General features: G+C 45.4%; 58 protein-coding genes, 2 tRNA genes, 2 rRNA genes and 1 pseudogene (2 of these 63 cut by a window edge). 1 reads left to right on the forward strand and 62 read right to left on the reverse strand.

Going from position 1 to position 57671, the window contains the following annotated elements; translation table 11 throughout:
- The 49 genes and pseudogenes from H2R00_RS14580 to metG form a co-directional block, all read right to left on the reverse strand.
- Positions 1-327, reverse strand: a 23S ribosomal RNA gene (locus H2R00_RS14580); it reaches 2596 nt to the left of the window's first position.
- A gap of 174 nt (positions 328-501) precedes the next feature.
- Positions 502-2043, reverse strand: a 16S ribosomal RNA gene (locus H2R00_RS14585).
- The 16S and 23S rRNA genes sit together here, the layout of an rRNA operon.
- A gap of 296 nt (positions 2044-2339) precedes the next feature.
- Complete coding sequence (gene lysS, locus H2R00_RS14590; protein ID WP_154994048.1) at positions 2340-3839, reverse strand: lysine--tRNA ligase; 1500 nt, start codon at positions 3837-3839, stop codon at positions 2340-2342.
- A gap of 84 nt (positions 3840-3923) precedes the next feature.
- Positions 3924-4925 carry a tRNA dihydrouridine synthase DusB gene (gene dusB / locus H2R00_RS14595; protein WP_182069558.1) on the reverse strand — a complete coding sequence of 334 codons (1002 nt, stop codon included), beginning with the start codon at positions 4923-4925 and terminating at the stop codon, positions 3924-3926.
- A 16-nt stretch (positions 4926-4941) separates the two neighbouring features.
- The gene (locus tag H2R00_RS14600; RefSeq protein WP_003178262.1) at positions 4942-5151 is read right to left on the reverse strand and encodes a helix-turn-helix domain-containing protein; all 210 of its coding nucleotides are present in this window, start codon (positions 5149-5151) and stop codon (positions 4942-4944) included.
- Positions 5103-5603 (reverse strand): 2-amino-4-hydroxy-6-hydroxymethyldihydropteridine diphosphokinase, encoded by a 501-nt coding sequence (folK, locus tag H2R00_RS14605; RefSeq protein WP_154994041.1) that lies wholly within the window; start codon positions 5601-5603, stop codon positions 5103-5105. Before folK ends, H2R00_RS14600 begins: the two co-directional genes overlap by 49 nt.
- Positions 5600-5962 carry a dihydroneopterin aldolase gene (gene folB / locus H2R00_RS14610; protein WP_154994051.1) on the reverse strand — a complete coding sequence of 121 codons (363 nt, stop codon included), beginning with the start codon at positions 5960-5962 and terminating at the stop codon, positions 5600-5602. Before folB ends, folK begins: the two co-directional genes overlap by 4 nt.
- Positions 5955-6812 (reverse strand): dihydropteroate synthase, encoded by an 858-nt coding sequence (folP, locus tag H2R00_RS14615; RefSeq protein WP_154994043.1) that lies wholly within the window; start codon positions 6810-6812, stop codon positions 5955-5957. Before folP ends, folB begins: the two co-directional genes overlap by 8 nt.
- Before the next feature lie 17 nt (positions 6813-6829).
- Complete coding sequence (gene pabC, locus H2R00_RS14620) at positions 6830-7687, reverse strand: aminodeoxychorismate lyase (RefSeq protein WP_182069560.1); 858 nt, start codon at positions 7685-7687, stop codon at positions 6830-6832.
- Entirely contained in the window at positions 7684-8268 is a 585-nt protein-coding gene (pabA, locus tag H2R00_RS14625; RefSeq protein ID WP_154994046.1) for an aminodeoxychorismate/anthranilate synthase component II, read from the reverse strand. The genes pabC and pabA overlap by 4 nt, the downstream gene beginning before the upstream one ends.
- The gene (locus H2R00_RS14630) at positions 8265-9695 is read right to left on the reverse strand and encodes an anthranilate synthase component I family protein (RefSeq protein ID WP_182069562.1); all 1431 of its coding nucleotides are present in this window, start codon (positions 9693-9695) and stop codon (positions 8265-8267) included. The genes pabA and H2R00_RS14630 overlap by 4 nt, the downstream gene beginning before the upstream one ends.
- 199 nt (positions 9696-9894) lie before the next feature.
- Positions 9895-10818 carry a cysteine synthase A gene (gene cysK, locus H2R00_RS14635; protein ID WP_154999103.1) on the reverse strand — a complete coding sequence of 308 codons (924 nt, stop codon included), beginning with the start codon at positions 10816-10818 and terminating at the stop codon, positions 9895-9897.
- 68 nt (positions 10819-10886) lie between these two features.
- Positions 10887-11783 carry a peptidyl-prolyl cis-trans isomerase gene (locus H2R00_RS14640; protein WP_182069564.1) on the reverse strand — a complete coding sequence of 299 codons (897 nt, stop codon included), beginning with the start codon at positions 11781-11783 and terminating at the stop codon, positions 10887-10889.
- Positions 11784-11834: 51 nt separating this feature from the next.
- Positions 11835-12704, reverse strand: a complete 870-nt coding sequence (gene hslO / locus H2R00_RS14645; RefSeq protein ID WP_182069566.1) for an Hsp33 family molecular chaperone HslO — start codon at positions 12702-12704, stop codon at positions 11835-11837.
- 11 nt (positions 12705-12715) lie between these two features.
- Positions 12716-13492 (reverse strand): type III pantothenate kinase, encoded by a 777-nt coding sequence (locus H2R00_RS14650; RefSeq protein WP_182069568.1) that lies wholly within the window; start codon positions 13490-13492, stop codon positions 12716-12718.
- A gap of 201 nt (positions 13493-13693) precedes the next feature.
- Complete coding sequence (ftsH, locus tag H2R00_RS14655; RefSeq protein WP_043926211.1) at positions 13694-15613, reverse strand: ATP-dependent zinc metalloprotease FtsH; 1920 nt, start codon at positions 15611-15613, stop codon at positions 13694-13696.
- 96 nt (positions 15614-15709) lie between these two features.
- Complete coding sequence (gene hpt, locus H2R00_RS14660; RefSeq protein ID WP_154994349.1) at positions 15710-16249, reverse strand: hypoxanthine phosphoribosyltransferase; 540 nt, start codon at positions 16247-16249, stop codon at positions 15710-15712.
- A complete protein-coding gene (tilS, locus tag H2R00_RS14665) occupies positions 16233-17663 on the reverse strand; it encodes a tRNA lysidine(34) synthetase TilS (RefSeq protein WP_182069577.1) in 1431 nt (476 codons plus the stop codon). Before tilS ends, hpt begins: the two co-directional genes overlap by 17 nt.
- A 102-nt stretch (positions 17664-17765) precedes the next feature.
- A complete protein-coding gene (locus H2R00_RS14670) occupies positions 17766-18800 on the reverse strand; it encodes a serine/threonine protein kinase PrkT (protein ID WP_182069579.1) in 1035 nt (344 codons plus the stop codon).
- Positions 18769-19506 carry a vWA domain-containing protein gene (locus tag H2R00_RS14675; RefSeq protein ID WP_182069581.1) on the reverse strand — a complete coding sequence of 246 codons (738 nt, stop codon included), beginning with the start codon at positions 19504-19506 and terminating at the stop codon, positions 18769-18771. The genes H2R00_RS14670 and H2R00_RS14675 overlap by 32 nt, the downstream gene beginning before the upstream one ends.
- Before the next feature lie 76 nt (positions 19507-19582).
- Positions 19583-22072: a stage II sporulation protein E gene (gene spoIIE, locus H2R00_RS14680; RefSeq protein WP_176277706.1), complete on the reverse strand. Its 2490-nt coding sequence runs from the start codon at positions 22070-22072 to the stop codon at positions 19583-19585.
- A gap of 209 nt (positions 22073-22281) precedes the next feature.
- Positions 22282-22353 (reverse strand) — tRNA-Glu (locus tag H2R00_RS14685).
- Between the two features lie 10 nt (positions 22354-22363).
- Positions 22364-22437: transfer RNA gene (locus tag H2R00_RS14690), tRNA-Met, on the reverse strand.
- 149 nt (positions 22438-22586) lie between these two features.
- Positions 22587-22985, reverse strand: coding sequence for a S1 domain-containing RNA-binding protein (locus H2R00_RS14695; RefSeq protein ID WP_003178226.1), 399 nt, complete (start codon positions 22983-22985; stop codon positions 22587-22589).
- Positions 22986-23064: 79 nt separating this feature from the next.
- Positions 23065-23442 carry an FtsB family cell division protein gene (locus H2R00_RS14700; protein ID WP_154994339.1) on the reverse strand — a complete coding sequence of 126 codons (378 nt, stop codon included), beginning with the start codon at positions 23440-23442 and terminating at the stop codon, positions 23065-23067.
- Positions 23443-23458: 16 nt separating this feature from the next.
- On the reverse strand, positions 23459-24085 hold the full coding sequence (gene yabQ / locus H2R00_RS14705) for a spore cortex biosynthesis protein YabQ (protein ID WP_043926216.1): 627 nt from the start codon (positions 24083-24085) through the stop codon (positions 23459-23461).
- Positions 24082-24390 carry a sporulation protein YabP gene (gene yabP, locus H2R00_RS14710; RefSeq protein ID WP_011197470.1) on the reverse strand — a complete coding sequence of 103 codons (309 nt, stop codon included), beginning with the start codon at positions 24388-24390 and terminating at the stop codon, positions 24082-24084. Before yabP ends, yabQ begins: the two co-directional genes overlap by 4 nt.
- A 76-nt stretch (positions 24391-24466) precedes the next feature.
- On the reverse strand, positions 24467-24730 hold the full coding sequence (locus H2R00_RS14715) for an RNA-binding S4 domain-containing protein (RefSeq protein WP_003178218.1): 264 nt from the start codon (positions 24728-24730) through the stop codon (positions 24467-24469).
- Positions 24731-24736: 6 nt separating this feature from the next.
- Positions 24737-26206, reverse strand: coding sequence for a bifunctional methyltransferase/pyrophosphohydrolase YabN (yabN, locus tag H2R00_RS14720; protein WP_154999863.1), 1470 nt, complete (start codon positions 26204-26206; stop codon positions 24737-24739).
- Positions 26196-27788: a putative polysaccharide biosynthesis protein gene (locus H2R00_RS14725; protein ID WP_182069583.1), complete on the reverse strand. Its 1593-nt coding sequence runs from the start codon at positions 27786-27788 to the stop codon at positions 26196-26198. Before H2R00_RS14725 ends, yabN begins: the two co-directional genes overlap by 11 nt.
- 223 nt (positions 27789-28011) lie before the next feature.
- Positions 28012-28548 carry a stage V sporulation protein T gene (gene spoVT, locus H2R00_RS14730; protein ID WP_154999865.1) on the reverse strand — a complete coding sequence of 179 codons (537 nt, stop codon included), beginning with the start codon at positions 28546-28548 and terminating at the stop codon, positions 28012-28014.
- Between the two features lie 137 nt (positions 28549-28685).
- The gene (gene mfd / locus H2R00_RS14735; RefSeq protein WP_182069585.1) at positions 28686-32219 is read right to left on the reverse strand and encodes a transcription-repair coupling factor; all 3534 of its coding nucleotides are present in this window, start codon (positions 32217-32219) and stop codon (positions 28686-28688) included.
- A gap of 64 nt (positions 32220-32283) precedes the next feature.
- Positions 32284-32514 (reverse strand): anti-sigma-F factor Fin, encoded by a 231-nt coding sequence (gene fin / locus H2R00_RS14740; RefSeq protein WP_003178210.1) that lies wholly within the window; start codon positions 32512-32514, stop codon positions 32284-32286.
- 56 nt (positions 32515-32570) lie between these two features.
- Positions 32571-33137: an aminoacyl-tRNA hydrolase gene (gene pth, locus H2R00_RS14745; protein WP_154999867.1), complete on the reverse strand. Its 567-nt coding sequence runs from the start codon at positions 33135-33137 to the stop codon at positions 32571-32573.
- A 116-nt stretch (positions 33138-33253) separates the two neighbouring features.
- Positions 33254-33880 (reverse strand): 50S ribosomal protein L25/general stress protein Ctc, encoded by a 627-nt coding sequence (locus tag H2R00_RS14750; protein WP_154999868.1) that lies wholly within the window; start codon positions 33878-33880, stop codon positions 33254-33256.
- A gap of 80 nt (positions 33881-33960) precedes the next feature.
- The gene (locus tag H2R00_RS14755) at positions 33961-34911 is read right to left on the reverse strand and encodes a ribose-phosphate diphosphokinase (protein WP_043926224.1); all 951 of its coding nucleotides are present in this window, start codon (positions 34909-34911) and stop codon (positions 33961-33963) included.
- Positions 34912-34931: 20 nt separating this feature from the next.
- A complete protein-coding gene (gene glmU, locus H2R00_RS14760; RefSeq protein WP_182069587.1) occupies positions 34932-36302 on the reverse strand; it encodes a bifunctional UDP-N-acetylglucosamine diphosphorylase/glucosamine-1-phosphate N-acetyltransferase GlmU in 1371 nt (456 codons plus the stop codon).
- 317 nt (positions 36303-36619) lie between these two features.
- Positions 36620-36913 carry a septation regulator SpoVG gene (spoVG, locus tag H2R00_RS14765; protein ID WP_003178198.1) on the reverse strand — a complete coding sequence of 98 codons (294 nt, stop codon included), beginning with the start codon at positions 36911-36913 and terminating at the stop codon, positions 36620-36622.
- Between the two features lie 179 nt (positions 36914-37092).
- On the reverse strand, positions 37093-37470 hold the full coding sequence (gene ridA / locus H2R00_RS14770; protein WP_154999870.1) for a 2-iminobutanoate/2-iminopropanoate deaminase: 378 nt from the start codon (positions 37468-37470) through the stop codon (positions 37093-37095).
- Positions 37468-38321 (reverse strand): annotated as a pseudogene (gene purR / locus H2R00_RS14775) (pur operon repressor); the annotation flags it as partial. The pseudogene purR and the gene ridA, both read right to left, overlap by 3 nt.
- 56 nt (positions 38322-38377) lie before the next feature.
- Positions 38378-39247 carry a 4-(cytidine 5'-diphospho)-2-C-methyl-D-erythritol kinase gene (ispE, locus tag H2R00_RS14780; RefSeq protein WP_154999880.1) on the reverse strand — a complete coding sequence of 290 codons (870 nt, stop codon included), beginning with the start codon at positions 39245-39247 and terminating at the stop codon, positions 38378-38380.
- A gap of 426 nt (positions 39248-39673) precedes the next feature.
- Positions 39674-39859, reverse strand: coding sequence for a small, acid-soluble spore protein, alpha/beta type (locus H2R00_RS14785; protein ID WP_003178189.1), 186 nt, complete (start codon positions 39857-39859; stop codon positions 39674-39676).
- Between the two features lie 156 nt (positions 39860-40015).
- Positions 40016-40276 carry a biofilm formation stimulator Veg gene (gene veg / locus H2R00_RS14790; protein ID WP_003178187.1) on the reverse strand — a complete coding sequence of 87 codons (261 nt, stop codon included), beginning with the start codon at positions 40274-40276 and terminating at the stop codon, positions 40016-40018.
- A gap of 225 nt (positions 40277-40501) precedes the next feature.
- Positions 40502-41383 carry a sporulation peptidase YabG gene (yabG, locus tag H2R00_RS14795; protein ID WP_154999872.1) on the reverse strand — a complete coding sequence of 294 codons (882 nt, stop codon included), beginning with the start codon at positions 41381-41383 and terminating at the stop codon, positions 40502-40504.
- 160 nt (positions 41384-41543) lie between these two features.
- Positions 41544-42422, reverse strand: coding sequence for a 16S rRNA (adenine(1518)-N(6)/adenine(1519)-N(6))-dimethyltransferase RsmA (rsmA, locus tag H2R00_RS14800; RefSeq protein WP_182069589.1), 879 nt, complete (start codon positions 42420-42422; stop codon positions 41544-41546).
- On the reverse strand, positions 42415-42975 hold the full coding sequence (rnmV, locus tag H2R00_RS14805) for a ribonuclease M5 (protein WP_182069591.1): 561 nt from the start codon (positions 42973-42975) through the stop codon (positions 42415-42417). The genes rsmA and rnmV overlap by 8 nt, the downstream gene beginning before the upstream one ends.
- Positions 42976-43142: 167 nt before the next feature.
- Positions 43143-44468, reverse strand: a complete 1326-nt coding sequence (locus H2R00_RS14810) for a G5 and 3D domain-containing protein (protein WP_154999875.1) — start codon at positions 44466-44468, stop codon at positions 43143-43145.
- A gap of 116 nt (positions 44469-44584) precedes the next feature.
- Complete coding sequence (locus tag H2R00_RS14815) at positions 44585-45352, reverse strand: TatD family hydrolase (protein WP_182069593.1); 768 nt, start codon at positions 45350-45352, stop codon at positions 44585-44587.
- Between the two features lie 84 nt (positions 45353-45436).
- Positions 45437-47425, reverse strand: a complete 1989-nt coding sequence (gene metG, locus H2R00_RS14820) for a methionine--tRNA ligase (protein ID WP_182069595.1) — start codon at positions 47423-47425, stop codon at positions 45437-45439.
- 507 nt (positions 47426-47932) lie between these two features.
- On the opposite strand from metG, the gene H2R00_RS14825 reads away from it, so the two are divergent.
- Positions 47933-48223, forward strand: a complete 291-nt coding sequence (locus H2R00_RS14825; protein WP_085959887.1) for a transition state genes transcriptional regulator AbrB — start codon at positions 47933-47935, stop codon at positions 48221-48223.
- A 49-nt stretch (positions 48224-48272) separates the two neighbouring features.
- Here H2R00_RS14825 and rsmI read toward each other — a convergent pair whose 3' ends face one another.
- The 13 genes from rsmI to H2R00_RS14890 all read right to left on the reverse strand — a co-directional run.
- Positions 48273-49151, reverse strand: coding sequence for a 16S rRNA (cytidine(1402)-2'-O)-methyltransferase (rsmI, locus tag H2R00_RS14830; RefSeq protein WP_154999881.1), 879 nt, complete (start codon positions 49149-49151; stop codon positions 48273-48275).
- Entirely contained in the window at positions 49126-49419 is a 294-nt protein-coding gene (locus H2R00_RS14835) for a GIY-YIG nuclease family protein (RefSeq protein WP_182069597.1), read from the reverse strand. The genes rsmI and H2R00_RS14835 overlap by 26 nt, the downstream gene beginning before the upstream one ends.
- Complete coding sequence (locus H2R00_RS14840) at positions 49406-50149, reverse strand: tRNA1(Val) (adenine(37)-N6)-methyltransferase (protein WP_020449796.1); 744 nt, start codon at positions 50147-50149, stop codon at positions 49406-49408. Before H2R00_RS14840 ends, H2R00_RS14835 begins: the two co-directional genes overlap by 14 nt.
- A 64-nt stretch (positions 50150-50213) precedes the next feature.
- On the reverse strand, positions 50214-50576 hold the full coding sequence (gene yabA, locus H2R00_RS14845) for a DNA replication initiation control protein YabA (RefSeq protein ID WP_154999878.1): 363 nt from the start codon (positions 50574-50576) through the stop codon (positions 50214-50216).
- 14 nt (positions 50577-50590) lie between these two features.
- Positions 50591-51418 carry a competence/sporulation regulator complex protein RicT gene (gene ricT / locus H2R00_RS14850; RefSeq protein ID WP_020449794.1) on the reverse strand — a complete coding sequence of 276 codons (828 nt, stop codon included), beginning with the start codon at positions 51416-51418 and terminating at the stop codon, positions 50591-50593.
- A gap of 2 nt (positions 51419-51420) precedes the next feature.
- Entirely contained in the window at positions 51421-52410 is a 990-nt protein-coding gene (gene holB / locus H2R00_RS14855; protein WP_182069599.1) for a DNA polymerase III subunit delta', read from the reverse strand.
- An 11-nt stretch (positions 52411-52421) separates the two neighbouring features.
- Positions 52422-52862, reverse strand: a complete 441-nt coding sequence (locus H2R00_RS14860; RefSeq protein ID WP_003178158.1) for a YaaR family protein — start codon at positions 52860-52862, stop codon at positions 52422-52424.
- 11 nt (positions 52863-52873) lie between these two features.
- A complete protein-coding gene (locus tag H2R00_RS14865) occupies positions 52874-53203 on the reverse strand; it encodes a cyclic di-AMP receptor DarA (RefSeq protein WP_003178156.1) in 330 nt (109 codons plus the stop codon).
- Positions 53204-53278: 75 nt separating this feature from the next.
- Positions 53279-53917: a dTMP kinase gene (gene tmk, locus H2R00_RS14870; protein WP_154999879.1), complete on the reverse strand. Its 639-nt coding sequence runs from the start codon at positions 53915-53917 to the stop codon at positions 53279-53281.
- Complete coding sequence (locus H2R00_RS14875; protein ID WP_244958335.1) at positions 53914-55356, reverse strand: aminotransferase class I/II-fold pyridoxal phosphate-dependent enzyme; 1443 nt, start codon at positions 55354-55356, stop codon at positions 53914-53916. Before H2R00_RS14875 ends, tmk begins: the two co-directional genes overlap by 4 nt.
- A gap of 140 nt (positions 55357-55496) precedes the next feature.
- Positions 55497-56690, reverse strand: a complete 1194-nt coding sequence (locus H2R00_RS14880) for a toxic anion resistance protein (RefSeq protein WP_182069603.1) — start codon at positions 56688-56690, stop codon at positions 55497-55499.
- A 15-nt stretch (positions 56691-56705) separates the two neighbouring features.
- Positions 56706-57323: a 5-bromo-4-chloroindolyl phosphate hydrolysis family protein gene (locus H2R00_RS14885; RefSeq protein ID WP_182069604.1), complete on the reverse strand. Its 618-nt coding sequence runs from the start codon at positions 57321-57323 to the stop codon at positions 56706-56708.
- 213 nt (positions 57324-57536) lie between these two features.
- Positions 57537-57671 carry the 3' portion of a sigma factor G inhibitor Gin gene (locus H2R00_RS14890; RefSeq protein ID WP_154999618.1) on the reverse strand. 57 nt of this gene lie beyond the right edge of the window, so only the last 135 of its 192 coding nucleotides appear in the window; its start codon lies off the right edge, out of view; the stop codon is at positions 57537-57539.

Consider the following 57671-nt stretch of genomic DNA (forward strand, 5'->3'; position numbering starts at 1 on the left):
TCTTTTGTAACTCCGTACAGAGTGTCCTACAACCCCAAGAGGCAAGCCTCTTGGTTTGGGCTAATCCCGTTTCGCTCGCCGCTACTCAGGGAATCGCATTTGCTTTCTCTTCCTCCGGGTACTTAGATGTTTCAGTTCCCCGGGTCTGCCTTCTCATATCCTATGAATTCAGATATGGATACTGCTCCATTACGAGCAGTGGGTTTCCATTCGGAAATCTCCGGATCAAAGCTTGCTTACAGCTCCCCGAAGCATATCGGTGTTCGTCCCGTCCTTCATCGGCTCCTAGTGCCAAGGCATCCACCGTGCGCCCTTTCTAACTTAACCGTTAAAAAGAATCACTACGTGATATCTTGCATTACAATTGAATGTGAATGTCTACTTTCGTTATCTAGTTTTCAAAGAACACGCTTTGAAGGAATGATCCTTCAAAACTAAACAAGATCTAAACGCACCTGTCTATAAGACCGCAAGGTCTTATATTCCGTATAATATCCTTAGAAAGGAGGTGATCCAGCCGCACCTTCCGATACGGCTACCTTGTTACGACTTCACCCCAATCATCTGTCCCACCTTCGGCGGCTGGCTCCAAAAGGTTACCTCACCGACTTCGGGTGTTACAAACTCGTGGTGTGACGGGCGGTGTGTACAAGGCCCGGGAACGTATTCACCGCGGCATGCTGATCCGCGATTACTAGCGATTCCAGCTTCACGCAGTCGAGTTGCAGACTGCGATCCGAACTGAGAACAGATTTGTGGGATTGGCTTAGCCTCGCGGCTTCGCTGCCCTTTGTTCTGCCCATTGTAGCACGTGTGTAGCCCAGGTCATAAGGGGCATGATGATTTGACGTCATCCCCACCTTCCTCCGGTTTGTCACCGGCAGTCACCTTAGAGTGCCCAACTGAATGCTGGCAACTAAGATCAAGGGTTGCGCTCGTTGCGGACTTAACCCAACATCTCACGACACGAGCTGACGACAACCATGCACCACCTGTCACTCTGCCCCGAAGGAAGCCCTATCTCTAGGGTTGTCAGAGGATGTCAAGACCTGGTAAGGTTCTTCGCGTTGCTTCGAATTAAACCACATGCTCCACCGCTTGTGCGGGCCCCCGTCAATTCCTTTGAGTTTCAGTCTTGCGACCGTACTCCCCAGGCGGAGTGCTTAATGCGTTTGCTGCAGCACTAAAGGGCGGAAACCCTCTAACACTTAGCACTCATCGTTTACGGCGTGGACTACCAGGGTATCTAATCCTGTTCGCTCCCCACGCTTTCGCGCCTCAGCGTCAGTTACAGACCAGAGAGTCGCCTTCGCCACTGGTGTTCCTCCACATCTCTACGCATTTCACCGCTACACGTGGAATTCCACTCTCCTCTTCTGCACTCAAGTTCCCCAGTTTCCAATGACCCTCCCGGTTGAGCCGGGGCTTTCACATCAGACTTAAGAAACCGCCTGCGCGCGCTTTACGCCCAATAATTCCGGACAACGCTTGCCACCTACGTATTACCGCGGCTGCTGGCACGTAGTTAGCCGTGGCTTTCTGGTTAGGTACCGTCAAGGTACCGCCCTATTCGAACGGTACTTGTTCTTCCCTAACAACAGAGTTTTACGATCCGAAAACCTTCATCACTCACGCGGCGTTGCTCCGTCAGACTTTCGTCCATTGCGGAAGATTCCCTACTGCTGCCTCCCGTAGGAGTCTGGGCCGTGTCTCAGTCCCAGTGTGGCCGATCACCCTCTCAGGTCGGCTACGCATCGTTGCCTTGGTGAGCCGTTACCTCACCAACTAGCTAATGCGCCGCGGGTCCATCTGTAAGTGGTAGCTAAAAGCCACCTTTTATAATTGAACCATGCGGTTCAATTAAGCATCCGGTATTAGCCCCGGTTTCCCGGAGTTATCCCAGTCTTACAGGCAGGTTACCCACGTGTTACTCACCCGTCCGCCGCTGACCTAAGGGAGCAAGCTCCCGTCGGTCCGCTCGACTTGCATGTATTAGGCACGCCGCCAGCGTTCGTCCTGAGCCAGGATCAAACTCTCCATGAAGTTTGATAATGACTACGCACATTCGCATGTGCGATTTATTTAATGAATTAACAGGTACGTTTGTCTTGTTTAGTTTTCAAAGATCATTATTAAAGCGACTTTTACATTGTATCCAATCTCGGATATAAAGTCAAGAACTTTTTTTGAAGTTCTTTTTTTCTTTCGCCGCCGTTTTGCGGCAACGAATAATAATATACCACCGTATTTATGATTGTGCAATACTTTTTTGAGAAAAAATTTAATTTGTTTTAAATGGGCAGCAGCCGCGTAACAAGCGGCTGCTGCCCGAAAGTTATTTAACGATGTCTCATTTGCGGGAATAGTAAAACGTCCCTGATTGAAGGAGAATTCGTCAAAAGCATGATCAGTCTGTCGATGCCGATTCCAAGACCGCCGGTAGGAGGCATTCCGTACTCCAGCGCTTCGACAAAGTCTTCATCCATCATATGCGCTTCATCGTTTCCTTCTTCACGTTCTTTTAATTGCGCTTCAAAGCGTTCTTTTTGGTCGATAGGATCATTTAATTCAGTAAATGCATTCGCGTGCTCACGACCTACGATAAACAGCTCAAAACGGTCCGTAAATCGAGGGTCTTCAGGATTTTTCTTAGCAAGCGGAGAAATTTCCACAGGGTGTCCGTATATAAAAGTAGGCTGAATCAACGTTTCTTCAACTTTTTGCTCGAAGAATTCATTAATGATATGTCCTACTGACATGCTTTCAGAAATTTCAATTCCGTGTTCTTTGGCAAATGCTCTTGCTTCTTCTACCGATACTTCTTTCCAGAAGTCTACACCGGTAGCTTCTTTAACAGCATCGACCATATGCAGTCTCTTCCATTCAGGCTTGAGGTCGACTTCATAATCTCCATATTGAACAGTCGTAGTGCCGAGCACTTCTTGTGCAATATGAGCAATGAGGTTTTCCGTCAAGCTCATAATATCTTTATAGTCAGCATAAGCTTCGTAAAGTTCGATCATCGTAAATTCAGGATTGTGTCGTGTGGAAACTCCTTCATTTCGGAATACACGTCCGATTTCATAGACTTTTTCCAACCCGCCGACAATCAGCCTTTTCAAATGGAGCTCGATAGCGATCCTCATATAAAGCGGCATATCAAGCGCATTATGATGTGTAATGAACGGACGGGCAGACGCTCCGCCCGGAATCGCGTGCATTGTAGGCGTTTCAACTTCTAAGTATCCGTGGTCATCTAAGTATCTTCTCATCGATTGAATGATTTTGCTTCGCGTAATAAACGTATTTTTGCTTTCCGGATTTACGATCAAATCCAAATAACGCTGACGGTAGCGCTGTTCGATGTCTTTTAATCCGTGATATTTATCCGGAAGCGGACGAAGGGCTTTTGTTAATAAATCAAAAGATGTAGCTTTTACAGACAATTCGCCTACATTCGTTTTAAACATGACGCCTGTAACGCCGACGATGTCCCCGAGGTCAGAGCTTTTAAACCATTCGTACTGTTCTTCACCGACACTGTCTTTTCTGACATAGATCTGAATCTGGCCCTTTAAATCCTGAATATGCGCGAATCCCGCTTTCCCTTTTCCGCGCTTTGTCATCATCCGGCCGGCAATCGTTACTTCAATGGCTTTTTCCTCTAATTCTTCTTTTGAGAATTCATTATACGATTCAATGAGTTCAGTTGATTGATGGGTGCGGTCAAAACGCTGTCCAAAAGGATCTTTTCCGCTTTCTCTCAATTGATTCATTTTATCGCGTCTAACTTGCAGCTGGTCGTTTAATTCTTCATGGTTATGCTCTTCATGACTCATCATATATCACTCCGTTACTTTTAGTCTTTCAGGAAAAAAGCAGAAAAACTGCCAGTGAAAACTGGCAGTGAGCAGAGGTCGGATTTATCCTACTTTTGCATCCTGAAGCTCTTTTGCCTCGGCTTCAATCGTAAATGCGTCTAAAAGCTGAACGAGCTCATCTCTCGTTTCGCAATGGTTGATTTCATTCCGGACCTTTGCGTTTCCTCTTATGCCTTTTAGATACCAGGCTGCGTGCTTTCTCATTTCGCGGACCGCAACATTTTCGCCTTTCAGCCCGATTAATCGGTCAAGGTGAAGTTTGCAGACAGACATTTTCTCACGCACTTTCGGCTCATCTTTCAATTCGCCTGTTTCCAAATAGTGAACCGTACGGTAAATCATCCACGGGTTACCCAGCGCTGCACGGCCGATCATGACACCGTCCACCCCTGTTTCATCAAGCATGCGTTTTGCATCTTGCGGAGTTTTGACATCACCGTTTCCGATTACCGGTATTGAAACGGACTGCTTCACTTCTTTGATAATATCCCAGTTCGCCGTTCCTTCGTACATTTGCACGCGAGTCCGTCCGTGAAGTGCGACCGCTTTTCCGCCGGCGCGTTCTACAGCTCTCGCATTCTCAATAGCAAAGATATGGTCTTCATCCCAGCCCATTCTCATTTTGACGGTCACCGGCTTGTCAACAGCCTCCACAACAGCTGAAACCATTTCATAAATTTTATTCGGATCAAGCAGCCATTTGGCTCCTGCATCACATTTTGTGATCTTTGGCACCGGACATCCCATGTTTATATCAATAATATCCGCAGTTGTGTTTTGGTCAACAAACTTCGCCGCTTCGACAAGCGTTTCTTTTTCGCCGCCGAAGATCTGCAGGCTGAGCGGTTTTTCACGTTCATCGATATAAAGCATTCCCATCGTTTTCGCATTATTGTAAAGGATCGCTTTATCGCTGACCATTTCTGCGCAGACCAAACCCGCTCCGAATTCCTTAACCGTCAAGCGGAAGGCGGAGTTGCAGACACCGGCCATCGGCGCAAGCACAACCCTGTTTTTTAATTCTATATCACCGATTTTAAACATTTTTAGTCCTCCTTTCTTATTCTTCTGATGGAGATAATTCCTCCACTGTTATATTTAAAGTATTGGCTACATCCCTGAGCATGCTTTCCGTCGGCATACGATTCCCGCGTTCTACTTCACCAAGCACAGAAACGGAAATACCCAATGCTTTGGCAAACCCTTCTTGAGTATAACCCTTCAGCTTTCGATATGCACGAATTCGTCTACCCCAGATTTCTGCTTCCATACTCTTACACCTTCTTGATTTTTCGCATGATTGACAGCTCCCTCAAGATCCGGATAAATTTCCAGCAGCGGGACGAGTACAAACAAACGTTCATGCATTCTAGGATGAGGAACGATAAGTTGCTCTGTCTCAATATTTTCACGATTATACAACAAAATGTCAAGGTCTGCAGTCCTCGGCCCCCATCTGATGTCGCGTTTGCGGCCGAGTTCTTTTTCAATGCGCTGAGTCAAATCAAGCAATTCAAACGGTGAAAGAGATGTTTTAATGGCTGCAGCCATGTTTAAAAATAGATCTTGGTCTGTATACCCGACAGGATCAGTTTCGTAAATCGACGAGATGTCCGTCACCTGTACAGACGGATGGTGATGGAGGAGAGAGACGGCTTTTTTTAAATATTCTTCCCGCCGGCCGATATTGGAGCCAAGCGCTATATATGCCGTGTTATTCATTTTCGCTTTCTCGTCATCTCGATGGCCACCGATTTATAGTGCCCCGGTATAGGAGGATCAGGCTTGACGACTTTGACCGTACATTCCTGAACCGCTTCAAACTTCTCCAGCACTTTTGCGGCAATCGTTTCCGCGAGGGTCTCCACAAGGTTGACCGGCTCTCCCTCCATAACCTCTTTGCACAGCTTATACAGTTCTGCATAATTAATGGTGGCATCAATATTATCCGTTTTCCCCGCTTCACTTAAGTCTAGAAAGGCTGTCAGATCAACGCGAAATCTTTGGCCAAGTTTGTTTTCTTCTTTGAAAACACCGTGATATCCGTAAAACTCCATGCCCTCTACATGCACTTTATCGATGATAAACGCCTCCTTTATCAATCATGGCATCCATCATTTTTGCCATCCTGGAGATTTGCTTGACGTCATGCACCCTGACGATATCGCATCCCTTTTGAATACCGAGGCATACTGTCGCCCCCGTACCTTCCGCCCTCTCCTCAGGCGGCAGATCCAGGACGCGGCCGATAAATTTTTTGCGTGACGTCCCCAATAAAACCGGGTATCCGAGTTCACTGAATTTCTCGAGCTGATTCATGACCGCCAAATTGTCTTGATACGTTTTGGCAAATCCGATACCGGGATCAAGTACGATGTGATGATCTTGAACGCCTGCTGATTTTGCAATGCTCACACATTCCATCAAATCAGACAGCATGTCCGGGATCAAGTCCTTATAATTCCGTTCCTCGCGGTTATGCATCAAGATAATCGGCACATTATGCGCGGCCGCAACCCGGGCCATGTCAGGGTCTGCTTTTGCTCCCCAGACATCATTGATGATCGCTGCACCAGCCTTAAGGGCTTCATCCGCCACTTTTGCTTTATATGTGTCGACGGAAATCGGGACGTCGATTTCCTGAACGAGTTTTTCAATTACAGGTATGACCCTTGACAGCTCCTCATCGAGAGAAACCTTTTCCGCCCCCGGCCTCGTCGATTCTCCTCCGATATCAAGGATATGGGCGCCGTCTTCGATCATTTGTTTTGCATGAATGACGGCGCGGTCGATGTTGTTATATTTTCCGCCGTCTGAAAAAGAATCGGGCGTCACATTTAAAATGCCCATGATCAATGTTTTATCTTCATAAGACAACGTGTATTGCTTTGCGATCAGCTGCTTTGAACGCACCGCTGTTTGAAGCGCCATATCCTTCACCCTTTAATTCAAATATAGTCTTTCGCTGCTTTTCTATCGTTAGTGTATGCCTCTTGCAGACGTTTCGACAAATTTCCATCCTTTCCCGGAAATTCAGTCATGCCGATTCTCCGGAATGGAACGATTTCCTGAACGGAATTGGTCATCCATGCTTCGTCCGCAAAGAGAAGCTCCTCCAGAGGGTATACCCCCTGTATGACTTCGATTCCCATATCTCCAAGGCGCTCGATGACATATCGCCGTGTGACGCCGCCTAATATGCCGGTATCAAGAGAAGGTGTATACACACATCTGTCTTTTTTCCAAAAAATGTTGGAAACGATTCCTTCGGCTACAGCTCCGCCTTCGGTAAGAAAAATCCCTTCTTTGGCAGCGTCGTGTCCGAGCTCCCTTTTTCCGTACAAATTATTTAAAAAGTGATGCGATTTCAAGCGGAACGGACCCTCTGGCGTATTGCGGCGGACCTGTAAGATGACGCCCTCCTTTTCAGCCGGAACGGATGCAGGCTGAAAAGGATTCATCATCACCATGACACCGGGGTTTTTGTATACTTCAGGAAAAAGGCCTGATTCGCCGGGGCCGGCAGATATATTTAGCCGGACCTTGGCATCCAGACTCGGCGGCTGATTCAACTGAAGCAGCCTGTCAAGAATGGCAAGCACTTCGCTTTTTGTCAGCTCAAGTTCAATTTTCAGCTGTTCCAAAGCGCTGTACAGTCTGTCCATATGCCAGTCTAAAAGGAAGGGCTTTCCTTCATAAAGGCGGAACGTTTCAAATACTCCAATTCCGTATAAAAAACCATGGTCAAAAGGAGAAAGCCTTGCTTCTTCCTCCTTCACATATTGACCGTTCAGGTAAATGATCATGCGTTCACTTTCTTTCGGTAAGTCTCAATAAAATTCTTCAGCATCTCCTTTCCGGAGGCGGTCATAATTGACTCCGGATGGAACTGAACGCCTTCAACCGGCAGTTCTTTATGCCTGATGGCCATAATCTCCCCTTCTTCCGTCCAAGCCGATGTCACAAAACAATCGGGCAGCGTATCCGGTTTGACGATCAAAGAATGGTACCTCGTGGCCGTGAGCGGATGTTCCAAGCCTTTAAAAACCGTCAACCCGTCGTGCGAAATCTCGGAAGTTTTCCCATGCATTAACCGTTCCGCCCTGACGACGTCGCCTCCGAAAACCTGGGCGATCGACTGGTGACCGAGACAGACCCCGAAAATCGGTATCTTCCCGGCAAAATGGCGGATTGCTTCAAGGCTGATTCCGGCCTCATCCGGACTGCAAGGTCCAGGAGAAATCATCAAAAAGTCAGGCGACATATCCTCTATTTCCTGAAGTGTGATCTCATCGTTCCGCTTGACGACCAACTCCTCGCCAAGCTCGCCTAAATACTGAACCAAGTTGTACGTAAACGAATCGTAATTGTCGATCATTAGAATCATATCTCAGCTCTCCTCTGCTCTTTTTTCTCTTCTTCACTCAACTGCAGCGCTTTTTTCATCGCCAGGGCCTTTTTAATTGACTCTTTATATTCATGCTTAGGGTTGGAATCGATGACGATTCCCGCTCCCGACTGCATGAACGCCTGGCCCGCTTTCACATAAATCGTTCGGATGACGATATTAAAGTGCATATCCTGATTATATCCGAACCACCCTATAGAACCAGTATAAAGCCCCCGCCTCGTCGGCTCAAGCTCCTCAATAATTTCCATCGTTCTGACTTTCGGCGCTCCGGTGATCGTACCGCCGGGAAACACGGCATGGATGACATCCACGGCACCACATTCGTCCCTTAGTTCACCGCACACATTTGAGACGATATGCATGACGTGGGAATACTTCTCAATCACCATGAATTCATCGACCCGGACCGAACCGTACTTGGAGACCCTGCCGAGGTCATTACGCTCTAAATCAACGAGCATCACATGTTCGGCGCGCTCTTTTTCATTCATGATCAATTCGTTCGCGAGCGCTTCATCCTCCGCTTCATCCGCTCCGCGGGATCTTGTCCCGGCAATCGGCCTTGTTTCAAGCCTGCTGCCCTTTTTCTTAATGAGCAGTTCAGGCGACCCGCAGATGATTTGAAAATCCGGGGCTTCCAAGTAGGCCATGTACGGCGAAGGGTTGATTTCTCTTAATATCTTGTATACCTCATAAGGCGGCGCAGAAAGGCGCTCCGATTGGCGAACGGAAAGGTTCACCTGAAATACGTCACCGCTTGCGATGTATTGTTTCACTTTCTCAACGGCCTGAGAAAAGCTGTCTTCTGTAAATGAGGCCGCGAATGACGGGCTTTTATTATCATTTGGTTGATGACCGCCTGCGGTCTTCGGATGTTCCGTCTTCCACATTTGCTCAAGTCTGTCCAATTTCTCTTCCGCAGCGGCCGGCGTTTCTTCATCGGTGTGGGTAATCACCCAAAGCTGCTGCTGCTTATGGTCATAGACGGCTATATCATCAAATACGAGAAAGAATAAATCCGGCGTTTGCAGATCATCGATAGACAGGATTTTGAATTTCTCAATATACCGGGCATAGTCATAGCCTAGAAAACCGACAGCCCCGCCCTGAAAGTCGGGAAAATCTGCAACCGTCTCCGTTTTCAGCGTTTCAAACCACTGAGAAAACTGCTGAAACGGATCCCCCTCTTTGAATATGATGTCTCCTTTATATTGAATTGTCGTGATGCCGTCTTTCCCTTTCGCTATTGCGACAGGGTCGAGCCCGGCTATGCTGTATTCTCCGCCTCTCGCGCTTTCCAGCAGAACGTGGTATTCTTTTCCTTTCGAAAGGCTTTCATATTGCTGCAAAAACCGTTGATTGGAAAATGGGAACGCTCTGGCTACAGGCCTTCGTTGTCTCATCGTATCATTCCTCTGCCGTTAGTCTAATGTCCTTATTGTAATGCATATCTTTTTTCTAGGAAAAGAGAATTTCATTTCCAATATAGAAAAAAGTCCTTGAGCATGTTCACTCAAGGACACCGAGTTTTTAAAAGGGATGCGCCTCATGACAAACAAAAGGCCGCCGACATCGTCGGCAGCCTCCCGTTTCAGCTGGAGCCTATTCAAATTGATAAAGAGGCGTGCTTAAGTATCTCTCTCCGTTACTAGGCAGCACAGCGAGAACTTTTTTGCCTTTTCCAAGCTTTTTAGCGACTTGAAGAGCAGCACAGATCGCCGCGCCTGAAGAAATTCCTCCGAGAATTCCTTCTTCTCTCGCCGCTTTACGGGCAAATTCAAAGGCTTCTTCGTTTTTCACTGTAATGATTTCATCGTAAATTTCCGTATTCAAGATTTCCGGAACGAAGCCCGCTCCGATTCCCTGAATTTTGTGCGGACCTGGTTTTCCTCCGGAAAGAACAGGAGAATCAGTCGGTTCCACCGCAAAAATCTTGATGGACGGATTTTTTTCTTTCAGGACTTCCCCGGCACCCGTTATGGTTCCGCCGGTTCCGATGCCTGCAATGAATGCATCTAAACCGTCTCCGAATTGTTCAGCAATTTCTTTCCCCGTCGTGCGGCGGTGAACTTCTGCGTTTGCAGGATTGTTAAATTGCTGAGGCATAAAATAGCCGTGTTCCTCAGCCAGTTCTTCCGCTTTTTTAATCGCGCCTTTCATTCCTTCAGCACCCGGAGTCAGTACAAGCTCAGCTCCATATGCACGCAGAAGGTTGCGGCGCTCAGAACTCATTGTATCAGGCATAACAAGAATCGCTTTGATGCCTTTCGCTGCAGCGACCATGGCAAGTCCGATTCCCGTATTTCCGCTTGTCGGTTCAATCAGTGTATCTCCTTCTTTCAGAAGGCCTTTCTCCTCAGCGTCTTCTATCATAGCAAGCGCGATCCGGTCTTTTACGCTGCTTCCGGGGTTCATATACTCCAGTTTCACATATACTTCAGCACTGTCTTCATCAACTAGTCGATTTAATTTAACGACAGGTGTATTTCCGATTAAGTCATAAACAGAGTTTGCAACGCGAACCATTTGAACACCTCAATTTCCGAGTAATTTTATTGGGATTATATCTAATTTATCAATATCAAAATATTTTGTCAATCTTTATTTTTTTCGTCATAAAACCAGGATACTTTCGCATCTTTCCATAGTGTCTTGACCGAAGCTTTGTCGCCTAATTGATCCATCGCGATCTGCCTTCTGATTTGATTTTTTACTTCGCTGTAAGTGAAAGCTTGCCTCGGGAGCTTTTCTTTGAGCTGGATGATCGCATAGCCCTGGCTCGTTTTAATCGGTTCATCCACCCATTGATTTTCCTTTAGTTGCTCGGCTTTCGCTAAATATTCGGCCGGAACGTTTTCATGCTGATCATTGACGAATCCGAGGTCGCCGCCGTAAGGAGCCGTATACCGGTCAGTCGAGTGCTCAGCTGCGGCTGCTTCGAAGCTGGATCCTTCCTTCAGCTCTTTAAGAACTTGTTCTGCTTCGTCTTTATCTTTGACAACGATATGTTTGAGGCGGTAAGAATCATCGAATTTATATAAGTCCTTATTTTTGTTATAGAATGACTTCAATTCGCTGTCAGAAATCACAATGTCTTTTGTCAGGAGCTCTTCAAGAAGAATATTATGCCTGATCTGTTCTTTCCATTCTTTTTCTGTCGTGTCTTGGTCTTCGTAGAAGGAATTGTATACAGCTTTAATAAGCAGAAATTCTCTTTCAATGTCATCATCAGACACTTTGATCTTGTTTTTTTCGGCCATTTGGGTAACAACGCGGTCGTTGATCATATCTTCAAGCGTTGATTTTCCATAGCGCTCTTCCATTTCGCTCAGCCATTCTTCACGCGTGATACCGTTTTTTCCGATATGTGCAATGACTTCTTGAGCTGATGATGAAGAAGCTGTCTGCGCTTTCGTCAGAACATACGCGATCACGATACAATTGACGAAAATCGCACCTAAAATAATCGGCCAAAGTGTTCTTGATTTCAATATGGTTTCTCCCCTTTCCCCATTGTAAAAGACCCGCTACTGCTAGCGGGCTTATATTTCATCTCGAAGCGCTTCAAGCTCTTCCTTTGTAAACAGATACGTTTCATTGCAAAAATGGCATTGAGCCTCAGCTTGGCCATCTTCATCAATCATCAGTTGAATTTCATCTTTGCCAAGACCGATGATGCCTCTCGCGAAACGTTCTTTTGAACAATTGCATGTAAACTGAACAGGAACGGTTTCCAGTATTTCCGGTTCTTCTCCCAATACCGCAGCCAGCACTTCCTCAGGTGTCAGACCTTTCTGAATCAGCTTTGAAATGGGCTCCACTTGAGAAAGGTTTGTTTCAAGCTTCGTGATGGTTTCATCGTCCGTGCCCGGCAGCAGCTGAATGATAAATCCGCCTGCAGCTAAAATCGTATTGTCGGGGTTGACGAGCACCCCTACACCCACCGAAGAAGGAACCTGCTCAGAAGACACGAGATAATATGTAAAATCCTCGCCGATTTCTCCGGAAACGATTTCAACCTGGCCTGTAAATAAATCGCGGAGACCGAGATCTTTTACTACGCTTAGCGTGCCGGACGTGCCGACGGCTCTTCTGACGTCAAGTTTGCCGTGTTCATTTAAGTCGAAATGAACGTGCGGATTGGACACGTATCCTCTGACATCTCCTTTTGCATTCCCGTCAGCGACAATCGCGCCGATCGGTCCGCCTCCTTCAATCTTAACGGTAAGCTTGTCTTCGCCTTTCAGCATAGCGCCGAGCATGACAGCCGCCGTCATCGTTCTTCCTAAAGCGGCGGATGCGGTAGGCCATGTGTTATGCCTTCTTTGGGCTTCATGAATCGTTTCTGTTGTATTCGCTGCATATGCCCTCACTTTGCCGTCATATGCGATGGCTTTCACTAAATAATCCATACCTTATCCTCCTATACACTTTCAATACGATTCCGTTCATAAATAAGCTCTAGTCCCTTCAACGTAAGGAACGGATCAACAATATCGATGCAGTCCGATTCATCTGCAATCAAAGAAGCAAGACCGCCCGTCGCAATGACTTTAGGATTTTTCTTGGACTGCCATTTCATCCGCTTGACAATGCCTTCAACCTGTCCGACATAGCCGTAAAGGATTCCGGACTGCATCGCGCTGACCGTACTTTTGCCGACAATATGTTCAGGCCGTGCAATTTCAATTCTGGGAAGCTTGGCAGCTCTTGAATAAAGCGCTTCAGTTGAAATCGTGATGCCCGGCGCGATCGCACCGCCCATGTACTCCTTGCGCTCGTTAATATAACAGTACGTCGTAGCCGTTCCAAAATCAACGACAATCAGGGGACTTCCATAGAGATGAATAGCCGCCACTGCATTTACAATGCGGTCTGCTCCGACTTCTTTCGGATTATCGTATTTTATGTTTAATCCTGTTTTCATTCCCGGACCGACAATCTGAGGCTCGATCTGAAAATATTTGATACACATTCTTTCGAGGGAGAACATGATCGGAGGTACAACCGATGAAATAATAATCCCTTCGATCTGGTCAAACATCAGTCCGACATAATCAAACAAAGAACGAAGAAGCATGCCGAATTCGTCTTCCGTTTTATGGCGGCTTGTCTCAATCCGCCAATGATATTCGAGCTCTCCTTCGTGGTAGATGCCAAGGACGGTGTTTGTATTTCCCACATCTATAACAAGCAACATTCTGATCACCACTTTTGACTAGTTTCTCTTACTTGGACATAAAACATTCTACCATCATACAATACACGATGCCGATTCTGTTTGTAAACGAATCAAACCGGCGTGAAGAAAGATTTTCCAAAGCAGATTTTTAAGCCATAAAAAAAGAAAAACTGCCAAAAGCAAGCTTGGCAGTTTTTCTAAAGAGGCGAAAAAGTGTCACTACTCTTTTTCATCCTCGTTTTTCTCTTCGTCATCTCGTTTATTGATGTTAACTTTCACATCATCTGTCTTCTCCTGATCATCCGAATATGTGCGATCAGGAAGTCTTCCGTGCTCAGACAAATGTTTGATTTGTTCAGCGTCGAGCGTTTCAACTTCGAGCAATGTTTGAGCAATCAGCTCAAGTTTGTCGCGATTTTCAGTAAGGATTGTTTTTGCACGTTCATAACATTCCTTAATGAAGCGCTGAATTTCTTTATCGATTTCATACGCAATCGCGTCGCTGTAGTTTTGGTCATTGTTGAAATCGCGTCCCAAGAACACTTGCCCGCCTTGCGATTGTCCGAATTGAAGAGGACCGAGCTTTTCAGACATACCGAATTCGGTTACCATTCGTCTGGCAATGCCTGTAGCGCGCTGGAAGTCGTTATGGGCACCCGTGCTGACCTCACCGAAGATGATTTCTTCAGCCACACGGCCTCCAAGCAAGCCGACGATCTTATCGAGAAGTTCGGGTTTGGTTTGGAAATAACGGTCTTCCTTAGGAAGCATGACGGCATATCCGCCTGCTTGGCCGCGCGGTACAATCGTTACTTTATGCACCATATCCGCTTCATCCAAGACAAGTCCGATAACGGTGTGTCCCGCCTCGTGATAAGCCACGATATTGCGTTCTTTTTTCGAGATCACCCTGCTTTTCTTCGCAGGTCCGGCGATGACGCGGTCTGTCGCTTCATCGATGTCTCGCATATCGATCTTTTTCTTATCTTGACGCGCCGCTACGAGAGCCGCTTCATTTAGAAGGTTTTCAAGGTCTGCACCTGAGAATCCAGGCGTCCGCATCGCGATCGCTTTTAAGTTTACGGATTCATCAAGCGGCTTGTTTCTTGCGTGTACTTGAAGTACAGCTTCACGGCCTTTGACATCCGGGCGGTCAACGGTAATTTGACGGTCAAAACGTCCCGGGCGCAACAATGCAGGGTCTAAAATATCGGCGCGGTTTGTCGCAGCGATAATAATGATTCCTTCATTGGCGCTGAATCCGTCCATTTCAACAAGAAGCTGGTTGAGCGTCTGTTCACGTTCATCGTGACCTCCGCCAAGTCCTGCTCCCCGCTGGCGTCCGACAGCATCAATCTCATCGATGAAAATCAGACACGGCGCATTTTTCTTGGCGTTTTCGAACAAGTCGCGAACACGTGATGCACCAACCCCGACGAACATTTCAACGAAGTCAGATCCGCTGATGCTGAAGAAAGGCACCCCTGCTTCACCGGCACAAGCTTTCGCCAGCAATGTTTTACCGGTACCCGGAGGTCCGACCAAAAGCACGCCTTTCGGAATCCTTGCTCCGAGTTCGGCGAATTTGCGGGGATCCTTGAGGAAATCAACGACTTCCACAAGCTCTTGCTTTTCTTCATCCGCTCCTGCCACATCTTTGAATTTGACGCGTTTCTTTTCTTCTGTATAGAGCTTCGCCTTGCTTTTTCCAAAGTTCATAACACGGCTGCCGCCGCCTTGAGCCTGATTAAGCAGGAAGAAGAAAAGAATGAAGATAATAACAAAAGGGATGATGGTGGTAAAGAACGTCATCCATCCATTTGCTTCCTGTGCAGGTTCTATTTGTATCTTCGTTTTTTTCACTTGATCAATGATTTGATCTGCCCCTTTTCCTTCAGGAACATGGGTCAGGAAATACTGATCTTTCTCATAGGTCGTCAGCTGCCCTCGAACCTCGTACACACCCCTGACAGGCTGGATCGAGACATTTTCTACCTTCCCGTTATCTAGGTTTGAAACAAAGTCACTATACGTCATATTCTCTGTTTTCGGATTTGCGGTTTGGAAGTAGCTCACAACTCCGATCACAACTAATAAAATAAGTAAATAAAAAATGGTATTACGGAAGACCCGATTCATTCCTTACCTCCTCCCACAGTAAGCACAACTATGTTCAATAGTATCATAGAAAATCGTTCCAATACAACAGATATCCCTTTCGCTAACAAGCCCGAATCAGCTCTCATAAACCGCAGGTTTCAGCACTCCGATGTACGGAAGGTTACGATAGCGTTCAGCATAATCGAGACCATATCCGACAACGAAAGCATCGGGAACTTCAAAGCCGACGTAATCCGCTTTGATATCCGCTTTTCGTCCGCTTGGTTTATCAAGAAGGGTTACGATCTTAATCGATTTTGCTTTGCGGTATCGGAAAAGCTCTACAAGATAACTCAAGGTTAGCCCACTGTCGATGATATCCTCAATAATTAAGATGTCACGGCCCTCTACAGATGTGTCCAAATCCTTTATGATTTTTACCTCTCCGGAAGAAACCGTGGAACTGCCGTAGCTTGATACATCCATGAAATCCATTTCCAAATATGTATCAATATGCTTCAAAAGATCAGCCATAAACGGCATGGCTCCCTTTAACACACCGATTGCCAGCGGAAACTTGCCGCTGTACTCTTCTGTCAGAGACGCGCCCAGCTCCTTGACTTTCTTTTGGATCTCTTCTTCTGAGATCAAGATATTTTCAATATCCTGTTTCATTCTTTGCTAGCCCCCTACACTTTTCATGCTGTCTATATTGTAATACAATGCGATCATTGTTTGTAACATCAAGTTCCTCAAAAATGGTTTTTTTCAGACCAGGTATCCAGATAATGTTTCCAACCGCGTCTGTTACAATGGGCCAGCTGTCTCTTTTCGAAAGAGGCACTTTTTCATCAATAAATATATCTTTAACCTTTTTTGAGCCGTTCATCCCTTTAAGTTTGACTCGGTCTCCGTTTTGCCTTGTCCGTACATAAAGGGGAAACTGAACCTGCTTGGGACTTGTTGCAAAAACATCATTTCCTTGCAGCTTCCGGGTTGAACCGGGTCCGCTCACATGAAGGGAGGAGCCGTCGGGAAGCATCAGTTCTTCTTCGTCTGCCCCGCTTATTTCATAATGATAGGAAACATTTTCACATTGTAAACGCTGAAATGTAAACAAACATGTATGATAAGATTTTGCAACTTTTAACCCATTCGGAAAATCAAGGGAACCGGATGGTCCAGCTTGTGAAATCCAATCCAGAAACACTTGAATATGATGGGCTGAAAACGCTGATGGAACGTTTTCATAAAGATAGTTTAATATTAGATGAACTCCCCTTCTTTGTAAAGGCATAGGGAGCGCAAGAAGTCGGTCGATGCTGATTTCGACACCGGAACTTGACTTGCTTGTGATTACTGTATTCATTTTGTCTTTCGTTAATGCCTGTAAGTATAATTCGTCTTCTGTCAGGAATTCACTGACGGATTGAAACCTTTTATGGACATCTTCCGACTCTTTCTTCAGAAAAGGGAGAACATGGTGCCTGAACCGGTTCCTGGTGTAGTCATCCTCACTGTTGCTCGGATCGGTTCTAAACGGTATTCGATTCTCTTTGCAATAAGCCAAAAGATCATCCTTTGACAGCCTTAGAAACGGCCTGAGCAGCCAGCCGCTGTCAAAACGGCGCTTTGGCTGAATTCCGGCAAGCCCGATCCCGACTGTGCCTTTTGCCATCTTCATCAGCATCGTCTCCACCTGATCATCTCCATGATGAGCCAGAACCAGGTATTCAGCCTGATGCCTTTTCATTAACTCCTGAAAAAACGCATAGCGGCATTCTCTCGCAGCAGCCTGTTTATTCAGATTGTTTTCAGCGGCAAATGTCAGGACATCGATTTGCACCGCCTCGCATTGTATGCCTTCCGCCTCACAGTAGTCCTGAACGAACCGCATATCACGTTCAGACTCTTCGCCTCTGAACATATGATCGACGTGTGCGGCAATCAGCGTTGCGGAGGCAGGAACCGTACGGTGCAGAGCATGCAGCAGCGCCATCGAATCAGGCCCGCCGGAGACACCTGCAATCAGCGTCACTCCATCAAATGACAGTTCGTATTTTTTCATGAAATCTTCAATACTTTTCACAATGTCCTCCCACTAAGAGCAGGGTGTATTTCAAAAGATATAAATATCCTAACACTTTCAATCGGTCCCTGCAAAGAAGAGCTATCCGCCGAGAAAGCGGAGCTAAATAAAAAAGAGAACGATATACGCAAAGTAAAGGGCAAGAACGCTAACGACGATCAACAGCGTTTCAAAAACGCCGCCGGATTTAGAACTGTTTCTTTGCTTTCTGCGCCCGCTCCTTAACCTTTGCTGCTGAGGCGTCCCCCGCTTATGCCGCAGGCCTTGAGACGAGGCGGATGCCGATGAAGAACGGGCTGTTCTCGACTGGCGGCTGCTTTGCATTCGGGACGGACGGCCGATTTCCAGGAGATCTCCCTTCATTTCATCAGCTGTTCGATAGCTTCCTTTTAAAGCAGAAGCAAGAACCGGTTTATACCGCTTTAAAAACGGATGACCGTCAATGACTGACATGAGCTGTTCCTGAGGTCTTGCTGTCTTTTTAAATTCTTTTTTCACCGCACAGTTCACCATAATCATGGCGACGGAAAACAGATCATAGGACGGCTCAGCCTTTCGGGTGCCAAATTCCCAATAACCTCTGTCAAAAAACTCTGTATATTCCTTAATTGCCCGGCCTTCTTTTGTCGTCCCGCCCACATCAATGCAACGGATTTGCGGCGGAGGACCCGTCACGATTAAATTCTCGGGCTTTAAATCTCCAAACACCCATCCTTCACGATGAATGGCCGACAGGCTTGAGAGAAGCTGGCTGATCAGCACCGGAATCCATTCCTCGCCTTTTTCGTTTACATATCTTAAAAGAAGCGGACCCTCAATATATTCCATGACATAAAATGAAAGTTTTTTGCCAACTCCTGCAACCACCATGTCATCCACATCAAAAAAAGAAGGCCCCATTGCTTTGGCCTGGGCCTTTGAGAAAGATTTCAGAACATTCACTTCCGAGGTAATGGACAGGCTGTCATCGCTCACTTTTAATGCAACGCGGCCCTTTCTTGATTCGGCCAGATACACAACGCCATTCGCCCCTTTTCCAAGCTGTCTGATGATCTTGTAGGAATGATTGTTCCACTTTCCAACAACGGCTGTACCCGGCTTTAGACTAGCCGCCAAACTCGTCGAAGCGTTTTTCATCGTCTTCTAACATTCTCCTTCTTGAGCCGATTTTGTTAAAATGCTGAATCGCCTCTCGTATTGCAGGTCCTGTCGGCGTAATGCCGCCGGCTGAAAGCTTGGAAAATATTGAAGAAAGAGATTCAAACTTCGGGGTCCAATCGAGCACAAGCTCGACCTCTTGTTTTTTCCCGGGAAATATAAGCATCGCGAATTCGTTTTCGCCGATTCTTGAATTGAGACTGATAGAAAGGTCTATCAATGCTTCTTTAACGGTCGGAAGCTTCGGATTCATGCTCGCGCTTGTATCGACAAGAACCAATACATGAAGATGTACGGTCTCACCGAGCTCGTCTACGACTTCCATGACTTCACCGCGTTTATCAGGAGGCAGTTCATCCATTTCGGTATGCTTGCCGAGAATTTGTTTGAGCTCACTGTTAACCACGCCTTGAAGGGTTTGTGTCATCGCCTTTTTTGTCACCATTTGAACGGTCTGCGACAGCTGCGACGAATAAACAACCTGGTGAACTCCCCCGCCTGCGAGAGCGATACCTTCGACTTCTTTCATCGCCTCCTGATCCATTTCATGCTCGTCCATAATCCCAATCACATTCACGGTAATTCCCTGCTCCTTAGCAAAGGCAGCCATGGCCTGCGGGTCTTCGCCGCGGTTTGAACAGCCGTCCGTCAAAAGCAGAATTTGATTCAAGTGCCCCTTTTTCATCGTTTTTATTCCTCCTGGACAAAGATATCTTGATTTAGTTCCATCATCGCCAGAAGAAATTTGATTTATACGAATGCTAAGAAATCTCTTGATTCTTTTGGAAAAAAGCCGGCGCCGGAATGGAGGCCCACTTTGGTGTATTATGGTCCAGCTTGATGACAATCACCGTCATGTCGTCCTCAATCAGACCCGACCTTGTCCGGATCACTTCTTCCATGATCAAGTCGGCGATTTCCTGCGGCTCCTCGGTTTTCAACGATTTCAATTTGCGCTTCATCCACAGATCATGATTTTCAACATGTCTCGGCCCTTCAAAGATTCCGTCGCTCATCATGATCAAAAGGTCTCCCGCTTTTAATTGCTCGCTGACAACATCGACATCGAATTCTGTAATGATGCCGATCGGCAGATTGCTGGCCTGCACTTTGATAATTTGATCGCCCCTTTTAATAAAGCTCGGGGTGGAGCCGATTTTCAAAAACTTGCAGCTCGCATCCTGAAGATCGATGACCGATAAATCCAATGTCGAATAAATTTCATCTGTCGTCCTTAATGAAAGAATGCTGTTGATCGTTTTAATCGCCACTTTTTCGTCGATGCCAGACTGAAGAATTTTTTCCAGCAGCTTGATCGTCTCATTGCTTTCAAAATGGGCCCTTGCGCCATTTCCCATACCATCGCTGATGGCGGCAGCATATTTGCCGGTGCCGAGCTCCATCATATTGTAGCTGTCGCCGGAGACAAGCCCTCCGCCTTTTGCTGCATGCGCGGCACCAGTCACCACCCTGTATGACTTCGCTGAACCGAAGGCAACGTGACAATATCCATTCGGGTGGCCTGCGCACTGTTCTGCTTTGACGATAATTTGTTCTTCCAAAATATCGGACAGCATCGGAGCGATGATTTTTTCACACTCCCCATGGCCGTTGCAATACGGGATACTCATTTCGATATCGATGTTGCCCTGCTCAAGGCTGTAAATCTCGACTTGCTGAATCTCAATGCCGAAGTGCTGCAGCGCATCCCGAATTTGTTCTTCTTGAATAAAATGCTGCTCTCTCTCCCTTTTTATTTCCCGAGAAAAGTCCGCCATAACCTGAGAAACTCCGAGAAGCTGCTCTGCGACGAGACGCCTGCTGTCATGCACCTTTTGTTTTAATGTCTGGTTCGCTCTAAAATGAGTCAGCTCGTCTTCCATCAGCGCTTCTACTTGCTTTGATTTGGAGCAGTGCTGATGAAACTCCTTTTTCAGCTTGCGGTTTTTAAAATATTGCTTTTCTTCTGTTTCCTGCATAACTCGTTTCATCAAGTCATATGTTTTATCAAAGTTCTGAACCCAGCACTTGTTTTTCTTATAGCAGGACTGGCAGGAGTGTTCTGTCACCGTGCTCAAAAACAGATCGATCTCTTTTTCTTTTCCTTCATCATCTGGAACCGAATGATAAAAGGTAGCGAAGCTTTCGGATAAAGCGTGAAAAACGCTCGAAAACTGATCGACCTTTTGGGCGGTGACATCGCGGATTTTTCTTGCATACTGCTGCTGTTCCTGGGCATGCTCAGTCGTTCCCGGTATATACTTGGCCACTTTTTTCGTAATCGACTGAGGGGTTAAAAGGAACAGACCGATTGCAATCAAAGATTCATAAAGCGTCGGCACCAGTTCAGCCGAACCTTCTCCGTACAGAGAAATCAATAGAGATCCGATCAATAAGCCGACCGCTGCACCGAACTTTTTCCCTTCTTTTAACAAACCGCCGAGAAGGCCTGAAAAAGCCAGCAGGCTCATCTGATATAAATTGCCGATATTTGAGAGGCTGAGAATCAGCCCGGTCACAACCCCGACTGTACAGCCGATGCTTGCGCCTCCGATGAACGCGAAAGCGAGCACGACATAACGGGCCAATATCAGTTCAGCCTGCATGCCTTGAAAAGAAACGCCTGTCAAGCCCGTGAGAACAGAAGCGATTAAAATCATAAAACAAATGATCTCTTCAATTTTCAGCGACTGTTTCGCCCGCTTCGATGTGACAATCGGCAGGCTTTGCAAAAAAATCAGTGTGAGGATAAACGATAATCCGGCTTCAACGAAAGCCATAATATAGTGATAACCCGAAACCGTTCCGTATTCGGCATATACGAATCCGCATCTTGTCACAGCCATCGCCAAAAAGACGACGACAGGCAGCGTTCTGACACGGTCTTTTATAATAAGGGACGTCATTTTTGAACATATCGCAAATGCAAACAGAGCCGCAAGCACGAACAGCGAATGCTGAGGCGATATGCTCAGAGCTCCGGCAAGAAGCGCCAGACATGCAAGGAAAGCTTTATCTTTTTTGATTAAAAGCATCGCTCCGAAAAATGGAAGAGCAAAGGGAATGACCTCTGACAGAATGAAGGCTCGTCCCAATAAAAAACCGATGACCATATAGATCAGCCCTTTATAAAAAAAGAGGGAATATAAATGCTGCATCACAAGCTTCGTCATGCTGCCAAACCATGAATACAATTTTTGAACAGCAGGTCCAGCTATTGGGCTGTTCACTCTTCTTTCCGCTTTTTCCATGCTCTCATCTCCCACTCGTTTATTCGTTGCTTGCCATTATAGCGAAAGATGAAATAGGATTTTGTCAAAAGAAGGTAACGAATTCAAAGAACTGTTCGACGCTTTTTGTAGCATGCTTCAATCACTCTTGATAAGTCGAGTCCATTCCCGTTATTTTGCATATTTTTATGCAGCAAAAAACCGGCTTCAGAAGAAGCCGGTTTCCGGAATGACCCGTACGGGATTCGAACCCGTGTTACCGCCGTGAAAGGGCGGTGTCTTAACCACTTGACCAACGGGCCTTCATATAAGTAGCGGCGGAGGGGATCGAACCCCCGACCTCACGGGTATGAACCGTACGCTCTAGCCAGCTGAGCTACACCGCCATGTTGTTGATTTCTTTTAACGCACAAGTTCTATAATACAAAGGATTGTCCTATCCGTCAATAGAAATTTTAATAAAATTTTATAAGAAAATAAAAAGGCATCCGTTGGGATAAGACGAATGCCTTTCGTATATATAGAAAGCAGCAAGTTAACCTCTTCTTGCTCCGCGCCCTCCACGTTTTGATTCCGTGTTGCGTTTTAGAGACGATAAGCGATCTTCACTGTCTTTTAAAAACTTATTCATTTTCTGTTCAAACGTTTCTTTAGAGCGGAAATCATTTTTAGGTCTCGCAGGTCTTGATGATTGAGGACGGTCTACAGCCTTTTTGATCGACAAGCCGATTTTACCATCTTTCTCAACATTGATGACTTTAACTTCTACTTGATCACCGACCTTCAGATGATCATTAATGTCCTTCACGTAGTTATCGGCTACTTCGCTGATATGAACAAGACCTGTTGATCCTCCAGGCAGTTCAACAAACGCTCCGAAATTTGTAATACCTGTTACTTTCCCTTGCAACTTGCTGCCAACTTCAATCGACATAAAAAAAGTGCTCCTCCTTAGACTTAAAAAAGATCATTTGTTTAATTATACATAAAGAAAAAATTAAGTGTCAACAAGGCTACTTGCTCTTATCTTCAAACTTGAAGATGATTTCGCCATCCTTTGAGAGGTAATAATCCTTTCTGGCAAGCTCTGCAACGTAGTCCTCGTCCTTTAATTTCACAATCTCATCTTTCAAATCCGATTTTTTTGCTTCCAGCTGTTCCAATTGTTTCAAAAGCTCTGCTTTCTTCTCTTGCTTCGCACTGATATCCGAAGTCTGCGACCAGAGTGAGCTGACAATCACAATCGCCGACAGCAGCACAACGGCGCCGAAAACCATCAACCGTCTGTATAGACCGCGTCTTTTTCTTTTCAGCTGCTGCTGTTTTCGCTCCATCTGCTCTTTGTATTCGTTCTGTATTTGCGATATGTTGCGTCTCCTGGGATCATTCATTCCAGACGGCCTCCCTTCATTTTTTTAAAAGTTTTGCCTTAATGGTTATGAATAGTTTCTTCCCCTTTTCGAAAAATCCTGCTCCTTTTTGCAAAAAGCGTCTCAACAATCCCCGAACCGGGGCGGGAAGAAGCCTGCAGCATTGATATAGTATAAAATAAATCGGATATCCTGCAACTTTTAATATCTTATATAAACATACCGCAAAAAAACGAAAAAGAACATAGATATTTCTCATTGTAAAGAGAATGATGGCTAAAATGGCTTGAAACGTCCATACAACAGGCCGAAACACCATCATCCGCATCATCTTTGAGACCAGCCTGGAGATGAATATAAAAAAGGAAATCATCCATTCCAAAAGCTTGATATAGACCTGCTTAAAAAGGCTTTGATAAGCGGCAAACCCAAGCATGACCGCTAGAAAGATATAAATTCGGAATTCCCCTTCATTCACGCTCAGCAAAACATAGAAAAAAAGGAGACCTTGTACCACCCAAAACAAAAAGTCATGGAGAAACAACAGCCACCTTGCTGTTTTCGGGCGAACGACAAAACGGGTATAGGTGTCAAGGGAAGCGCCAAGCCATGCCCCCATTCCGGCCATGGCCAGCATCGTATAGAACTGTGTGGTCAGCGTCATTTAAACAACTTGCTAAAAAATCCTTTAGCTTTCTCCCCCTGCTGCTCATCCAAATAGACGAGATCAAGCACTCTTCCCTTGATGGAGACAACGCCTTTTTCCACATCAAGATTCTTCATCTGCAGGTTTTCGCCTCTGACCGCAAGCATGCCCATGACCGTCTCAAGTAAAAATTCCTCGTTGTCAAAGCTCTCGACCTGTTTGACACCGGATATATCCAGCAGCTTGCGGCCCTTCATCGTCACATTATGTTCAGGACCAGATGCCCCGCCGGAAGGGTTGTGCTGATCATAATATACATTCATCGATTCATCCCCCATATCCTCATACTAAAGATTCGATACTGCATTGTATGAGACGGGGGATTTTTTTAGAACAAGCCTATTCTCCTCCCAGCTTCTCCTCTTTGAGAACGGTATACATATCAGCGGCTTCTTCTTTTTTTGTCGTATCCTTCAATTCATTGACTTTGACGGTAACAAGTTTTTGGCCGAAACGCACCGCAAGCTCGTCGCCCGCTTTGACAACAGAGCTTGCTTTTGCCTGCTGGCCATTGATCGAAATTCTTCCCTGGTCAGCCACTTCTTTTGCAAGCGTCCGTCTTTTAATCAGTCTTGATACTTTGAGAAATTTGTCGAGTCTCATCGCTTGTCAGCTCCTTTCAATGTCTTTCGCTTCATCCCACAATTCGTCCATTTCTTCAAGCGTCATACTTTCCAGATCCTTGCCCATACGCTTTGCAGATTGTTCAATATGCGTGAACCTTCTGTAAAACTTGGCATTTGTCATCGCAAGGGCTTCTTCCGGTTCGATTTTATAAAACCGGCCGATATTGACGAGCGCGAATAAAAGATCGCCGAACTCTTCTTTCATTTTTTTGCTGTTCTGTTCGGCTTCGGAAATTTCCGAAGAAAATTCTTTCATTTCCTCTTGGACTTTATCCCAAATATCCTGGACATTCGACCAGTCGAATCCGGTCTTTGCCGCCTTTTTCTGAAGCTTGTTCGCTTTTGACAAAGCAGGAAGCGGCTTTGGAATGTCGTCGAGGAGGGATTGATCGTCCGCTTGTTTCTCCTGCTTCTTGATCTCTTCCCAGTTTACCATGACGTCGGCCTCATCACGAACAGAGACTTCTCCGAAGACATGCGGATGCCTTCTGATCATTTTTGCAGTGATGCCGCGAATCACATCATCAATTGAAAAAAAGCCGTCATCCTCGCCGATCTGTGCATGCAGCAGAACTTGGAGCATCACATCGCCGAGCTCCTCTACAAGGTGGTCGGGATCTTCTTCATCAATCGCCTCGAGGACCTCATAGCATTCCTCGATTAAGTACTTTTTGAGCGATTCATGGGTTTGTTTCCGATCCCACGGGCAGCCGTCGGGTCCGCGCAGCTTCCTGATGACGCTGCGGAACATCGAAAATTCCTGGTACAGAACCTCTTCTTCTTTGACAGGCGGAACGTAGACGCTCGTTAAATTATTGATGCCCACGCTTCTGTCCAATTCGTAAAGAGGCACTGTCCGAATGTCTTGCATGCTGCTACCGGCCGCTGTTACAATGACGATTTCATAGTCGTCAGGAAGCTTTTCCATCAACGTCAGTTTGACCTCTGAAGCCGTCATTTGATCATATACCTGGCAAATAATCAAATGATGACGGAGCTCGACTTCGTCAGCGGAAAAGCGGACGGCATCGACAAACTGAAACCCGTCAATCGGATCGATCTGCAAAGCATTTAACGTCGCATCAATAAAGCTGTGGCCTCCCTCGACAACGACGTCGGCCTGATGAGCGCCCCGCCTCTCAAGCAAAAGCTGGACCGTTTTTTCAGCGACGAACGGATGGCCCGGAACGGCATAGAGCACATCCCTCTGCTTCGCCTCTTCAAAAAGCCGCTCTACGATCTCCTCGTAAACATCTTCGAATTGATCATGCTTTTCATAGACCTCATCAAAAAAATGAATCTCCGCTATTTCTTTTTTCAGGTCTTCTATTAATGGATGGTCTTTCGTCCTGACATAAAGAACCTCCGCTTGTGTGAGCCGTTTATATACACCGAGGGTTAATTGATTCATATCGCCTGCCCCCAGGCCGACTACCGTGATTTTACCGGCCATGCCTGCCGCCCCTTTCTCGTTTTAATGTCAGGAGCTTGCTGCCAAAAGGTACAAGCTCAAGTTCTTTTTCTGAAAACACGCGTAATGTGAAGATACCGGACAAAAAGACAACGCCGCCGACGAAAACGGCGCTAAGACTTTCCGCCGCCGAGATCCATCTGCTTTTATGAGGTATGACCGCTTCAAAAGCATAAAGCCACACCGCCAGAGCGGCCGACATGATCACAGCCGACAGCAAAACACCCGCTATCCTGTATTCTGACAGCTTGATCCAGCCTTTCCTTTTCAGCTGAAAAAAATTGAGCCCAGCGACAGTGGCGAATGACATCATAGTCGCAAAAGCGGCGCCGGAAATGCCGAAACCGGAGATCAAGAGCTCGTTCAATGCGGCTTTCACCAAAAAGCCGCAGCAGACGGAAACAGCCGGAAGACATGTATGACCGAGTCCTTGCAAAACAGCAGTCATCGTGATCGCCAGCGATGCAAAGAGAATCGACACGCTGAAAATTTGAAGTGCAGCCGTTCCATCGCTGTTCTTAAACAGCATCACATTGACCGGCTCCAAAATGCATATCAGACCGGCGGCTGCCCCCGTGCCGATGACGAAGCTCATTTTTAGCGAATACCGGATCTTTTCCTCCAGCACCGCAGTTTCTCCCTTTTTCTTCGCTTTCGTAAGGGACGGGACAAGAGCCGTCGCAATGCTCGCAGCAAAAACGGTTCCCAGCTGCAAAAGCGGCTGTCCCCTGTCATACACCCCTTTTGTATGTTTCGCCTGAAGTTCGTCCATTCCTTGTCCGGCCAGCAATGAATACAAGTTCAATGCGTCGACGAGCTGGATGAGAATCAGCATGAGGCCGGCGGTACAAATCGTAACCGAATACAGACACAGCTGTTTCAAAATATCACCCGTACCGACCTCTATCCGAGCGGCAGTGGTTTTCTTTTCACGCTTGGCCCAAAACACGGCGAGAGTGAAAAACGCCGCAAGGCCGCCGACAAGGGAGCCAAAGGCTGCCCCTGCACCGGCGTCATATAAGGAAAAGCCGCTTTTGACAAGCCACCACGTCAAAACAAGAATCGCCCCGACCCGGAGTGTCTGTTCTCCAATTTGGGAAAGTGCGGTCGGCAGCATCCGTTCGCTTCCTTGAAAATAGCCTCTCAACAAAGACACGAACGGAAGCAGCAAATAAGAAAACGACACGGCGCGGATCACCCCGGCAAGGTCGGGATCGCCCATAAACCTTGCGATGGCTCCAGCTCCGGCAAACAAGAGTAGAAAAAAGCCGAGGCCGACAGCCGATAAAAAAAGCATAGACACCTGGAGAATCTTTGCCCGGTTTGCGGACCCGTAATCATTCAACAACTTTGAAATGATGACCGGGAACCCGGAGGTGGCAAGCATCACAGATATTCCGATCATCGGATACACCTGCTGAAAAATATAAAAACCGACATCTCCAACTATATTTTGAAAAGGCACTCTATATACAGCGCTTAATATCTTTGATAATATCCCCGCCAATGACAGGACAAAGGCGCCTTGCCAAAGCCATTGTCTTTGGCCTTTTAAAAACCCCATTCCTTTAAGCTCCTTCCAATGCGCTTTCTCTCCGCTTTCTAAAAAGCGCATGAAACGTGCTTATTATACCATATTCAGGACTCGTACCCCGCCTGCAACTGTGAATTAAAAAAGAACAGCCCACAAGGTGCTGTTCCAACTGCTGATGCTGATTCAAGCTGAGAAAACACTTTCGGCATTCCAGCTCGTTCGAGCAGGAATGTCAAAATAAAAGGAATGAGACCTATTGTTCCATTTGACGGGCCAAAAAGCCGGCGGCAGTTTCAACCGCTTTATGTTCCACTTCGCCGATTGACTGGTCTTTTGAAAAAATGACAACCGCTCCGATCGGATCGCCGTTTGCAACAATCGGGCCGACGGTATAAGAAGCAACCTCTTCATCAATACCATCAATAAGCTGAATTGTCTTCGCGTCTCCGTCCAAAACCGAATTGCGCTGATCCATCGCCTTTTCGACCATGTCGCTGATCGATTTGTTTAAATAGTCTTTTTTAGACCCTCCGGATACCGCGATATACACATCCCGGTCGCAAATCAACACGGAATGGCCCATGCTGTCATAAAGCGCATCTGCATACTCTTTTGCAAAGTCGCCGAGCTCGCTGATCGGAGAATATTTTTTTAAAATAACCTCCCCATCCCGGTCCACAAATATTTCCAAAGGGTCTCCTTCACGAATGCGCAAAGTTCTGCGGATTTCCTTCGGGATCACGACCCGGCCTAAATCATCAATTCGACGTACGATACCAGTTGCTTTCATCTCTGCTGCCTCTCTTTCATTTGATGATATATCTGGTGGATATAAACAGAGCTGTGTACTTATGTAACACTCTCCACTCTTGATTGGTTTTAGTATCCTTCACATCAAATGTAATATACGTGAGAAACAACAAATTTTTATGATGAAGCGATCGTTTGCTTTTTAACGTTTTGAAGGCCTTTCAATATATCGAGAAGCGTTTCCAGCCACTCCTCCGGTTTTCGGTTTTTCACTTGAATCGAAATTTTCAATTTCTTCCCTTCCATCCCGAGGCCGATCTGTCTGCCGTACTTGCTGCCGAGTTCAAACAGTTTTTGACCGTCAATTTCGGCACTAGCTTTTTCGTCAATTGTCAGTCTGACGGCGTCTTTATCCTGTTTGATCAGCTCGACGCGTTCCTTGATGGCATATACCTTCGCCTCTGCGATGGCGAATAAATATTCGACTTCTTTCGGGTATTCGCCGAAGCGGTCGATCATCTCTTCTTGAAGCTCGCTCTTTTCTTCAATGGTTGAAATCGCCCTGAACCGTTTATACATATCTATTTTTTGCTTGCCGTCTGTCACATAAGTCTGCGGAATATATGCGTCAAGCTCCAAATCGATTTCCGGCTCAAACTTTTCAGCTTGCGGTGCATCTCCCTTGCGCGCTTCTATTGCTTCCTTGAGCATTTGCGAATATAAATCGAAACCGACAGAATCGATGAACCCGTGCTGCTGCGCACCTAAAAGATTTCCGGCGCCGCGGATCGTCAAATCGCGCATCGCGATTTTAAACCCTGACCCGAGTTCTGTAAATTCTTTAATCGCCTGAAGCCTTTTTTCGGCCACTTCCGTAAGGACTTTGTCCTTCCTGTACGTAAAGTAAGCGTAAGCTACACGGTTTGAGCGGCCGACGCGGCCCCTCAGCTGATACAGCTGGGAAAGCCCCATCTTATCTGCGTCAAATACGATCAGGGTATTGACGTTTGGAATATCAACGCCCGTTTCAATAATCGTTGTGCTGACTAGCACATCCGATTCTCCCTCTAAGAAATTCAGCATGACCGATTCGAGTTCGTTTTCTGTCATCTTCCCATGGGCATACGTCACCTTGGCATCAGGCACAAGCATCGAAATTTCTTCTGCTTTTCTTTCAATATCTTCGACCCTGTTGTACAAGAAGTAAACCTGACCGCCTCTGGCCAGCTCACGTTCTATCGCTTCTCTGACCAAGGCCCCGTTGTATTCGACAACGTATGTCTGTACCGGGAAGCGGTTTTCCGGAGGCGTTTCAATGACTGACAAATCTCTGACACCGAGCATGGACATATGAAGGGTCCGAGGTATCGGAGTTGCCGTTAACGTCAAAACGTCGACATTCGCTTTAATGCGTTTAATTTTTTCCTTATGTGTGACACCGAACCTTTGTTCTTCATCAATGATAAGCAGTCCAAGATCTTTGTACACGACATCCTTGGACAACAGCCTGTGAGTGCCGATCACGATGTCAATCGTTCCGTTTTTCAAGCCTTTAATCGTTTCATTTGCTTCTTTTCTGGTCCGGAACCGGCTGAGCAAACCGATATTAATCGGGTAGTCCTGGAAGCGTTCCAATATCGTTTCATAGTGCTGCTGTGCGAGGATCGTAGTCGGCACAAGGATCGCAACCTGTTTTCCGTCTGCAATCGCTTTAAAGGCGGCGCGGATCGCCACTTCGGTTTTGCCGTAGCCCACATCGCCGCAAAGGAGCCGATCCATCGGTCTTTCTTTTTCCATGTCCCTTTTAATCTCATGGATCGATCTCAGCTGATCCTCTGTCTCCTGATAAGGAAATGCGGATTCAAATTCACGCTGCATTTCATGGTCGGGTGAAAACGCGTAACCTTTGCTTGCTTCCCTTTCGGCATAGAGCTTGATCAAGTCATCGGCGATATCCTGGACAGAGCTTTCAACCTTTTTCTTAACCCGTTTCCATTCGCTTCCTCCAAGTTTATAAAGCTTCGGCTCTTTGCCTTCGGAACCAACGTACTTTTGCACCTGATCAATTTGGTCAACCGGTACGTAAAGCTTGTCGCTTCCTTGGTAATGAATATTCAGGTAATCCTTATGAATGCCGTTGATCTCCAGCGTTTCAATCCCTAAATACTTTCCGATACCGTGGTTCACATGGACGACATAATCGCCGATCTGAAGCTCCGAGTAGCTTTTGATCCGTTCGGCATTGGTCAGTTTTTGTTTGCGCGCCTGCTTTTTGACACGCTTTTTAAACAGCTCTTCCTCGGTAATGACGGCCAGCTTGATCATCGGAAGCTCAAAACCGGATTGAAGACCGCCTTCCATAATGTAAATCTGGCCTTGGGCAAGCGCTGCATCCTGGTCGGCCTGGGCGGCTTCGATGTCATAATCGGACAATACAGATGCAAGCTTTTCGACGCGCTCTTTGCTGTCCCCGAGGAAAACCGTTGTATATTTCGATTTTTTAAACCGTTCGATCTCATTTTTGAGCACATTCATTTGTCCGTGAAAGTTCTGCATTTGCTTGCTTGAAACATTGACGATGTTTTGCGGACTGGTGTGCTGTACATGCCTTAAAAACAGCGAGTAATACAAAATCGGGCGGGGCTGTTTTGAAATGAGGCTGTGAAAAGGAAATGACATCGATGTATCATGAAGGATTTTCCCTTCTTCCAGAAGGCTCGTAATCCACTCTGCCTCTTCCTTTTGCAGCTGGTCTTCCATTTCATGAATACGGCTGATTTCATCTAGTATCAGCAAAGTATTTTTCGGGAAATAATCTAGTAAACTAGCAGGCTTCTCATAGAAATAAGAAAGGTATTTGACCATTTCCTGGCCGATATGCCCTTCCTTGAGCCGCTCTTTATCTTCCGCGATATTTTGGTCGAGAATTTCCTTTTGTTTATCGAGCTTCAGCTTTTTAAGACTGTTGGCAAGGCCTTTATCGATTTGTTCAAGCGCCCTTTGCCGGTCTTCATCCCGCACGATCAGTTCCTTCGCAGGGCCGATCGTTACTTCATCGCGCGTTTCCAGTGAACGCTGATCATCTGTATTGAATATACGAATCGAATCAACTTCTGTATCAAACAATTCAATCCGGACAGGGTTTTCTTCAGTCAATGAATAGACATCGATAATACCCCCGCGAATGCTGAATTCGCCTGGAGCCGCCACCATATCCGTACGCTCATACCCCATTTGAACAAGCTTCTGAAGCAGCTGTTCCGGGTCGATATCGCGCCCCGTCTCAATGTGAATCTGACTGTTTTGCCATACTTCGACAGGGGGCAGCATTCTTCTGACGGCTGCTGCCGGAGCAATAACGATAGGCGCTTCACCGCTTGCAAGCCTATTTAAGACATCAAGCCTTTGCGAGCGCAGCTCAGGGCTTGCTACTGCAATTTCAGAAGAAATCAATTCGTTGACAGGATATAAAAGGACAGGCTGATCTTTTATCAGCCCTGTTAAGTCATCTGTAATTTTTTGAGCCTGATAAAGGTTATGCGTAATTAAAAATACCGGCCGTCTCGTTTCTTTTGTAAGAGCGGCTGTAAATAATGACCGGGCAGATCCGGAGAGCCCCGCAAGCAGCTGTTCCTTCAGCCCTTCGTTTAAGCCGTTGACGATGGATTTAAAATCATCGCTTTGTGTGATATAGGATTGAATATTGTTCAAATGAGCCCCTCCTCTCTTCCTCAAATAGAAAAATGCTTTGGTCTAGTCTCTACACCAAAGCTATTTATTGAATAAACGAATGATATTGGTGATAATCCGGGTTTCGCTCAAGCGCTTCTTGACAATCTTCACATATCGTCTTTACGTGTAAATCCCCATTATCCATATAAGAAATCATATCGTTTCTTTCATCGTTTGTTAAGTGGTTAAAGCCTAACTGTTCACTGTTTACATAAGAATGGTCAAGACTTCCGACTTTAACGCCGCAATGCCGGCAATAATAATGTAAAGCCATAAAAGAACCTCCATACCGAGTCTTTTTAAAACTAGTATGTTCCGTTCCCTTTTGCCTTATACCTTTGCATTAAATTCATTCATGACTTCTAAAAAAGGTTTTTCCAAAGAAGCTTCACAGGCCTTGGCCGATTGTCTGACGGCCTCTTGTATCGCCGGCTCTTCTTCATCTGAAAAAGCGCCAAGCACATAGTCGACGATTTTCATGCCGTTGACCGGACGGCCGATTCCGATTCGGATCCGGTTAAACTCCGTTGTTCCCAGATGCTGAATCATCGATTTGATGCCGTTATGGCCTCCTGCGCTTCCTTTTGTCCTCAGACGGATTCTTCCGGTCGGAAGATCCAAGTCATCGTAAATCACTTTCAAATTGTCAACAGGGATCTCGTAATAGTCCAAAAGCGGCCTCAAACATTCTCCCGATAAATTCATATATGTAAGCGGCTTAACAAGTAGAACCTTTTTGCCAGAAACAAATCCGATTCCGTATTGACCGTTGAACTTTGTTTTATCAAGCGGAATGTTCCACTCTTTTGAGAGCTCGTCAATCGTCATAAAACCTACATTGTGTCTCGTATTTTCATATGTTTTACCCGGATTTCCCAATCCTGCAAACACAAGCATTATTCTATGTCCTCCCTTAAGCAAAACCCTGCCTCAGCATACTGAGGGGGAGCATCCTAATTTCCCCTCATTCTAGCACAAAAGACGTAACCGCGGGAGGATTACGTCTTACGTATTTATTCTTCTTTTTCCTCTTCAGTGCCTTTTTCTGGTTCCTCAACGTCTTGAGCGGCTGATTCGGCTTCCGTTTCTTCCTGCTTTTGAGGAGGAAGAATGGATGCAACAACTTCATCAGGCTCATGGTTGAATGAATAATCGCCTTTAGACGGAATATCGCCGACGGTTAGAACATCGTTGACTTCGAGACTGGAAATATCAACCTCGATCGTTTGCGGAATGTTCTTCGGCTTTGCTGTGACAGACATCTCATAAAGCGGCTGCTGAAGAACACCGCCCTGTTTGATGCCCTCTGCTTCACCCGTAAGGTTTACAGGGACCGTCGCCTCCATTTCCACTTCCATATCAACCACTTTAAAATCGGCATGTACGATTGAATCTTTTAATGGATCCGTCTGCAGCTCAGTCACCATAACAGAGTGCTGATCACCGTTTATATCCAAGTTGATAATCGTATTTTTGCCCTCAGCGCGCAAGATTTTTAAAAGCTCGATACTGTCTAACGCAACGGATTTGTTCTCCAGATTTCTTCCGTAAATGACACCCGGCACAAACCCGGATTGCCGGATCTTTCTTAAAGAAGACCGTCTGGAATCCGTTCTTTCTTCCGCTTTTAAAATTGCCATATTCAGCACCATCCTATCGTTAGATTGGTCTTTCTAAAACCATACCCATAACGACAAAACTTTAAACCAGAATCAGCAAATTAATCGAACAGGAAGCTGACAGATTGTTTCTCATGCACACGAATAATTGCTTCTGCCAGAAGCGGTGCGACAGAAAGCTGCTTGAATTTCGCAATTTTCTTTTCTTCAGGAAGCTCAATGCTGTTGGTCACAACGAGCTCTTTAATTTTGGAATTGTCGATTCTTTCGATCGCCGGACCGGAAAGAACCGGATGTGTACAGCATGCATACACTTCCTCAGCGCCGCTTTCGACGAGCGCATTGGCCGCAAGCGTAATCGTTCCTGCAGTATCAATAATATCATCAATTAAAATGGCCGTTTTTCCTTCAATATGTCCGATGATATTCATAACCTCGGCTACATTCGGCTTAGGTCGGCGTTTGTCGATAATCGCAATCGGCGCTTTCAAGCGGTCCGCCAATTTGCGGGCACGTGTCACACCGCCGTGGTCAGGGGACACGATCACGACATCCTTGAAATTTTTCTCTTCAAAATAATTTCCTAAAATCGGAACACCCATCAAATGATCGATCGGTATATCAAAGAAACCTTGGATTTGCGGCGCATGAAGATCAAGCGCAATCACGCGGGTAGCTCCGGCGGTTTCCAGCAGATTTGCCACGAGTTTGGCTGTGATCGGCTCACGGGAACGGGCTTTACGGTCCTGACGGGCATAGCCGTAATAAGGCATCACGATATTAATCGTTTTCGCCGACGCACGTTTCAGCGCATCCACCATGATCAAAAGCTCCATAATATGCTCGTTCACCGGTGCGCTGGTCGATTGGATGACATAGCAGTCGCAGCCGCGGATGCTTTCTTCAATGTTAATTTGGACCTCACCGTCGCTAAAGCGTTTAACAGAACTCTTTCCCAGCTCAACTCCGACGGCATCCGCGATTTCCTTCGCAAGACCCGGATTCGAGTTTAAAGAAAAAATCTTCAAATTGTCGTCTTCATATTTAGACATGGTAAACCTCCGATTTAGGATTATTTTTTGTGTATGTTCTCAACGTAGTCTTCTTTGTTGACTTGTCTTGCTCTGGCAATAGACAAAGCCCGGCCTGGTACATCGTCGGTAATCGTTGAACCCGCAGCTACGTATGCACCTTCGCCGACTGTTACCGGAGCGACCAAATTGGAGTTGCAGCCGATAAATGCCCCATTTTCAATTTTCGTTTTGAACTTATGTTTCCCATCATAATTTACGGTAATCGACCCGCAGCCAAGATTGACATCCGTTCCGATTTCCGCGTCCCCTATGTAGCTTAAATGAGATGCTTTGCTGCGATCACCAAATTCCGATTTTTTCACTTCGACGAAATTCCCGATCCTTACCTCATTGCCGATCTTTGAGTCGGGTCTGATATGAGCAAACGGTCCGATCGTAACATCGTCACCGACTTCACTGTCCACGATAACGGACTGCTTAATGACCGTTCTGCTGCCGATCGTACTGTTTTCCAGTTCGCTGTTCTGTCCGATGACCGCGTCCTCACCGATGGCAACCCGCCCTTTAATGACGGTGCCGGGATAAATCACGGTATCCCTGCCGATCACGGCTTCCGGTGAAATGTATGTGTTGTCGGGATCGATTAAACTGACGCCGTTTTGCATGTGGCGTTTATTGATCCGCTGCTTCATATAGATTTCCGCTTGTGAAAGGGCGACTCTGTCATTGACTCCGAGCGTTTCCTGGAAGTTGTCAGTCTGATAAGCGGCTACAGTTTCACCTTGATTTTTCAAGATCTCAATGACATCCGGAAGATAATATTCCCCTTGTACGTTGTCATTTGAAACCTGCTCGATCGTTTGAAAAAGAGCTTCGTTGTCAAAACAGTAGGTTCCTGTATTGATTTCTTTGACAAGCCTTTCCTCGTCTGTTGCATCTTTATGTTCGACAATTTTTGCAACATCGCCGTTTTCATTGCGAATAATGCGTCCGTAGCCTGTCGGGTCCTCCGCTACAGCGGTTAAAATCGTCACCTTTGCTGCTTTTTTCTGATGCTCCGTGAGCATGGCTTCCATCGTTTCGACAGTTAAAAGCGGGGTATCTCCGCAAATGACGATTGTCGTTCCTTTTTCGCTTCCAAGAATCGACTTGGCCTGCTTGACGGCATGGGCTGTGCCAAGCTGTTCAGCCTGCAGGGCATATTCGCTTTTTTCCCCGAGCTGTTTTTTGACATCTTCCGCACCATGTCCAACTATTGTGACAAGTTTTTCTAATGATAGCTTGCGAGCTTCATCGACAACATGCTCAACCATAGGTTTTCCGCAAACAGGATGAAGAACTTTATATAGCTTTGATTTCATTCTTGTTCCTTGACCAGCTGCTAACACAACTGCAAACCGCTTATCCATGTATTGGCCTCCATTATCCCTATTATCCATAGAAAAATATATCCTAAATATGAGTTGATTTCAAGCAAGCCAAAATGAGAAATCGGGAAATCAAGACAGCATATTTTGGATGTTCAGAGCATATTTAGGATTTACTGGTCAGGGAGACAAATTGATTCCTTCAGCATGCGCTTTACTCTTATCCGGATTCTCAAACCGTCATCTGCTTTACCTTCCTGTTACTGTTATACGCAATCGCAAACCATATATTGTCATTTTATTATGATAAGATCATTTTTTTTCAAAACAAAAAGGGCTTATCCATAAGCCCTTCTTTTTTAAGAAGCTCCAGCTTCTTCATATTCTATTTCCTCAACGTCACCCAAACGATGATATTCATTTAACACCGCGTCCTGAATTTTTCCGCGGGTGCTTGAGTTGATTGGATGAGCGATATCACGAAATTCTCCATCAGGTGTACGCTTACTTGGCATCGCAACGAAAAGACCATTGTTTCCATCAATTACACGAATGTCATGCACTACAAATTCGTGATCCAGCGTGATGGATGCAATCGCTCTCATGCGACCATCGGTATTCACGCGGCGTAATCTTACGTCGGTAACTTCCACAGTAGTTCACCACCTTTTCCCAATATAAAAACATTAGTGTAACTATTCAACGGTTTTTTTTGTTTTCCTGCATAATTAAAAATATTTTTGTAATATTGGGATAAAAAAACACTGAATTGACAAATTTTCCAAACAAAAAAGATGATTTTGAGACCAAAACCATCTTTTCAAAGTCTTTTCTATTTCACTAATGCGATGACTTCTATTTCAACGAGCGCGTCTTTCGGCAGTCTCGCCACCTCAACGCATGATCTCGCTGGTTTGTGGGTATCGAAGTACTGTCCGTAAATTTCATTCACTTCTGTGAATTGATTCATATCCGCCAAAAACACGGTTGCTTTGACGACAGTCTCCAGAGAGGCGCCCGCTTCTTTCAGCACGGCTTTTAAATTGCGGAAAACCTGATGCGTCTGTTCTGTGATGTCTCCAGTCACCATTTCACCCGACGGGGTCAACGGAATTTGCCCTGAACTGTAAAACATATTGTTGACAACAATTCCTTGTGAATACGGTCCGATCGCCGCCGGCGCTTCTTTTGTCTGAACAACCTTTGTCATCTCAAACTCCCCATTTCCTATTCATTTTCTGCAAAAAAACGCTGAAAGTTTCCGTTTTGTATTTCCACCTTTTTTTCCTTCATATCGATTTCAGAAAGCGTCAAAAGGGACATATACTCATCGACCAGCCGCTCCTTGACTCCCTGAGCCTCCACAAGAACACCGATGCCCGCTACATGGGCATTGAATTCATCGAGAAGATTGATCATGCCGTTGATCGTTCCGCCCGCTTTCATAAAGTCGTCTATGATCAAAACGTGCGAGCCCGTCCGCAAGCTGCGTTTTGCAAGAGACATCGTCTGAATGCGGTTGGATGATCCGGACACATAGTTGATACTGACTGTTGACCCTTCGGTTACCTTATTGTCTTTTCTGACGACCACTGTCGGCACATCAAGGTAGCTGGCTACCGCATATGCCAAAGGAATGCCTTTTGTCGCCACCGTCATCACGACATCGATCTCCCTGTCTGAAAAAGCGGAAGCGAAAATCTTGCCGGCCTTCGTTAATACAGAGGGCTTTCCAAGGATATCGGTTAAATACAAATATCCACCGGGCAATATCCGTTCCGAATCGACCAATGACTCACCGAGCGACTTTACAAATTCCTCCGCTTCATCGCGTTTTACCTTTGGAATGTATTTGACGCCGCCGGCTGCTCCCGGCACGGTCTGAAGCGTCCCGATTCCCTGCTGCTCAAAGGTCTGCTTTATAATGGTTAAATCTTCACTAATGGATGATTTAGCAGATTGATACCGTTCTGAAAAGAAGGTTAATGGCACTAAGACATGCGGATGGGTCAACAAATAATTTGTCAGATCCACCAATCTGCCGCTTCGACGAAACTTCATGCACTTACCTCCAAAATCCGAATATTTTTAAAAACAATATAACTTAACATACGGATTTAATCAAGTTCATTTTGTTCTCCGATCATCCGCACCGCATAAACCTGATCGCAAAACCCTCTTAATCCGTTATAGATTCTTTGCACTTTTGATTCGTATTGAACCAGTCCGAACACAGTGGGACCGCTCCCGCTCATCAGCACAGCATCGGCGCCGAACCGCTTCATTTGATTTTTGATCATCGCGACTTCGGGATGCATATTCAATGTAACAGATTCGAGAACATTGCCGAGCTTGCCACACATTTTTTGAAAATTCTTCTCTTCGATCGCAGTAATCATACCTTGAACATCCGGGTGTTCAATCTCGTCGACTTTCAGCTGCTTGTACACTTCTGCAGTTGATACGCCGATCGTCGGCTTTGCCAGCACAACCCAGCAGTGCGGCGGAGTCTCGATATGACGGATTTTCTCTCCCCTTCCCGTTGCAAGAGCCGTTCCTCCATGTACGCAAAAGGAGACATCAGATCCGATCTCAGCGCCGAGCTCAGCCAGTTCATTCATCGAAAGCTTCAAATCCCACAGACGGTTCAGCCCTCTGAAGACCGCAGCGGCATCGCTGCTTCCTCCAGCAAGCCCCGCCGCAACGGGAATCACTTTCGTAATAAAAATAGAAACACCTTTTTTAATGCCGTATCGTTCTTTCATGAGCATTGCAGCCTGATAAGCAAGGTTTCGCTGATCGTCGGGAACAAAGCGATTATGCGAAGAAACCGTTACTTTATCTTCTGCCAGCTCGGTTAATTCAATCCGATCCGCCAAATCAATTGTCGTCATGACCATCTCTACTTCATGATACCCATCTGGACGTTTGCGGCGAACGTCGAGCGACAAATTAATTTTAGCCGGCGCCTTCTCTAAAATACGCAATCCATTCACCTACTTCTCCATCTAAACATAAGTATCCACATTGTAACATATTTTGAAGTACAGGACGTACAAATGCATGCGTTGCGGCAGGACGCCGCGCCCTTAGCATGCGATCCTTTTTCCTTACAAGTACAAATGCATGCGCCCGCGCAGGACGCCGTGACCTTAGCATGCGATCCTTTTTCCTTACAAGTACAAATGCATGCGCCCGCGCAGGACGCCGTGACCTTAGCATGCGGTCATTCCGTACAAGTACAAATGCATGCGCCCGCGCAGGACGCCGCGATCTTAGCATGCGGTCATTCCTGCAGATCGCGAATGCCGTCCCCTCGCAATGAAACCTCAGGTCGCGTGCAGCGCGCTGAGCAGCTGAAAATGGATCAATGAAAAAACGGAGGACAGAAGCGCCCTCCGTATGTCACTGTTTTAATGATTTTGCTGATTTTGAGCCATATGCTGTTCGGCTAATTCGATGGCCCTCTTCACCATGTTGCCGGCGTCTCTGGCCCGAATTCCGCCCCAGCCCTCGGTTTTTACCGTATCGTAAAATCCAAGATCTTTAGCCAATTCATTTTTGAATTCCTCTGACATGATGCTTCGACGTCTGCCCATGCGAAACAGCCCCTTTCAAGTATCATACCATCCGTCTGACTCATCATAAAACAAGTGACATGTATTAGCTTTGCTCGATTTGTGCAGAACTTCCCCGAAAAATTTTGGATAAAAAAAGGCAAAACAAAAAGCAGCAAACATAAAGTCCGCTGCTTATTAAAGGGCTACTGAGCTGGTTTTATCATCAGAAAATCTCAATTCAACCGTCTCAGTAAGAATATCCGCATAACTGTATGAAACTCTTTCAAACGAATTCTCGTCTTGGTCTAGTTGTATCACAAAAACAGAAGGGTACGTCTCAGCTAAAATGCCCGAACGCTCAATCGTTTTTCGGCGGCCACCGTTTGCTTTTAACGTCAGCCTTTTTCCCAAATGTCCATCAAGCGATCTTTTAATATCGGACAACGTTTTCGCCATTGCATCCACCTCACTATATTCAGTATACACCAGAAGCCCATTTTTGTCAAATAAAATTTAAATTATATCAACGTTCATGAGCCTCTGTCAATAAAATAATTGTGACAAATTATACGCCGACTTTCCCTTATTTTCCTCAATTTTCGTTTCGTTATGTATGTTTTTTTAAAAAAAGGTAAAAACATTCGGCTGTATGGCAAAAAACCCGCCATCCGGCGGGCTCGTTTAATCGTTTGCTTTCGTTTTATATGGCATTCCGATACGCAATACGCCTCGCGTCTCAATCCCTCCGAGTCCCTTCTCCCTCGTCAAGGTATTTCTGAGCACTTCCCAGACGTTAATGCGGTCCATAAACGGAGTGAAGCTGATTTTTGCGACTATATAGACCGGGTCAAGCGCATGGATGTTGACTCTTGACGGAGAGCTTGCAAAATTTGCACCGGCTTTGATCAGTGATTCAAAATGAGACTGGCATGCGCCGGCAAAAATGACGAGCTGATCAAGATGGGGAATTTTTTTCCTCGCTTTTTGAACGGTTTCGATAAAATCTTTTGAATGCCTGTAGGCATCCAGATCGTTAATATCGCCCTTCTGCTTAGAATAGGCATCGTGTCCGGTGATGACGAGAAGATCCGGGCGGTACTCATCGATCAGTTCCTCGATGACTGATGACATTTTCTTTTCATAACAATGAATACCGTATACAGGAACCCCGATCTTTTCATAGAGCGCCAGACATTTTTTCAAATAAGCCGAATCCCCGTCTAAATGAAGGACTCTTCCGGGCATATGAAAGTACTGCTGCTGATTGTTATATTGGTTTGTGGCGCGGTACTCATGTTTATCGTGAAGGAGTTTGTAATCCTGGCGGAGAAGGTCGAGGGATTCCTTCATTCTCGTTTCTTCTTCCCGCTTTCTCATCTGCCGCTCAGCCTCGCGGACAATCTCCAGGTCCGCCAAATGTGCGTCAGCGATTAATCTGACCTCATCTCCGTGCAAAACGGCTACAGGTTCTCCATTTGCCGATTGATCAATTCGTATAATTCGAAATAAGATATCTCTTCGATAAGATTTTCTGACGACCATATCGCCTATTTTAAATTGCATGCTTTTCACTCCACACATAGACTAAGCCCCATCCTGTGAACATCAAACCATGAAAAGTAAAGGTGCTTCTTTAGCCTATGTGCCCGCCCTTCAAGTGGTGAACGGATGACAAGCCTGATCAGGCTTAAAGCCCGCCTTCAATAATAAAAAAAGCCCTCCATTAAAGAAGGACTTCTCTCAAGCGATCAGATAAGACGGCGAACTCTTCAATGCTAAGCGATTCTCCGCGTCGTTTTCCATCGATTTGTGAATCCTGAAGCGCTCTTTCAATTTTTGATTTATTCTCTTTGCCATTCGGCAGGTTGTTGACGAGATTGTTGAAAAGCGTTTTTCGACGCTGTGCGAAGCTTGCTTTTACGACCTGAAAGAAAAAGGCATCATCTTGAACAGCAACAGCCGGATCTTTCCTCAGGGTCAGCCTGATGACCGCGGAATCCACGTTAGGCTGGGGGACGAAAACGGTCTTTGGCACATTCATGACCGTTTTGGCTTCCGTATAAAACTGAACCGCGATGGAAAGGGACCCGTATTCCTTTGTAGAAGGTTTTGCAGCCATTCGGTCCGCCACCTCTTTTTGAAGCATGACGACGATCCCTTTCAGCGGCAGATTTTCTTCTAAAAGCTTCATAATGATGGGAGTCGTGACGTAATACGGCAGGTTGGCGACAACCATCACCTCATTGCAGTCTTGAAACTGTTCGTCCATTACCGCTCGAACATCGGCTTTCAGGACATCCTGGTGAATGACAGTCACATTATCATACGGAGAAAGCGTATCTTTTAAAATCGGCAGAAGCCTTTGGTCGATTTCGAAAGCCGTCACTTTCTTCGCACGCTTTGCCAGCTGCTCGGTCAGTGCCCCGATCCCCGGACCGATTTCAATCACGCCTGTACGCTCCGTCACCCCGGCATGGTCGACAATTCTGTCCAATATGTTCGTGTCAATCAAGAAGTTTTGCCCCAGGCTTTTTTTGAATGAAAATCCGTATTTATTGAGAATTTCCTTCGTCCTAATTGGGGTGGCGATATCTTTATTCATGTTCTTCCTCCCGCAGCACAGCATCCAGTGCGCTTAAATAATCACTCTTTTTAATCTGAAACATTTGCAGCCGCTTTTGAAGCTGTTTCCCATTTGTATAGCCGATATTCAATATCTCGCCGAGCCGCTCCCTCCTTCGTTTTGCCAGAGGGCCTCCGATCAGGCCGGCTTCGATTAAATCCTGGGCCTCAATCTCAGGTTCCGTCGCTTCCATTTCCTCCTGAACGGTCTTTAAGCATTCGCGGATCGCCTCAAGCGAAGCGTGTTCGACACCGATTCCGCGCTTATTTTTAGGCTTTGCCAAATGCTTGGGCAAAAATGCATGCTTGCAGCCGGGGACTTTTTCTGCAATCGTTTTTCTGATTTTTTCCCCCGGGAAATCGGGATCGGTTAAAATAATAACCCCGCGCGTTTCCTGAGCAAGCCGAATCCGTTTGATGACGTCTTCCCCTATGGCTGATCCGTTCGTTTCGATCGTATCTGCATCAACAGCCGATTTGATTTTTGCTGTGTCATCACGGCCTTCGACAACAATGATTTCTTTAATCTTCATTTCTTCCTCCGTATGATGAAAAACCTTTTATTACATTTTTAAAATTATTGAAACCTTTTTGTAATAAAACCGTCTAATTTATTAGAAAACAAGATGGATCTATTATAACCAAAAAAACAGAGGGCGCAAAATCCCTCTGCTTATATAAGAAGCATAATAAATGATATTTAGTTCAATACCTTGATTTTAACTCTTTTGTTTCCCCAGCGGTAAGCTGTAGACTTATTCGGAAAGAATACATCGATTTTACGGCCTTTGATGGCTGAGCCTGTGTCGGCTGCAACCGCATAGCCATATCCTTCTACATGTACTTTGGAACCCAGCGGAATGACGCTCGGATCGACAGCGATCACTTTAGCACCCGGATTATTTTTCAAATTAACGCCGGTCGCAGTGTGGCCTGAGCATCCGTTGCAGCTTGCCGTATAAGCTGTAGAGGATACATAAAATTCTTTTCCTGAGGATTGATTTCCACGCGATACATTCGCGCTGACTTTAGCCACTGCGGCTTGCTTTGTACCGACAGCGATAATTTTGGCTTTGCTTTCGGCTGCTGTTTCCTCTTTAATCAGTTCTCTGGAAACTTCCTTACCGTTTTTCATAACAACGGCATAGTGCTTTTTAAGCTTGCCATGTTTACCGTCCCGTACAACTTTTTCTTTTCCCTTTTCAAGTGAATCGTCCTCTTTTTTCTGGACTTCAAAAGGGATGTTCTCTTCCACTACATCGGTGACTTTTTTGATACGAGTAATGTGAATCGCCTGATCTTTTGTCAGCTTTTTATCAAGCGCAGGCTTTACTTCATCATCGCCCTTTATGCTGATCTTATGATGTTTTAAAAAGTCAGCGACCGTAGTCGAAGTCGTCCATATGTCTTTATCTTTACCGGCATCCTTTACGGTTACTTTAAAAGCCCTTTGCAAAGTCAGCTTCATATCTTTCGTTATTTCTTTATCAACTGAGGGGTCAATTTGATCGTGTTCCGCCAACTCTAAATTTAAATCTTTCAGAAGTTTGCCGACTGTACCCGCTGTTGTCCAGATTTCTTTTTCCTGTCCGTCGACTGTCAAATGAACAGGTTTTGCGGCAATATACTCAACATTCATGTTTGCCGTTAATTTTGTATCTTCAGCGGGAGAGATGTGATCTTCTTTCCTCGTCTCGATGTCTAAGCTTTTCAGCAGCCCACCTACGGTTGTAGCATTCGTGCGAACATCCTGCTTTTTCCCGTTTATCGAAATGGTGACTTGCTGTTTAGCGAGCTCATGTGCTCCGTAAGCAGTTCCGCTTCCTGCGACAAGCAGTCCAGCAGCAATCAGTATCCATCTGCTTTTGCTAAGCTTTACGGAAAACAGCTTTTTCATTTTTTGTATGATGAAAAACGCCTCCTTCTCCTCGGGGAGATTATATAGAGTATCTACAAGCCTGTCAACCCTCCTCTCTATTTTCTCCGCAAGCCCGCCATCTCTTTTATTATGGGAAAACCACCTCATAAAAGAAAGAAAGACTTGTCGACAAAGATATCCTATGAGTGTAAACAGACATGTAGAACTTTTTAGAACCGTCCCCCGAAGAGACAAGCTTGAACAAGGCTCGATATCAAATCGTGTCAGCTGATGCCGAAAAGTTTTTTTGCATTTTCTGTCGTGATGGCCGCTATTTCTTCATAAGTCATCCCTTTTAATTCAGCAATCTGTTCGGCGACAAGCTTGACATAACTTGGTTCATTCCGCTTCCCTCTGTATGGATGAGGCGTTAAATACGGGCAGTCCGTCTCAATTAAAAGTCGGTCATTTGGTATTTGTTTGACCACTTCCTTCGGCTTTTTGGCGTTTTTAAATGTGACGGGGCCGCCGAAAGATAGGTAGAAATTCATATTGATGCACTCTTGTGCAATTTCGGCGCTTCCAGTATAACAGTGCATGATCCCGCCGACTTCCTTGGCCCCTTCTTCCCGCAAAATAGAAACGACATCCTCCGTTGCATCACGGTTGTGAATCACGATTGGCAAGCCGACTTCTTTTGCCAAAGCGATCTGTTTTCTGAACACCTCTTTTTGAACGTCCTTCGGCGACTTATCCCAATGGTAATCAAGTCCCATTTCTCCGATCGCCACAACTTTCTCATGGGCGGACAGGCCTTTGATCCAAGCCAAATCTTCATCGGTCATATCAATTGCATCAACCGGATGCCACCCGATGGCAGCATAGATAAAATCGTATTCTTCAATCAATTCCATCGCACGCTTGATCGTCGGACGATCGAATCCTACAACAACAATGTGTTCCACTTTTTCTTCCTTTGCCCGAGCAATGACTTCTTCCAAATCCTCATTAAATTGCTCGGCATTTAAATGTGCATGTGTATCAAATAACATCAGAATGCCACCTTTTTTAAAAATTGTCGAAAAAACAAAAGGTGTTCGACGAAATGTTACACGTGGAACACCCTTTGCCTACATTTATTTGATTCGCGTTCCGTTTGCTAATGAACTGTCTACCGCTGCAAGCGATAGAACGCCATTGTCTTCTCCAGCCAATATCATGCCTTGAGAAAGTTCTCCTCTTAGTTTGACCGGTTTTAAGTTTGTTACACAAATGACTTTCCGGCCGACAAGCTCTTCAGGTTTGTAATGCTTGGCAATTCCTGAAACGACTTGGCGTTTTTCAAAGCCCAAATCAAGCTGGAGCTTTAGCAGGCGGTCAGCTTTTTTGACGGGTTCGGCACGGAGTACTTCAGCCACTCTCAGCTCTGTGCTCATAAAATTGTCTATCGTGATTTCCGGAAGCCGTTCAGGTGCTTTTTCCTCCTGCTTCGGTTCTTCTTTTGGAGCCGTTCCCTGCATTTTTGATTTGATATAAGCAACTTCGTCTTCCGCCTCAAGACGCGGGAACAATGGTTCTCCTTTTTGAACGTTTACAGATGTCAGCTGGCCGAAGCTTTTGATGCTGTCCCAGGTTTTCAATGCCGCATCCGTGATGCCGAGCTGTGCAAAAATCTTTTCAGGCGTCTGCGTTAAGAACGGCTGCAGCAATACAGCGGTGATGCGCAATGACTCTGCCAAATGGTACATGACCGATTGAAGCTCTTTTTCTTTGTCCTTATCTTTTGCCAGTACCCAAGGGGCTGTCTCATCGATGTATTTATTCGTTCTGCTGACAAACTGCCACAATGATGAAAGCGCAACAGAAAACTCCATATTTTCGATCGCTTGTTCGTACGCTTCAATTGTTTTTTGCGAGAATGATGACAACGGTTCGTCAAAAGCGGTAACCGGGCCTTCATACGACTGAATCCGGCCGTCAAAGTATTTGTTGACCATGGCGACCGTTCTGTTCAACAGGTTGCCTAAATCATTCGCTAAATCATAGTTAATTCGCTCGACAAATCCTTCCGGTGTGAATACGCCGTCAGAACCGAACGGCACTTCGCGGAGAAGATAATAACGCAACGCATCAAGTCCGTATCTGTCGATTAATGTGACTGGATCAACCACATTGCCTTTTGATTTAGACATTTTTCCATCTTTCATCAGCAGCCATCCGTGGGCAAAAACCTTTTTCGGCAGCGGAAGGTCCAATGCCATCAGCATAATCGGCCAGTAGATGGTATGGAAGCGGACGATCTCCTTACCGACAAGATGTACGTCTGCCGGCCAATATTTTTGATAATTTTCATCGTTTGCCGTATTAAAGCCAAGTGCCGTAATGTAATTAAACAGCGCATCTATCCAAACATAGATGACATGCTTCGGATTGCCGGGCACTTTTATCCCCCAGTCGAACGTCGTCCGGGAAACAGCCAAATCTTCAAGACCCGGTTTGATAAAGTTGTTGATCATTTCATTTTTGCGGGATTCAGGCTGAATGAATTCAGGATTTTCTTCATAGAAAGCGAGCAGCCGGTCCGCGTATTTTCCCATGCGGAAGAAGTAAGATTCCTCTTTGATTAACTCAACGGGATGGCCGCTGTCAGGACTTTTTCCTCCGATCACTTCGCCTTTCTCGTTTCGCTCAACATCAACGAGCTGGGTTTCTGTGTAAAACGTTTCGTCAGGGATGCTATACCAGCCCTCATATTCGTCAAGATATATATCACCATTGTCAAGCAGCTTCTGAAAAACCTTTTCGATCACGTTTTTATGACGTTCCTCTGTCGTCCGAATGAAGTCGTCATTAGATATGTCGAGCTTTTTCCAAAGCTGCTGAATGTCTTCTGCCGCACGATCGACCAATTCCTGCGGAGTGATATTTTCCTTCTCCGCCGTTTGCTGGATTTTTTGTCCGTGCTCATCTGTACCTGTTAAGTATCTGACATCAAAGCCTCTCAGTCTTTTATACCGAGCCATTGCATCACCGGCAACGGTTGTGTAGGCATGTCCAATATGTAGCTTTCCACTTGGGTAATAAATGGGTGTAGTGATGTAAAACGTATTTTTTTCTTGCGGCATGATGGAACCTCCCAATTAAAATGTCAAAAAACTCCCGCCCAAAGGACGAGAGCGGCATGTGTATTCATTCAGTATATACTCAATATATAATCCCTCTTTATATGATACCATCTTAGCCTTCAAGTTCAAGAAAATATACATTGTCGATCCATCATGAATACGGTCGATTACAAATTTTATAACAGAAAGAAATATTATACTTCGACAAAAAAATGCTTTCATTGTCGAATAATGTCGTATATAATCGATATGAGGAAAAACCTTAGTTCGAAAGTCTTGATTTAAGGGCTTTTTTTTGATTGAACATTCTGTTTTATCATCTTCAATTCCCTTGTTACATCAGTTCTTCCAAGGTCTTTTGACTATATGATCTAATTTTTACAAACAATAGAAAAGAAAATGATTGACGTTTATTGGAAACCTTGTTATGCTAGGACTGTAAGGATTTTGTCGAATAATGACGAAGATAATAAACACCTATAAAAATAACAATCTTTCGGGAGGAGAATGAATATGAAATCTACAGGTATTGTACGTAAAGTTGATGAGCTAGGACGCGTGGTGATTCCGATCGAACTTCGCCGTACGCTTGGAATCGCAGAAAAAGACGCTCTTGAAATCTATGTAGATGACGAAAAAATCATCTTGAAAAAATATAAACCAAACATGACTTGCCAAGTTACAGGTGAAGTTTCTGATGACAACCTTAAACTTGCAGGCGGTAAATTGGTTCTTAGCCCTGAAGGCGCTGAGCAAATCATTAACGAAATTCAAGCACAACTTCAATCTCAAAAATAATTATTTTGATTATACAAAAACCGCTCTTGCCGAAGCAAGGGCGGTTTTTTTAGTTTTGAATATGATAAGCGTCATAAATTTTCCGTTTCGGAACGCCGCGGTCAACCGCGGTTTTTTTAATGGCTTCTTTTGAATGATATCCTTCGCTGATATAATGCTCAACATGTTCTTTTTCTGAAAGGTGCTCCCACCAGACCGTCTCTTCAATCGTTTCTTCGCGGTTGCTTCCCTCGATCACAAGGCAAAACTCTCCGCGCACCTGTTCCTGTTCAGCCCATGTGAGCGCTTCTTCGATCGAACCTCTGATAAATTCTTCGAATTTTTTCGTGAGTTCTCTTGTCAATGCGATTTGCCGGTTGCCGAATACTTCTTTGATGGCTGACAAAGTTTCTTTCAGCCGATGCGGCGACTCGTAAAAAATGATCGTTTCCTGTCTGTTCTTCAAAGCCTCGAGCTGTTTTTTCCTTTCCCGTTTGTTGCGGTCCAAAAAACCGAAAAAGAAAAACGGCTGCGGTGCAATGCCTGAGGCAATCAGTGCGGTCAAAGCGGCATTTGCACCGGGCAAAGGCACGACATAGCCGCCCATTTCGATAAAATCGCGGACGATTTCAGCCCCTGGGTCAGATATTGTCGGCATTCCGGCGTCACTAACCAACGCGACGTTTTTTCCTTCTTTCAGCCATTCCAAAATTTTGTGTCCGCTGCTTTCTTTATTGTGTTCATGGTAGCTGACAAGCTGTGTCTCGATTTCATATACATGGCACAATTTCTTCGTCTGCCTCGTATCCTCCGCAGCGATAATGTCCGCCTCTTTTAACACGGAAACCGCTCGAAATGTCATATCCTCTAAATTGCCGATGGGTGTCGGAACGAGATATAACATGCCCATGTCTGATTTTTGATCAAAGCTCTTTTGCCGATTGATAATCAACACCCTCCCGTCTTTTTTCTTCTATATAACGTTCTTTGTTTTTTCTCGATAATTTTTTGAAATAGTACTCAGCCTGCATCGCTTCTCGTTTCGTTGAAAAGGACTCAGCATAATGGAGTTTAACCGGCAGCCTTGCCCTCGTATACTTGGCGCCTTTCCCGTCATTATGGGTTTTCAGGCGCTTCTCGATATTGTTTGTATAGCCGGCGTACAAACTGCCGTCCCGGCACGCAAGCACATAAAAGTAATGGCTACTCGTCTCCATATAAAATCTTTCTTATTTCAGGTGTATATTGATCTTGTTCATCATACACAAACAAAGGAGGCAGAATTTTCAGGTCAGGCCGGCCGTCTTTTATTCCTTCCACTAAAATAGTGTTGGCTTCTTTGCTTTTTTTCGGGTAAACAAATTGGACCCGCTTCGGCTCGATTTGGAAGGCCTTCATCAATTCAAAAATTTCGAGCAGCCTCCCCGGCCGGTGAACGAGAGCGAGTTTGCCGCCCTGCTTTAATAGCTTGCTGCTGACGCGAACGACGTCTTCAAGCGTGCAGTAAATTTCATGTCTGGCAATGGCCAGATGTTCATTTAAGTTTTGCTCTGTTTTTTGCGGCGTCTTGAAATAAGGAGGGTTGCATGTGACGACATCAGCCTTATTGTATCCGAGCACCTGCGGCATATTGTTCAAGTCGTCCCTGATGAGATGAATTTGTTTTTGCAGGTTGTTGTATTCCACGCTGCGGAGGGCCATGTCATACAACCTTTCCTGAATTTCCACCCCGGTGATGGCGGCTTTTGTCCGGGTGCTGAGAAGCAGCGGAACAATCCCGTTCCCTGTGCACAGATCAATGATATTTCCTTTTTGTATCGGAACGTAAGCAAATTTCGACAGCAGAACAGCATCTAAGGAAAATGCAAAAACTGTCGGGCTTTGCACGATTTTCATATCTTCTGCCAGTAAATAATCCAGTCGTTCATCATCTTTTAATTGAATCATGTCTTTTCCCTTTCCTAAACACATTGTACCGTTAAAAAGGCTTCCGTTCCGCCGGAAGCCTTTCTTATTTTTTATTTAAAAACGAGAGACAGAACAGACAGTCTCCTTCTTTGCGAACACTTCCGTAATGAATGTTGCAAATATGGAAGCCCTCCTGATACAGGCGCGCCAAATTATCATGGCCCTCTCCAATATCAGCATGCCCTGTCTTTTCTGCTTTTATCTCTTTTTCATCGGATTTTGCGCTATTTAACCTTTGATCTGTCTCTTCCAGTCTCTTGCGCAAATGCTCGTTTTCAAGCTGTAAATGATTGTTTTCTTCAATCATTTCCCCGATATGCTGCTTGAGATCTCCAAGCTGGCGGTAGAGGGACCCGATTTGTTCTTCTAAACTTATCACTGTATCAAACAATTCTTTTTTATCCAAGGTTTCACACCTCGTTAATCTGTGGTTTGTGCAGATACGACACCTTCTTGCAACAGCTCATCCCACGTATATTCAACGACTTTGTCGCAGTCTGTCAGTTCGACCTGGAGAATGCGTTCGAGAATATTCAACCCGACGACTTTTGCCGGGCCGTTGGATGTGGCGATCACTTCCCCGATATCCGGAAGCTGTTCTTTTGCTGTTTCGTATTCATCGTTTTCATACTTCAGACAGCACATCAGCCGTCCGCATAGTCCGGAAATCTTCGTCGGATTCAGCGACAGATTTTGATCCTTTGCCATTTTAATAGAAACGGGCTCAAAATCACCTAAAAATGTGGAACAGCAAAGCATTCTTCCGCACGGTCCGATACCGCCGAGCATCTTCGCTTCATCCCTGACGCCGATTTGTCTCAGCTCGATTCTCGTCTTAAAGATTGATGCCAAATCTTTGACAAGTTCTCTAAAATCGACTCTTCCATCAGCCGTAAAATAAAAAATGACTTTGTTGCGGTCAAAAGTGAATTCCACATCGACCAGCTTCATCTCAAGGCCATGCTCGTTAACCTTTTTCTGGCAAACATCAAAGGCGGACAGCGCAGCTTCTTGATTCTCTTCAACGATCAGGCGGTCGCGCTCATCCGCAACTCTGATCACTTTTCTTAAAGGCAGCACGACATCGTTCTCGTCTACTTTCTTGTTGGCGATGACAACCTGCCCGTATTCAACACCGCGAACCGTTTCGACGATCACACAGCTGTCTTTATCTATCTGAAATCCGTTCGGATCGAAATAATATATTTTGCCCGCTTTTTTAAAGCGGACACCAATAACGTTGTACAAGCTTATCCCTCCTGCAGCATTAAAACCAAGTGCTCCATTAATCCTTGAGCATTCACATTGGAATAAAGCCGTTTTTTTGCTTCTAAAACAGCAAGTATCTGGTTTGTCACTCTTTGTTGTGTTGTTTGCAGCGCATGCTGTTTTAATAATTGGAATAAGTCCTGAAATAGTATTTTATCTTCATGTCCCAACTGAATGGACAACACGTCGCGATATATAAATAAAAGCATATCAAGACCCATTTCTTGGTGGTCTTTCTCCTTGAAAAAGGGCATCCACTGATCTTGAATATAGAAAAAAGCATGTCCTTTTCGCTGGTGTAAGACTTCATACAATTTTATCACTTTCGCTCGCGACTCTGCAAACTGATCATTTCGACTCAATTCGAGCGCTTCCGATAAATTGTTTGTCATATTCGACAAAAGGGCTGCAATATTCGGTGAGACCTCTTGTTTGATCAGTTCTTTTTCAATTGATTCGGGCTGCAAAGACTGAAAGGATAAAACCTGGCATCTCGATATGATCGTATCGAGCAATTTTTGCGGCTGTTCCGTTAAAAGAACAGCGATTGTATCGCTGCTCGGCTCCTCTAAAAACTTCAGAAGGCTGTTCGCCGCATTGACCGTCATTTGATCCGCATGGGAAATAATGTACAGCTTTTTATGCGATTCCAAACCGGTCTTTGAAAACTCTTCCTGAAGCGCCTGGATTTGTCCCTTTTTAATGGAAAGGCCGTCCGGATGCACGACGTGTACGTCCGGGTGGTTTCCTGATTCAATCCGCTGACAGTTCCTGCACGACTCACATGGCTCTGCTCCGTCTTCAAGGCAAAAAAAGCTTTTTGCGAGAAGAGTTGCCGCGTCTAATTTGCCCGTCCCTTTGCGCCCTTCAAATAAATAGGCATGGGCAAGCCGATTTCTTTCTATACTATTTTGCAAAAGCTTCATGACCCGTGGCTGAAGCTTCTGCATTTCTGTCCAGGTTGTAGCCATACCATCACTCTCTATGTGTAAAGGTTTATCAGTAAACCCTTTATTTCGCCAATGCGTTCTAAAAGTTCGATAGAGGATTTTTCTTGATCCATAAGGTCCTCTGTTAATTGCACAAGCTTTTCGTCCAGTTCTTTTACAATGCTTAATGTCCGGCTGTTTCCGTACAGATCGAAGCTTCTTGAATTCTCCACCGTCAGACCGTTTTCAACGGTCTCTTTTACAAATCGTTTGATCAAGCCTTTGAACCTGGCCAAATCTTTGAAGTTTCTCGATTTTGAGAGGCGTTTTCCGAACGCTTCAATATCTGTTAAAAGCATTGTCAGCTGTTCAACTCGAAGCTTGCCGCTTTGTATATTCATCTTCTCTTTAAATGAAGCAGAAACATTTTCCCCTCTTGCAGGCGGAGTCTGCTGTTTCTCTATCATTGTACGCAGTTCTTGACTTATTTTCATATCCTCAACCCTTAAAATTGATGGAATTGCTCGATCGGCAGTACAAAAACGGTTGCTCCGCCCACTTCAACCTCAACGGGATAAGGAACATATGAATCGGCATTTCCGCCCATTGGAGAAACAGGGGCAATCAGCTGATCGCGCTTGCTTCCGTTTTCTTTTATTAAGCTTAAAGCTTTGTCTACTCGAATATCATCTACACCCAACATAAAGGTTGTGTTTCCCGATTTCAGAAAGCCACCGGTTGACGCCAGTTTGGTCACGCGAAAATTGTGATCGGTCAAAGCCTTTAAAAGCCGGTTGCTGTCTTGGTCTTGAACAACAGCGATAATTAACTTCATATGAAAAGCCCCCTTTTGGATGGAAACACTTTAAGGATACTCTTGTTACCATTATAACAATGAATGGTAAACAGGTCACAACTGATTTTCTTTTAATGCTTCCTCAATGATGTTATTTACCCTTTTTAACACATGTTCAACATTTTGACTGGCATCCACGATCCGAAATCGTCCGGGAAACCGGTTCATAACTTCTTCATAGCCTTTTTGAACAAGCTGATGAAAGTGGATTTTTTCCAGATCAAGCCGGTTTTTCTCTCTGGCATGATTTAAATTGATCCGTTTCATTCCCTCTTCCGGATCGATGTCGAAATAAATCGTCACATTCGGCATCATGCTGCCGATCGCAAATTGATTAACAGAAAATACTTCATCAATGCCGAGTCCCCTGGCATACCCCTGATAAGCAAGCGAGCTGTCGATGAACCGGTCGCATAAGACGATTTTCCCTTCTTCAAGCGCCGGTTTTACTTTTTCGACAAGGTGCTGCCTTCTTGCGGCCGCATATAACAAGGCCTCTGTTTTTGGATCCATAGCTGTATGGCTTGGATTTAAAATAACCTCGCGAATTCGTTCAGATATTTCAATGCCGCCCGGCTCCCTTGTCGCAAGAACAGAATAGCCGTTTTTCTTCAATTGGTCTGCCGCAGCCTGAAGGATTGTCGTTTTCCCCGCACCTTCAGGCCCTTCAAAAGTAATAAATAAACCGTTCATGATTTCTCCTCTTCTATATATACAGTTAGTTGCTTTTGTTTGAGCTGATTGCTGCCCTGAATGTGTACATTCAGATCGATGAGCCGCGTCAGCCGGCTGATCGTCTCTTTTGTTATTCTCTCGCCCGCCATGATCAACGGAATACCTGGAGGGTATGGTATGACCGGTTCTGCGCTTATTCTGCCCGCCGCTTCGGTAAAAGGCACCGATTCTTTTTTGAAGGCGGACAACTTGTTTTTCCGATAAGACAAAGCCGTGACTTTTTCAGAAGGGATTCCGATTCCGGCAGGATGATCGTGTTGAACAGCTGTATCTTTTATTCTTTTGCCGATTGTGCTGATCAGTTCCGGCGCAGGCATATTTTTTCCTTCAAGCGGCAGGATCAACAAGACTTGCCTTTCATCCGCCAATTCAGGATGGATGCCGTTTGCTTCAAATATGGATTTCAGTTCAAAACCGGAGTGGCCGTACGCTGATCTGATACACAGCTTAAGCGGATCTTGCTGGATACGGGCATCAGCCGGCTCGACGATCTCGGCTCCGTTTATTTGAGAAAAGACTTCTTTCAAGTTGAGGAGCTCTTTCTCAATATCGGCTGTTCGATTTGTTTTCAAGAGATCTTCGGCGTATGCCCTGGCTATATCCAAAGATGCCATGATTGGATAAGAAGGACTGCTGCTTTGAAGCACGGACAGATAGTATGCCAGTCTGTCTCTGTTGATCCTGCTGCTGTTAAGATGCAGATAAGACCCCATCGTCATCGCCGGGAGCGTTTTATGCGCGGACTGGACGACGACATCGGCGCCCGCTTTCAGCGACGACTGGGGAAATGGATGGCCCAGCACAAAATGGGCGCCGTGAGCCTCGTCGACTAGAACGGGAATACCGTGTTGATGGGCCTCTTCTATGATCGGCTTCAGATCAACTGCATGTCCGTAGTAATTGGGATATGTCAACACAATCCCTTTAGCGTGCAGATATTGTGAAATTGCATCTTCAACCGTTTCATACAGTATATGTGTGGGAACGGCCATCGCCTCATCAATTTCCGGTGTCAAAAAAACCGGATGAGCGCCTGAAAGTTCAATCGCATGAAATACAGACTTATGGCAGTTCCGCTGAACGAGTATCGTGTCACCCGGCTGACAAACAGCCAAGATCATAGCCAGATTCCCGACGGTCGAACCATTGACGAGAAAAAAACTTTCTTCCGCGCCATAAAGCTGCGAAACTAAATCCTGTGCTTCCTTGATGACGCCTGATGGCTCATGCAAATCATCCAGACCCGTCAGTTCAGTTAGGTCCACTTTGAGAATCGTTTCAAAAAAAGTTTTCGCTTCATCAAAAAAGACATCTCCATTGTGATGTCCCGGAACGTGAAAAGAATAATGATGTCCTTCAGCATGGTTCACCAATGCTGTATATAAAGGTGTCTTCATATAAACCGATCCTTTAGTCATCTTCTCTATTTTCTTCGGCACCCGGGGGCTGCCGGATGCCGGTATGACATTCTGCATTTATTATACCCTTCAAGGCGGATTACATAAAGGGCGGACGTTTTGGTAAATGTTTATCTTGCTTATGATAAACGGTTTTGGTTTTCTTTCATGTCCAGCAGCTTAGCCTTGAGACCGTCTTCCATTGCCCTTATTTCTTCTTCTGCCTGCAGGCGCTTTGAACGGCCTTCCTCTTGAATTTTAAGCGTCTCCTCGAGTGTTCCAATCAGATTGTCCTGCACTTGTTTCAATGTTTCGATATCGATAAAGCCGCGCTCATTTTCCTTGGCCGTTTCGATCGTATTGGCCTTCAGCATCTCGGCATTTTTCAAGAGCAGTTCGTTTGTTGTGGCTGAGACCTGTTTTTGAGCCTCTACTGCCCGGCGCTGCCTCAACAGGGTGAGCACAATGGCAACCTGATTTTTCCAGAGAGGAATTGCTGTCATAATCGAGGATTGGATCTTTTCCGCCAGCACTTGATTTGTGTGTTGGATCAAACGGATTTGCGGGGCGCTCTGCAACGTAATTTGTCTGCTTAACGTTAAATCATAAACCCGCTTTTCAAGCCGGTCGGCAAACTGAATCATATCGTTTACTTCCTGAACGGCCATATGATGATGTTCTGTTTTCGATTTCTCTTTTAATTCGGGAATGGTTTTATAATTTAATTGTTCAAGCTTCAGTTGCCCGGCTGCAATATAGACATTCAGTGCTTCATAATATTCTTTATTTTTTTCATAAAGCCGTTCGAGCATCTTATTATCATTGATCAGCGCGCTCTTGGAATGCTCAAGTTTTACGCTGATTCTGTCTATTTGGGCGCCGGTTTTTTGATACCTTGATAATACTTCTTGAACAGAATGGGATACTCTTCCGAAAAAACGGGAAAAGAAGTTCCTTTTTTCAGTTTTCAATTCATCAGGGCTGACCTGTTCAAGCTTTTTCATTAGGTCGCTTAAAACCTGACCAATTTCACCGATATCTTTTTTTTGGACGTGCTCAAGCATCTCGTGTGAAAAGTTCAAGAGCTTGGATTGAGCTTGCGTTCCATACAGAGTAATGCTGTTATGGTTTTTCGGATCGATCTGTTCGGCCAGTTGAAATGCCTGCCGGCGTTTTTCTTCAGATAACGTATCAACCAGATTTACTTGCTGCTCGCGGTGTTCTTCCGCCACGCCGGAAACAGGCGCTTCTCCTTGTCCAAAAGGATCGGAAAGCAAATCATCAATTTCAAGCTGTGCGCCAGTTTTGTGTAACGATGGTTTATATTCGCTCATTTTAGCTTTCCTCCATCAGCTTTTTTTCATTGAATGCTTCGCGACGTCCAGTTCAAACTCCAAGTGGTCAATGTCTGTTTTCAGCAAGTCATAAAGGTCGTCTTCCAATTGCTTGGCTAGCTTATCGATCATCATGCGCGTTTCGCTTAAAGAAACTTCAAGCTTCGCATTGCGCTTTGGCTGTGACGCCAAAAACGCATGCTTTTCCGTCAGTTCAACAATTGAATCGAGGCTTTGATAATAAAAGCGTTCAACCTGGTAAAAACGCTTTGGTTCGTTCTTTGTGATGCTATAAATTTTTCTAACGATACGAAGAATTTCCATATTCTGTTTAATCGTTTGGATGTTTTTGACTGCAAATAAGGCTTTTCTTAAACGGGCAATTTTCAGCTTAGCTTCCCGCAGATTCTCCTTTATATAGGCATATTCCCGCCGTGTAAGCTGGTTTTCTTTTAAAAATAAATACGTTCCGTACCATTTCCCGCCAAGATAAACGGCAACCCAGGCTCCGGCTGCGTAAGCGGAGGACAGCAGAAAAGTCTGGTTAAGAGCGAAGAAGCTTGTGAACCAAAGGAGCACGGACAATGCGCTTGCAGCAGTTGCACGAAGCATAAAATGAAGAATCGGTTTCATTACACCACTACTCCTAATATATCAATTTCTTTTTTTATGATAAATCGGTCGTTTCTTTATACTACTCTCTAATACGGATATCGGCTAAACAAAGTTTCAGCTCAAAAATCATGGTATATAGCAAAAAAGACACCTTAACCGTGTCTTCATCACTTTCATTATACCCTTCATCCATACCGACTTAAAGGCTTAAAAAAAAAGACCTGAAACGGTCTAAGAATATAATGGCGGCGTACGGAGACTCTTTAATTTTTTGACATAGTCAGAGTATTCGGGGTCTGATGTTGATGTAGATATGATATTTTTCTCACAATCCGAACATAAAAATTTCGTATAAAGGTGAATTCC

The organism is Bacillus haynesii, assembly GCF_014042035.1.
Classification (GTDB): domain Bacteria; phylum Bacillota; class Bacilli; order Bacillales; family Bacillaceae; genus Bacillus; species Bacillus haynesii.

What these genes read in the sequence shown, in the direction of transcription:
- lysS (WP_154994048.1), bottom strand. Translation starts at nt 3,839, where the DNA reads ATGAGTCATGAAGAGCATAACCATGAAGAATTAAACGACCAGCTGCAA.
- dusB (WP_182069558.1), bottom strand. Translation starts at nt 4,925, where the DNA reads ATGTTTAAAATCGGTGATATAGAATTAAAAAACAGGGTTGTGCTTGCG.
- H2R00_RS14600 (WP_003178262.1), bottom strand. Translation starts at nt 5,151, where the DNA reads ATGGAAGCAGAAATCTGGGGTAGACGAATTCGTGCATATCGAAAGCTG.
- folK (WP_154994041.1), bottom strand. Translation starts at nt 5,603, where the DNA reads ATGAATAACACGGCATATATAGCGCTTGGCTCCAATATCGGCCGGCGG.
- folP (WP_154994043.1), bottom strand. Translation starts at nt 6,812, where the DNA reads ATGGCGCTTCAAACAGCGGTGCGTTCAAAGCAGCTGATCGCAAAGCAA.
- pabC (WP_182069560.1), bottom strand. Translation starts at nt 7,687, where the DNA reads ATGATCATTTACCTGAACGGTCAATATGTGAAGGAGGAAGAAGCAAGG.
- pabA (WP_154994046.1), bottom strand. Translation starts at nt 8,268, where the DNA reads ATGATTCTAATGATCGACAATTACGATTCGTTTACGTACAACTTGGTT.
- H2R00_RS14630 (WP_182069562.1), bottom strand. Translation starts at nt 9,695, where the DNA reads ATGAGACAACGAAGGCCTGTAGCCAGAGCGTTCCCATTTTCCAATCAA.
- cysK (WP_154999103.1), bottom strand. Translation starts at nt 10,818, where the DNA reads ATGGTTCGCGTTGCAAACTCTGTTTATGACTTAATCGGAAATACACCT.
- hslO (WP_182069566.1), bottom strand. Translation starts at nt 12,704, where the DNA reads ATGGATTATTTAGTGAAAGCCATCGCATATGACGGCAAAGTGAGGGCA.
- H2R00_RS14650 (WP_182069568.1), bottom strand. Translation starts at nt 13,492, where the DNA reads ATGTTGCTTGTTATAGATGTGGGAAATACAAACACCGTCCTTGGCATC.
- ftsH (WP_043926211.1), bottom strand. Translation starts at nt 15,613, where the DNA reads ATGAATCGGGTCTTCCGTAATACCATTTTTTATTTACTTATTTTATTA.
- hpt (WP_154994349.1), bottom strand. Translation starts at nt 16,249, where the DNA reads ATGAAACAGGATATTGAAAATATCTTGATCTCAGAAGAAGAGATCCAA.
- H2R00_RS14670 (WP_182069579.1), bottom strand. Translation starts at nt 18,800, where the DNA reads ATGAAAAACGCTTCGACGAGTTTGGCGGCTAGTCTAAAGCCGGGTACA.
- H2R00_RS14675 (WP_182069581.1), bottom strand. Translation starts at nt 19,506, where the DNA reads ATGAAAAAGGGGCACTTGAATCAAATTCTGCTTTTGACGGACGGCTGT.
- spoIIE (WP_176277706.1), bottom strand. Translation starts at nt 22,072, where the DNA reads ATGGAAAAAGCGGAAAGAAGAGTGAACAGCCCAATAGCTGGACCTGCT.
- H2R00_RS14695 (WP_003178226.1), bottom strand. Translation starts at nt 22,985, where the DNA reads ATGTCGATTGAAGTTGGCAGCAAGTTGCAAGGGAAAGTAACAGGTATT.
- H2R00_RS14700 (WP_154994339.1), bottom strand. Translation starts at nt 23,442, where the DNA reads ATGAATGATCCCAGGAGACGCAACATATCGCAAATACAGAACGAATAC.
- yabQ (WP_043926216.1), bottom strand. Translation starts at nt 24,085, where the DNA reads ATGACGCTGACCACACAGTTCTATACGATGCTGGCCATGGCCGGAATG.
- yabP (WP_011197470.1), bottom strand. Translation starts at nt 24,390, where the DNA reads ATGAATGTATATTATGATCAGCACAACCCTTCCGGCGGGGCATCTGGT.
- H2R00_RS14715 (WP_003178218.1), bottom strand. Translation starts at nt 24,730, where the DNA reads ATGAGACTCGACAAATTTCTCAAAGTATCAAGACTGATTAAAAGACGG.
- yabN (WP_154999863.1), bottom strand. Translation starts at nt 26,206, where the DNA reads ATGGCCGGTAAAATCACGGTAGTCGGCCTGGGGGCAGGCGATATGAAT.
- H2R00_RS14725 (WP_182069583.1), bottom strand. Translation starts at nt 27,788, where the DNA reads ATGGGGTTTTTAAAAGGCCAAAGACAATGGCTTTGGCAAGGCGCCTTT.
- spoVT (WP_154999865.1), bottom strand. Translation starts at nt 28,548, where the DNA reads ATGAAAGCAACTGGTATCGTACGTCGAATTGATGATTTAGGCCGGGTC.
- fin (WP_003178210.1), bottom strand. Translation starts at nt 32,514, where the DNA reads ATGGCTTTACATTATTATTGCCGGCATTGCGGCGTTAAAGTCGGAAGT.
- pth (WP_154999867.1), bottom strand. Translation starts at nt 33,137, where the DNA reads ATGCTTGTGTTTGCAGGATTGGGAAATCCGGGTAAAACATATGAAAAT.
- H2R00_RS14750 (WP_154999868.1), bottom strand. Translation starts at nt 33,880, where the DNA reads ATGGCAATTTTAAAAGCGGAAGAAAGAACGGATTCCAGACGGTCTTCT.
- H2R00_RS14755 (WP_043926224.1), bottom strand. Translation starts at nt 34,911, where the DNA reads ATGTCTAAATATGAAGACGACAATTTGAAGATTTTTTCTTTAAACTCG.
- glmU (WP_182069587.1), bottom strand. Translation starts at nt 36,302, where the DNA reads ATGGATAAGCGGTTTGCAGTTGTGTTAGCAGCTGGTCAAGGAACAAGA.
- ridA (WP_154999870.1), bottom strand. Translation starts at nt 37,470, where the DNA reads ATGACAAAGGTTGTTCAGACAAAAGAAGCGCCGGCGGCGATCGGACCG.
- H2R00_RS14785 (WP_003178189.1), bottom strand. Translation starts at nt 39,859, where the DNA reads ATGGGCAGACGTCGAAGCATCATGTCAGAGGAATTCAAAAATGAATTG.
- veg (WP_003178187.1), bottom strand. Translation starts at nt 40,276, where the DNA reads ATGGCGAAAACGTTGTCCGATATTAAAAGATCGCTTGATGGACATTTG.
- yabG (WP_154999872.1), bottom strand. Translation starts at nt 41,383, where the DNA reads ATGCAATTTAAAATAGGCGATATGGTCGTCAGAAAATCTTATCGAAGA.
- rsmA (WP_182069589.1), bottom strand. Translation starts at nt 42,422, where the DNA reads ATGAATAAAGATATCGCCACCCCAATTAGGACGAAGGAAATTCTCAAT.
- rnmV (WP_182069591.1), bottom strand. Translation starts at nt 42,975, where the DNA reads ATGAAGATTAAAGAAATCATTGTTGTCGAAGGCCGTGATGACACAGCA.
- H2R00_RS14810 (WP_154999875.1), bottom strand. Translation starts at nt 44,468, where the DNA reads ATGAGGTGGTTTTCCCATAATAAAAGAGATGGCGGGCTTGCGGAGAAA.
- H2R00_RS14815 (WP_182069593.1), bottom strand. Translation starts at nt 45,352, where the DNA reads ATGTTATTTGATACACATGCACATTTAAATGCCGAGCAATTTAATGAG.
- metG (WP_182069595.1), bottom strand. Translation starts at nt 47,425, where the DNA reads ATGCCGCAAGAAAAAAATACGTTTTACATCACTACACCCATTTATTAC.
- H2R00_RS14825 (WP_085959887.1), top strand. Translation starts at nt 47,933, where the DNA reads ATGAATATGAAATCTACAGGTATTGTACGTAAAGTTGATGAGCTAGGA.
- H2R00_RS14835 (WP_182069597.1), bottom strand. Translation starts at nt 49,419, where the DNA reads ATGGAGACGAGTAGCCATTACTTTTATGTGCTTGCGTGCCGGGACGGC.
- H2R00_RS14840 (WP_020449796.1), bottom strand. Translation starts at nt 50,149, where the DNA reads ATGATTCAATTAAAAGATGATGAACGACTGGATTATTTACTGGCAGAA.
- holB (WP_182069599.1), bottom strand. Translation starts at nt 52,410, where the DNA reads ATGGCTACAACCTGGACAGAAATGCAGAAGCTTCAGCCACGGGTCATG.
- H2R00_RS14860 (WP_003178158.1), bottom strand. Translation starts at nt 52,862, where the DNA reads ATGAAAATAAGTCAAGAACTGCGTACAATGATAGAGAAACAGCAGACT.
- H2R00_RS14865 (WP_003178156.1), bottom strand. Translation starts at nt 53,203, where the DNA reads ATGAAGTTAATTATCGCTGTTGTTCAAGACCAAGACAGCAACCGGCTT.
- tmk (WP_154999879.1), bottom strand. Translation starts at nt 53,917, where the DNA reads ATGAACGGTTTATTTATTACTTTTGAAGGGCCTGAAGGTGCGGGGAAA.
- H2R00_RS14875 (WP_244958335.1), bottom strand. Translation starts at nt 55,356, where the DNA reads ATGAAGACACCTTTATATACAGCATTGGTGAACCATGCTGAAGGACAT.
- H2R00_RS14880 (WP_182069603.1), bottom strand. Translation starts at nt 56,690, where the DNA reads ATGAGCGAATATAAACCATCGTTACACAAAACTGGCGCACAGCTTGAA.
- H2R00_RS14885 (WP_182069604.1), bottom strand. Translation starts at nt 57,323, where the DNA reads ATGAAACCGATTCTTCATTTTATGCTTCGTGCAACTGCTGCAAGCGCA.